The sequence below is a fragment of the Catenovulum sediminis genome (assembly GCF_007289895.1).
Classification (GTDB): domain Bacteria; phylum Pseudomonadota; class Gammaproteobacteria; order Enterobacterales; family Alteromonadaceae; genus Catenovulum; species Catenovulum sediminis.
Genome location: NZ_CP041660.1, coordinates 1 through 57,671, shown reverse-complemented (window position 1 = coordinate 57,671; position 57,671 = coordinate 1). Strand labels below are relative to the sequence as shown.

Sequence of the window (57,671 nt, the reverse complement as noted above, 5' to 3'; positions counted from 1 at the left end):
CCCAATAGAAATTTTAAGTTTTTTTTTGCGCGAGCTTGTGAGTGCAAAAATTAAATGTATACGTCCGTGTGTCATAATATTTGCAAATATTTTAGCGATTCAGAGAGGCGTCCGTTTTATTGAGACTAATCTGAATCGACTATTTGCGCTCGATAATAGAGAACATACATATCAGACTAGCTTTGAATCAGTTGACAACTACGAAACAAAAAGAGCCAATCTCATTAAACAACAAATTGAATTTTTATTGAAAGATAAAAATAGCCTCATTCATTTAGATTTACACGCGTCCATTCAAAGGTCACGATATCCTCTATTTGCTGTAATGCCATATATTGAAAACACAAAAGCTCAGCCTGAGCCTTCTGTCGCTAATGTTACTAATGTTATTAGTTCCGTCAGTTTAAAGGTAGACGCGATTATTTATTCATCACAGACGTCTAATACTTTTAGTTACTACACAGCAAATAAGTATGCTGCAAATGCTGCGACAATTGAGGTGGGCTCAATTAGAAAGTTTGGAAAGAACGATGATAAATTGAGAAATAAATTGATTAACCATCTTCAGAAACTTGTTGTTTGTCGTGCTAGCCGACTTTCTTCTGACATAATATATTCTGCAAACTATTTTAAAACATCGGATGTTGTGGTTAAAGATTTCAATGATTTTCAGTTTGTTTTAGCAAAGCCAATAGAAAATTTTACAGCTATAAAAAAAGGGCAGGTATTTGCTTTTGATCAAGTTAAACAATACATCGCTTCTCAAGATGGATTTATTTGTTTTGCCAACGAGGAGGTTGAAGTAGGCGAAAGAGCATTGGTTATTTTTGAAAAAATGGATTTTATGTAACTCAAAGGTTAATAAAAATAAGTTTTGTGTGTTAAAATATTGGACATGCTTCATAAAATCACATTAAGATGTTGTGCAAGTCTTTCAGTTTCATTGGAATAGCGGTAAGGGGTAGGAAGCATTGTATAAGGCTCAACGAATTAGGATTATTCGATTTCTATTATTTTGTATTGTAATTTGCAGCGTGAAAGTCGGGGCTTTTACGATAAAAGACGCTGAAACTTTGTTTGAGCAGCGAAATTATGAAAAAGCTCGACTTGCTTTTGAATCTTTTGCTCACCATGGAAACGCAAAAGCACAGTACTATTTAGGCATGATGTATTACCAAGGTAAAGGTGGTATCGCCGATATCTACAAAGCTTACGCTTGGTTTTCACTGGCGGAGAAAAATGGTTTTCGAGCCGCTGAAGAAGAAATTCGCCGCATGCGCCGCGAAATACCATCAAAACGTAAGGCAAAATCTGTCGCAGAGTCTTTAGCTGCCGAGTATAGCGCAAATGCGCTGTCACGTAGGATATACCCTCAGTACAATGGCTCGTTTGGCCTTAAAAATAAAATATTGTTGTCCGAAGCTGAAATTTTACCCGCTAATCAGAGTGGATGGGTACTTTTAATTGGCGATGTTAGCGAACGCGGTAATTTAATAAATCTACGTGTAAAAGAGTCTTTCCCAAACAAGCAACTTGAAAAGCGAGCATTTGACTACGCCAATAGTTTGAAATTTGAGCCTTTGGTTGTTGATAACGAAGTACTGGTGCGCGATCAGGTGTTAGTTAAAGTAGAGTTTCAAACTAATAATCGGGACGAGCACAGTATTTATCTAGCTCAGTATTCGACTTACCAACGCGCCTTGATTAGCAAAGCGCAAAATGGTAACGCTGAAGCGCAACTCTTGCTTGCGCAATTGATGAGCGTAGGGTTACTAAAATACCCTTCTAATGCATTGAATGCGGTTCCTGTCTATTGGTACTTGCAAGCTGCAATAAATGGAAGTGCGTTCGCTAAATTTGAATTATACCGCCATTTGAAAGAAGGGATTGGCTGTTTACCCGAAGCTAAAAAAGCTGATTATTGGCTACAGCGCAGCGCTGAACAAGGTCATTTAAGTGCAGTGTTTATGCAATTGAGATCACGTTATCAACAAAACCCAAGTAAAAACCAGCTTAGACGAATCGTTAATACCTTAGAATCGCTCGTAGAGCAGGGACACAAAAACGCTCATCAATTGCTTGCATTAATATATGCCACCAGTCCTTACGATGATTTTTATTACCCCTTCAAAGCTGGTTTAATGGCAAAAGATGGACTTTATGATGATGCCAATCATCCAGACTACTATGCAATATTGGCTGCTTCTTATTTAGGCCAAACGTCTTTAGATCGAGCCTATGAATATTTTTACCAAGCTATTGATTATGCTTTGAAAAGAGATTGGCCTGTCATTAATTATGTACAACTTGCTAGTCAGCTAGAAGTCTCGTTGGATACCACTGGTTTAAATTTATCAGAAGAAGCGCAAAAATTTAGCCTGCCATCGACATTGGCAAGAAAAAATTTAAAACCTATTTCAAGACCTTCGCCAGAATATCCGGTTGAAGCTGCACGGCGCGCTGTTGAAGGTTGGGTACGGTTAAACTTTTCTGTAAACGAAAAAGGTGAAGTCGAGAATATCACCGTTGTTAAATCTTCACCTGAAAATGTTTTCGAAGATAACGCGATTCAAGCGGTTCAAAAATGGCGATATGAACCCCCTAAAATTAACGCGTCACCTACGCGAGTCGACAATGTCAGTATTAAGCTAGACTTTAAATTGCAATAATTTAGCGAAATAGGATGCAAAGATAAATTTTGCAAACAATATCACACTAATGTCTAAATGTGGCTTCGTTAGCATGCTACAATCAAACTTGTTGATATCGATAACCTATTGCAAGTGGAGAGCAAAGTGTTGAAGTCAAGTTTATTTTCTGGGCTGTTAGCGAAAAAGATAACAAAAGAAAATCCTGATTTTGGAAAGGTTATAAATTATCGTAAAATACTGACGCGTAGTGCTTATCTTAAAAAGCACCCTACAGTGCAAACTGAAGATGGAATTGCATGTTGTGATTGTGGTGAGTTAGACATTAAAGAGTGGGGCTTGCTCAAACGTGATGATATAAAGCGTGTCCATAGTTGCAATTTTTGTGGTCAGCTGTTGTTTCGCACGATTGATAGAATGCCAGCAAATGATGATGACGAGTTGGCTGAACTTCAGTAAAATACTGTATTAATTAGCTGATTTTTATATATATGTCCTTATTTTCTAGAGTGTTTTTTTGTGCGGTGATTGCAGCATTTTTAGTCGCACTGGTACTACCTTTTTTTATTCCACCTAAAAAATACCCTTTAATAACTGAAAAAACTGCTAAGTCGGTTAAAGTTATTGATCTTGCTGTTCCTCAAATTAATCTTGCTATAGCTAATCCAGATCCGCCTCAAGATTTTTCTTCTATTGCCAATGTAAAGGAAAAAAAGATCGCGTTTTTTAGCTATTTTTTGCCTTTAGTTGAAGCGCACAATGAATGGATCTCAGAAAATAGAAAGTTTATAACTGCGTATTTGAAAATGAAAGAGCTGGGCCAACCGATTGACAAAAAAGCGGGACAGCATGTTAAGTATCTATTCAAGCGTTACAAAATAAATATTAGAGGTAAAGCACGAAAAGCAGATTTTCAGTTACTACTTAAACGAATGGATATTTTACCTGTTAACCTTGTTTTAATACAGGCTGCTAATGAATCGGGTTGGGGTTCTTCACGTTTCGCTAAACAAGGGCAGAACTATTTTGGCCAATGGTGTTACAAGCCCGGCTGTGGTTTAGTGCCGATAAACCGAGTTGAAGGTTTGACGCATGAAGTCGCTAAGTATGACAATCCGTATCAAGCACTGAGTAACTATTTTAGAAACGTAAATACGAATGCAGCTTACCGGGTGCTGCGCGATATGCGAGCTAATTACCGCCGCTTAGATATGAAGCCGACCGCTGAAATATTAGCGACCGGTTTAATGAGTTATTCAGAGCGCGGAGCCGATTACGTGCAGGATATACTGTCTATGCTCAGAACAAATAAAACAGCATTAGCCGCTGCTCGGCAGCGGCTAGAATTATCGGGTTTTGCGGACAACGAGACCCTTTAAATAAAAACCCTCTGGGTAGTGCAATTGCACTGGGTGATCCTTTGCTTGTGTCAATTTTTCAATGACTTGCGCTTCAACTTTTGCATCTAACGCAGCATCAGCAACGACTTTTTGAAATAACTCAGCATCAATTAGGCCAGAGCAGGAAAAAGTTAAAAGTATTCCGCCGGGCTTTAATAATTGCAGCGCCAGCATATTGATATCTTTGTAACCACGACATGCTTTAACCACTTGCCCTTTGTTTTCTGCAAACTTTGGCGGATCCAGTATGATCACGTCAAATTGTTGCTGATTTTCTTTATATTGACGCAGTTGTTTAAAGACATCTGCATTTAGATTGGTATAGCGTTGCTGATCGATCGTATTTTTCTGATAGATAAGATCTGCTGTATCTAATGCTAGCTGCGATACATCTAAGTTAGTTAAATGCAAAGCTCCGGCTTGCAAAGCATGTAAACCAAAAGTGCCTGTATAACTGAAACAATTGAGAACACTTTTACCTTTCACATAGCTAGATGCAATCAGTCTATTGTCTCTTTGGTCGAGATAAAAGCCGGTTTTATGGCCTTTTTCAATATCAACTAATATTTTTTGTCCAGCTTCATCTATCCATATCTGACTTGAAGCAGGCTCCGTTAACCAACCGGTTGTTGGTTTTAACCCTTCTTTTTTGCGAACTTCAACATCCGAGCGTTCATACACAGGGCTATTCGGTAATATTGTTTTCAATGCCTGTAATATAAGCTGCTTGTGGCGCTCTACACCTGCTGCTAAAAACTGCGCAACTAAAACATCCTTATACAAGTCAATGGTTAAACCAGGTAAACCATCTGACTCGCCGGCAATTAAACGAAAAGCACTTGAGTTATTAATCAGTGACTGGCGCGCCTGCAAAGCATCTGACAGCTTTTTTTGAAAAAAGTGAAGGTCAATGGACTCACTTTGCTCAAAAGTCCATACGCGTGCTCTAATTTGAGATTTAGGCGAATATGCTGCTCTGGCTAACCAGACACCTTTTGCAGAAAATACGTCAACAGTATCGCCTAAGTTTGGCGTTCCGCTGACCTGTTTAATGGCGCGAGAAAATATCCACGGGTGTTTACGCAGCAAAGATTTTTCTCGGCCAGCTTCTAAAGTGATATATGCTTGGTTCAAGTGATTGGCCTTATTTTACACGCATACCGGGTTGTGCACCGTCTTCTGGGTTTAAGATCCAAAGGTCTTTGCCGCCCGGACCTGCTGCTAGAATCATGCCTTCAGACAAACCAAAACGCATCTTTCTAGGTTTTAAGTTAGCAACAATAACGGTCAATTTACCCACTAGGTCCTCGGGTTGATAGGCTGATTTAATACCCGCAAAAACTTGTTTCTCAATGCCACCTATATCTACCTTTATCTGTAATAACTTATCCGCTCCTTCAACGTGATCCGCGGAAATAATTTTAGCAATACGTAAATCGAGTTTGGCAAAATCGGCAAACTCGATTTCATCTGCGATAGGCTCTAGCTGATTTTTATGGCTATCGTTATGGCTATCGTTATCGTTTTGCACTTTCTTAGGTTGCTGTTTCTTAATATCTTCTTTTGACGCTTCAACCATTTTATCAATCTTTTTAATATCCAATCGTTGGAGCAATGGTTTAAATGGTTTGATTTCATGCTCAGTCAGTAAGTGGGTGTGGCCTGCCCAATTCAAATCGTCGAGTAAAAACTCTGATACTTTATTGGCTAGCTGAGGCAATACCGGTTTTAGATATATGGTCAATATACGGAATAAATTTAGTGCTAATGAGCAAACCTGATGAGCTCGCTGCATGGTATCTGGATTTTTCACCTGAACCCAGGGCGCTTCATCGGCTATAAACTGGTTTGCTTTGTCTGCCAGTGCCATTATTTCACGAATTGCTTTACCAAACTCTCGCTGTTCGTAGAGTGCAGCAATCTGCTCTCCGGCTTGACAGAAACTTTGTGCTAAATCTTCATCCAATATCTCTTTGCTGAGTTTTCCATCGAATAGCTTAGTGATAAAACCCGCAGAGCGACTGGCTATATTTACGTACTTTCCAACCAAGTCTGAATTGACTCGCTGTGCAAAATCTTTGAGATTTAGATCTAAATCATCAACTCGGCTGGTAAGTTTAGCAGCAAAATAATAACGTAAATATTCTGCATCCAAGTGCTGCAAGTAAGTGCTGGCTTTGATAAAGGTGCCTTTAGACTTACTCATTTTTGTGCCATCTACGGTCAAGAAACCATGTGCGTATACACCTGTTGGTTTTTTATATCCAGCACCTTCCAACATGGCTGGCCAAAATAGACCATGAAAATTAATAATGTCTTTGCCGATAAAATGATGGATCTCGGCAGTTGAGTTTTCTGACCAGTAGCTTTCAAAATCAATGCCTTTTTGTTCACAGAGGTTTTTAAAACTGCTCATGTAGCCAATCGGGGCATCGAGCCACACATAAAAATATTTATCTGTGGTGCCTGGAATATTAAAACCAAAGTAAGGCGCATCACGGCTGATATCCCAAGCTCGCAAACCATCAGCAAACCATTCGCTCAACTTGTTTGCGACTTGCTCTTGTAAAGTGCCAGATTTTAACCAATGGGTTAACATATCCTGAAATTTTTCAATTTCAAAAAAGTAATGCTCACTTTCTTTGAGTATTGGTGTTGCGTCAGAAACGGTTGATTTCGCATTTTTCAATTCAGTGGGTGCATAAGTAGAGCCACAAGACTCACAATTGTCACCGTATTGGTCGGCTGCACCACACTTAGGGCATTCGCCTTTGACATATCTGTCTGGCAAGAACATGTTCTTTTTCGGATCGTACAACTGCTCAATTGTGCGTTTAGATATGTAGCCGCCTGCATCTAACTTATTGTACATGGTTTCTGCAAGTTGCTTATTTTCATCAGAATGTGTCGAATGGTAATTGTCAAAATTTATTAAAAAGTTTGCACAATCTTGTTTGTGTTCGGCTCGAATTTGTTCAACCATTGCTTCAGGTTTGATACCCAGCTCGTCAGCCTTTAACATAACAGGCGTACCATGTGCATCTGATGCACAGACAAAATAGGTTTCATGCCCTCGTGATTTTTGAAAACGAACCCATATATCGGTTTGTATGTGTTCTAATAGGTGGCCTAAATGTAGAGAGCCATTTGCGTATGGCAACGCGCACGTTACGAGTATTTTTCTGGTATCAGTCATTTTTATCAGAAACTTATATTTGCAGTTGAAAAAATTGAGGTGAATACTACTGAAATTAGCGGTTAATTTCATCTGCTTAAATCATTTAAAGAGTGAAATATTGTGTTTAAAAATCTTTTCGGACAAAAATCTGATGTATCCGGTAAGCATCAATCAAAACCTCAAGCAAAAATGAATGTGCAATATTCTGATGTGTTAGCAAAATTTTGTGCTCAGTATGATGTCCCAAATTTAACTGAATTAGTGAAAATTGAAGATGAGCAAGTACGTTTGCCGTTTAAACTAGAACTACTTGAGGACGAGTTAAAAAGTATTAATCACAATCTCAGCATTCAGTATGATTACGCTTTAGCAACGTTAAATCGCACACATCAAAACCCCCGCGCTCAAATTAAACATATTATTGCGGTTGCGTCAGGTAAGGGCGGGGTTGGCAAATCAACGGTTTCGGTGAACTTGGCTCGTGCGTTAAAGCAGTTAGGCGCTGATGTCGGTGTGCTTGATGCGGATATATATGGTCCTTCTATCCCGCTGATGTTAGGGTTGGCAGGTCAACAGCCAGAAGCAATTGATGATAAGTGGATGAAACCCTTGGTTTCCAAAGAAGGGATTAAAACAATTTCAATTGGTTACTTGGTTGACCCCAAAAAAGCCGCTATTTGGCGTGGACCTATGGCAAGTAAAGCCTTAACACAGCTCTTTAACGAAACTGTATGGGGTGAGCTTGATTATTTAATTATTGATTTGCCGCCTGGCACTGGCGATATTCAGTTAACCTTGATGCAAAGTATGCCACTTAGTACTTCAATTGTAGTGACTACACCACAAAATATCGCGTTGGCTGATGCTGAAAAAGCGTTGGCGATGTTTAATGAGTTAAAAATTCCGGTAGCCGGTATTGTTGAGAATATGAGTGTACATACCTGTTCACAATGTGGGCATCAAGAAGCTATTTTTGGAGAAAAAGGCGGGCAAAGTCTTGCTGTTGGACATCACACTAAATTGTTAGCGAGCCTGCCGCTTGATATAAAAATTCGGGAAACTATGGATAAAGGAGACGGTTCAGGGTTTAATAGCGCGGATCTTTTTGCTGGTTATCGTAATATTGCGATAAAATTGGCGACCAGTTTGTATTTACAGGCGAGAAATAACCCCGCACAACAATCTATACCTGTAACACAGGTAGATTAAACTAACATTAGGCTAAAAAATGCGTTTATGTGATAAAGATATAATGGCTTTGATGGAAGCTGAAAAAATAGTAATCGAACCTAAACCCAGTGAAGATATGATCAGTGGTGTTAGTGTTGATATTCGACTTGGTAATAAGTTTAGAGTTTTTCAGGATCATGCAGCGCCATATATTGATCTAAGTGGGCCTAGAGAAGAAGTCAACAAAGCCTTAAACTCAATTATGTCTGACGAAATTGAAATTGCAGAAGGTGAAGCATTCTTTTTACACCCTGGTGAATTAGCGCTTTCGATGACACATGAATCGGTTACTTTGCCGGATGATATTGTAGGCTGGTTAGATGGACGCTCATCGCTAGCCAGATTAGGTTTGATGGTGCATGTTACTGCCCATAGAATTGATCCCGGCTGGTCTGGTCAGATTGTGTTGGAGTTTTTTAATAGCGGAAAATTACCTTTGGCGCTTCGTCCACAAATGAAAATCGGTGCGCTGAATTTTGAAACTATGAGTGGAAGTGCTTTAAAGCCTTACAATAAACGTTTGGATGCTAAATATCGTGACCAAGCAGGCGCAGTCGCTAGCCGTATTAGCGAAGATGATAAAACCTAAACGATTGCGCTGATTAGTTCACTGAGTTTGCTTTTAAGTTTTGTTTCATCATGCCGATACTGCACATCTTTATCTGATAACTCAGCCATTAAGTGTCGACAGCCTGCGATATTTAATGGCTCTGAGTGTAAACCAGATAAAACACCGCTAATTTTTAAATCAGGACAGGTGTTTAGCAGCCACGCTAACCGTTGAGGCAAGGTGGATTTAGCGCAGGCACCATGTTCAACACCGAGATTATCAATAAAAATGACTTTTGCGTCAGAACTGACAATAGCACGATAAATATCGTCCACTAAAAGGGCTGGCATTACACTGGTCAAAAAGCTGCCGGGTCCTAATAAAATAACGTTCGCATTATTTATCGCTCTTAGGGCTCTAGCCGGTGCGGTTACCTCTGACGTTAAATGCATGCGGTCTGGCATGTTTGGCAGACTATCAATTGCAACTTCACCGTGCGTGACAATAGAGCCACTATAGGCGATTAAATCGCTCGGTTGTTCGGTCATAGGGTACAGCCTGCTCTCAATCTTGAGCAGTCTGCGGACTATTTCCATAATCTCGACTGGTTTTACTTTTAGTTGTTCTAATGCGAAAAAAATCAAGTTGCCTAGACAGTGCTGGTCGAGTTCGCCATTTTTGAAACGATAGTTTAATAAATCTGAACCGAGTTGGCTTTGTGCAAGATGAGTAATACAGTTTCGTAAATCTCCCCATGCAATTGTTGCATTTTCGGCCCGTAATTTTCCGGTTGAACCACCATTATCAGTGGTTGCTACAATGCCAGTTAAATTAGAACCGAGTTCAGCAAAAGTATTTAACACTTTTCCAAGCCCATGTCCGCCGCCTATCGCGACAATATTTACATATTTTAACTGCATTTTATTTGGCGCTGTATTCAGTTGAATCGGGCTCACATTTTGCGGTCTTTAAAAACAAAATCAAGTCGAACATTTGTAATTATTGCATTCGTCGTCTTAAATGAGTTCATATGTCAGTTTAATTTACTTTTTATTTACATCTGACTGGCTAATTGTATATAAATGGGTTATTTTTAACTGGTCTAATGAGTTGTTTTTGACTGCAACATGAAATAAGCAGAGGAAAAGAATGGTCCAGAGTAAAATCGGAATTGCGGCGATAATCGTCTCTTTATTGAGCGCCTGTGATAGTGAAACACTGAATGAACGAAAAGAACAAAACCAAGAAAATCAATTAACAGCCAGTACTCGAGTTACTTTTGATCCTGCTAATTCTGTTTTGTCCGTGCCCAACGATATACTATTCAGTGAAACGGAAGACGGTACGCTTAATTTACCCGTAGTCGATGCGGCTAATTTCTCAGACCCAACAGTCGCTTTATCCGCACTTGACGGCTGGTCGTTTCAACAGCCATTCGTAATTGATTTTACAGTTACCAGCGAAGCCGGTGGGTTAGATGCTCAATCAGCGCAAACCCCTAACGCGATACGCATTTTTAAAGCAATCATGGGAGGGAGCTCTGATGTTAACCATCCGGAATGCGCAGAGAAAACTAGGGGGACTGCCTGTAAAATTATTGAAGAGTTAACATTTGGACCTATTGGAGATTTTGTCACTCAGCTCGCTTCAGATTCTTCGGTTGCTGTTATTCCTATGCGTCCATTTGAAGCTGGTGTTACATACCTTGTGATGGTATCCGATATTTTACAGGATGGTTTAGGGCGCTCGGTTGAGCCCTCTGCTAGTTATTTAACATTGCGGCAGGATGTGAAAACAGCACCGTTGGCAACCGACTCTCAATTAGCGTTGCAAGCCACGATTAACTCCTATGAGCAAGTATTGTCTGATTTTGGCGTAGCACAATCTGATATTATATTTAGTTCTGCCATGACAGTGCAATCAAAGGCGACTTTGCCTTTGATGAAGCAATTGTTGGTGAAAAATCCAGCGCAGTTACCGCAAATGACACCCCCTGTTGCAACTGGGTTAGATGTGAAAACAGCGTTACAACCCTCGTCTGATTCTTGTCAAAACATATTGGAAAAAATACAGTCAGGCACTGCAAGTACTGCTGAACAGGGGATTGTAGGCTTTTGTGCTGCGCAATTATATCAATCATCAATAGATTTGCCTTATTACAGTGGGATCGCCAGTGCAGACAAGCCAACAGGTGCAACCGGTGACGGAGCCTGGTGGCAGGCAATGTGTGATAGTGGCGCGACGTTGCAAGGTGTAATTACTGCGGGTGTGACTCTACCGGCTGAGCCTCAATCAGAATCTGATGCTATGTGTATGTCCTTTGGGTTACGTGATTTACCCGATTTACAATTGGATACTGAAAGAAACATTACACAATACAATCCAGTTCCCAAAATTAGGGGAATTGAAAACGTTAATGTGCAAATAACCGTACCGGATCCGGTTATTGCCACAGCGCTCAAACAAGAAACGGTTGAAATGCCCGAAAATGGTTGGCCTGTCGTAATTATGCAGCACGGTATCGGCAATAAAAAGGAAGGAATGTTACCTGTGACTGCTGCACTAAGTTTGGCTGGGTTTGCAACTGTTTCAATTGATATGGTGTTACATGGTCAACGAGGGTTTGACGTAACGGGCGATGGAGAGGTGGATGTTGTCGCTGATGAAAATAGTGTAACGGCATATATGAATTTACAAAATATTCGGGCTATCCGCGATAACTTAAGACAAAGTGTTGTTGATTTATTAAGATTGAGACTGGCAGTTGCCACATTAGGCCAAACCGAATTTAATAACCAAAAAGTAGACAATAGCCGAGTGTATTTCTTAGGGCATTCATTAGGAGGTTTGGTCGGCACCGCGTTTACTGCGCTGACGAATACTTCATTAGCTGCTCAGGTTGATCCTTTGTTTAAAGTACAGGCCGCTGTTTTAGCGAATACTTCGGGGGGTATTGGCAGCTTTTTACTTGAATCTGGTTCATTTGGCAAATTTATCAAAGGTAGTGTTTTATTATCCAATTATAGCGATTTTATAACTTATTTAACTCAAGTGCCTTTAAACCCAGCTACTGTTTTAGCCGATCAAGTCGAATATGCACAACAACGCGAGAGTTACTTAGCACAAGCCGGATTAGATAATGAAGCTTTATCCTTGTTCGCAATCGCAGAAGGCTATTTTTTATTTTTAGCACAACAGGGTGTTGATGTTTTAGCATTGGGCGCTGAACAACATAATCAATATCTTGATGTTTATTTGGCGACTTTACAAACTGATCAGCTAAATGCGGTAAATGATTTGATTAATGGTTACGCATTTGCGGCACAAGCTGCAGTAGATGCGGGTGATCCAAATCGTTACACTGAGTCATATACGGCAACGCAAACGCCTACATTGATAACTGAAATATGGGGGGATGGCACGCCCGCAACTTGGGATCAGGTTATACCGCCAGTATCATCGTTGTCACCTATGTCGGGCACTGAAAACCTTGCTCGTTTATTAGGCATACCTAAAGTGTCTGAGTCGGTGTCAGGAGATCAAGCCCAATCTGCATTAATTCGCTTTAATACGGGTAATCATATATCTCTGGTATCACCCGCTGCCAGCGCCGAAGTCACACAAGAAATGCAAAATTTAATCGCAACTTACCTAGCGACCAATGCGCAGGTCGTGAAAATAACGGATAGTGAGGTTATTGCGAATTAGTGATTAAAAAGCCATCTCTTTTTCAAGAGATGGCTATTCTTTTGTGGGTATTGAAAAGGGCTATTATTCGATCTTAATCAGTCGTTACTTTCTGCGCCATTGCGTGCCATTTGCACCGTCTTCTAACACAATTCCCATTGCATTTAGTTTGTCGCGTGCTTCATCAGCTAATGCCCAGTTTTTATCTAAACGTGCTTGTTTACGCTGTGCAATTAACGCTTCTATTTCTGCTACTTCGTCTGTTTGGTCGCCTTGCAGGAAGTTTTCCGGCGATTGTTGAAGAATACCTAACAAGTCAGCTAGTGATAGTAATGTGTTTGCTGTTAACTGAGCTTGTGCTGGCGCGCTATTTTTTTGCTGGTTAATTTCTTTCGCCAAATCAAACAGTACAGACAACGCGACAGGGGTATTAAAATCATCATCCATGGCTGCACAGAATGCTTGCACGCGCGCATCTGATTTATCTAATTGGACTTTTTTGCTATTTAAACCGCGTAGTGCGGTATACAGTCTTTCCAAAGCAGCATGTGCCTGATCTAAGTTTTCTTTCGAGTAGTTAAGTTGGCTGCGGTAGTGACCGGACAATAAAAAGTATCGCACGGTTTCTGCACTATATTCGTTTAACACTTCACGAATGGTGAAAAAGTTATTTAAAGATTTACTCATTTTTACTTGATCAACTTGCACCATACCGGTATGCATCCAATAATTTACATACGGTGTTTCTAGTGCACAGCAAGATTGGGCAATCTCATTTTCATGATGCGGAAAAGTTAAATCAGAACCCCCACCGTGAATATCAAAATGTTTACCGAGCAATTTACTGTTCATCGCAGAACATTCTATATGCCAGCCTGGTCGACCCGCTCCCCATGGTGATTGCCAGCTAGGTTCATTCTCTTTCGCCATTTTCCAAAGAACAAAATCCAACGGGTTTTGTTTGTTATCGTCTAAATCTACTCGGGCACCCGCTTGTAGTTGAGATAGGTCTTGTTTGCTCAATTGCCCGTATTGTTGATAGCTGTCTACGTTAAACATCACATCACCATTTTTTGCGATGTAGGCGTGTTCTTTTTCAATTAGTGTGGCAACCATGTCTATGACATCCTGCATATGGTTGGTGACGCGAGGTTCTGCGTCTGGGCGCAGTAGATTGAGCGCATCAAAATCTTGATACATGCCGGCAATCGTTTGTTCAGTTAAAGCGTCGCAACTAATGTGTTGTTCGACTGCGCGTTTAATTATTTTATCGTCTACATCGGTAATATTACGCACATAATTGACTTGGTAACCACTAAATCTCAGGTAGCGAACCATGTTATCAAAGGCTAAATAAGTTCTGGCATGCCCAATATGGCACAAATCATAAACGGTTACACCACAGACATATAATCCAACTTTGCCATCCTCTATCGGCTTAAACTGTTCTTTTTGTCGGGTTAAAGTATTGTATATCTGCAACATAGTTTATTGATTTTCCGTGTTATGAATTAGGTTAAGAGGTTAAGTCGAGTATTCTAACATTCGTAAAACAGAATAGTTAAACAATTTTCAGTGTGGTAAATCGAAGCGCGGTTAATTAGAATACGCTTTTAATTGTGCAATTTAAATAAACGGAAAACCGATATGATTACTTTTACCACTAATTTTGGTGACATTAAAATTCAGTTATTTGCTGACAAAGCACCAGAGACGGCGGCAAACTTTTTGCAATACGCTAGAGAAGGTTTTTATAACAATACAATCTTCCACCGCGTGATAGATGGTTTTATGATCCAAGGCGGTGGTATGGAATCGGGTATGCAAGAAAAGCCTACCAAAGCACCGATTAAGAATGAAGCAAATAATGGTATCAGCAATAAAGTTGGTACACTAGCGATGGCAAGAACCATGGACCCGCATTCAGCTTCTTCTCAATTTTTCATTAATGTTGCCAACAATACATTTTTAGACTTTCGTGCTGAAAGCATGGATGGGTGGGGATATTGTGTTTTTGGTGAAGTGGTTGAAGGCATGGACGTTGTAGAAAAAATTAAAAATGTTAAAACTGGCAATCATGGTATGCATCAAGACGTGCCAGTAGAAGAAGTGATTATTACGGAAACTAAAGTAGAAGAAAAAGTAGAAGAATAAACATACCTTTTAATACTTCCTTAAAACGCCTGTTTAATGCGCTTAAACAGGCTCGCTGGAAACCGCATGTCAGTATATTTTATTTCAGATTTACATCTTAGCCAGGAAAGGCCTGATATGACTGGTGCATTTTTGCGTTTTTGCCGCAACTTACCCGCAGACTCGAAAGCTTTATATATATTGGGCGATTTTTTGGAGTATTGGGTTGGGGATGATGAAGATGCTGCTTGGCTAGAACCCATTAAGCATGCGTTATTGCGCATTTCACAAGATATTTGCCCAGTGTTTTTTATGCATGGTAACCGAGATTTTTTGATCGGCAAAAAATTTGCTCGTGAAACCGGTATGCAGTTGTTACCAGAGCCTAGTTTAATTGATTTATATGGTCAGCGCGTTTTAATTTTGCATGGTGATAGTTTATGCACACAAGACGTCAGTTATCAAAAGTATCGCAAAGTTGTTAGAAACAAAATAATTCAGTTTTTGTTTTTGTTATTGCCGCTAAAAACCAGGCATAAAATATTTGGTGCCGGCCGAGAAAAAAGCAAACAAAAACAAAAGTGTATTAGTAATATGCAAATTTTGGATGTGACACCTCAGGCTGTTAGTGAGCTGATGGATAATTACCAAACTGATTTATTGATACATGGTCACACCCATCGTCCGGCCATTCACCAAAATGCGCGCAATGCTTGCCGTGGAACACGAATTGTTTTAGGGGATTGGTATACACAAGGCAGTATTTTAGAGGTTTCAGAAGATGGCTACATGCTGACAAGTATGCCACTTTAAAAACTCGCTGGATTTGAATTAAGCTGTGTTATAATCCGCGACCTGAAAAACGCACGTCAATTAAGTAACTTCCGGAGAAACTCGCATGATCCCAGTGGTAGCCCTAGTCGGTCGACCTAACGTAGGTAAATCTACATTATTTAACCGATTCACGCATACACGTGATGCTTTGGTCGCAAACTTTCCCGGTTTAACTAGAGATCGTCAATACGGACAAGCTGAATACGGCCGTTTTCAATTTATCGTTATCGACACAGGTGGTATTACAGGTGATGAGCAAGGCATCGATGCTCATATGGCTGCGCAATCGTTAACCGCTATTGATGAAGCGGATGTCGTGATGTTTATGGTAGATGCGCGTGCAGGTGTAACTGCAGCAGATCAGATGTTAGCCGACCATTTGAGAAAATTACAAAAAACAGTCTATTTGGTTGCCAATAAAACCGATGGTATTGATGCAGATTCAGCCGTTGCTGAATTTTATAGTCTGGCGCTTGGCCCTGTTTATCAAATTGCCGCGGCGCACGGGCGCGGTGTATCTTCATTACTAGAAAAAACCTTTGAACCGATTTTAGAAAACTTTCCTGATGCATTATTGGTGGAAGAAGATGACGAAGAATCTGATGAAAGTGGCTTTGTTGAAAAAGGTTTAGAGAAGAGTAAAGATGATGATAGTGAAGAGCCGGCCAGTGAGCTTGAAGCTTTAGATCCTGAAGGGAAAAAAATTAAACTGGCGATAGTCGGCAAGCCTAATGTCGGTAAATCGACGTTAACCAACCGAATCTTAGGTGAAGAGCGTGTGATTGTTTATGACATGCCTGGCACGACGCGAGATAGTATTTACATACCGATGGAGCGAGATGATCAGGAATATGTCTTGATTGATACCGCAGGGGTGCGCCGACGTAAAAAAGTTCATGAAACAATCGAAAAATTTTCAGTTATTAAAACACTGAAAGCAATAGAAGATGCTAACGTTGTTTTATTATTGATTGATGCGCGAGAAGGATTGAGTGAACAAGATTTAAGTTTATTAGGTTTTACGTTGAATGCAGGTCGTTCAATTGTATTAGCCGTGAACAAGTGGGATGGGTTAGACCAGGATGTCAAAGAGCGTATTAAATCTGAAATTGATCGCCGTTTAGGGTTTATTGATTTTGCCCGTATGCATTTTATATCTGCATTGCATGGCACCGGAGTTGGTCATTTATTTGAATCAGTACAGGAAGCGTACGCGTCCGCGACGAAAGATCTGTCTACAGCCATGCTTACGCGCATCATGGAATCTGCTCAGTTTGAGCATCAGCCTCCTTTGGTTAAAGGCCGCAGAGTTAAATTGAAGTACGCGCATGCAGGTGGTCATAACCCACCAATCATTGTCGTGCATGGGAATCAGGTGAATGATTTACCGGATGCCTATAAGAGATATCTTATTAACTACTATCGCAAATCATTAGATATGATGGGCACGCCGATTAAAGTCGAATTCCGTGAAGGGAGCAACCCATTTGCTGGTCGTAAAAATAAGCTTACTTTAAGCCAGGTAAGAAATCGTCGTCGAATGATGAAGTATTACAAAAAGTAGGCTAGATTTAAATGTGACAGTTATGTGACATTGTTGGGTGGGTGTCATTTTTACAGAATGTGATAAATCCTATTGTTTCAAGGACTAAGATAGGCCAAAAAGAACACCCAATGACATATTTATTGCAAATTTGTCGCATTCTTTGTCTTGGTTTCATAAAAATGTCAAATAACTAAAAGATAATCAAACTAAGTAGACAGCAATATGAGATGAAAAATATGTCAAGCCGAATTCTTGTTGTAGAAGATGAAATGCCAATTCGAGACATGTTGGTTTTTGCATTAGAACAAAAAGGTTATTACACATTGGAAGCGGAAACCTATGGGGAAGCTTTAGACAAAATTACTGAACCTTATCCTGATTTAATCTTATTGGATTGGATGTTACCGGGTGGAAGTGGTATTCAGTTAGCGAAGCGATTGAAACAAAGTGAGTTTACCCGTGATATTCCCATTATAATGCTGACAGCACGTGGGGAAGAAGAAGACAAAATTCGTGGATTAGAAGTTGGTGCAGACGATTATATGACCAAACCGTTTTCACCTAAAGAGTTATTAGCCCGTATCCGGGCGGTAATGCGCCGTGCAGCACCGACCAGTGTTGAAGAAATGATTCAAGTGCAAGGGTTAAAACTCGATCCGGTTTCACACCGTGTAACGGCAAATGAAGATGGTTTAGACATGGGACCAACTGAATTCAAATTGTTACACTTTTTTATGTCGCATCCTGAGCGGGTATACAGTAGAGAGCAGTTATTAGACCATGTATGGGGCACTAACGTATATGTTGAAGACAGAACGGTGGATGTTCATATTCGTCGACTACGTAAAGCAATTTCTGCACACGGTCACGATAAAATGATCCAGACCGTACGTGGTGCAGGTTATCGATTCTCAGCGAAAGTTTAATGAATGCAAGTATCAGAGCAATATTTTAAAGCTATCAGCCGGTTTATCTTGTTTCTGGCTCTAGCCGTAGCCATTGGATATATAACCGGTACGATATTATTTTGTATTATCTTTTTACTGTCTGCTTTAGTGCTCTGGTACACATTTAACTTAATTCGGTTAAGCGATTGGTTAACCAGTAAAAAGAACTTATACCCACCTTCGAGTAACGGCTTATGGTCAGATGTTTTCGACGGTATATACCGATTACAGCGTAAAAATCGACAGCGAAGAAAAGAACTTGGACAAGTCTTAAAGCGTTTTAGAGACGGCGCAGAGGCTTTACCCGATGCTGCTGTTGTTGTTGAGGATACCGGACAAATTATCTGGTGTAATCGATTGGCTCGTAATGTATTTGGTTTACGCTGGCCTGAAGATGGCGGTCTGTTGGTGACTAATTTATTGCGTTATCCAGATTTTATTGAACACTTCAACAAAAATTCTGTATCAAACGATTTTGTTGATGAACCCATCCTTATCCCTTCACCCGTGCATCGTGATAATATTATTGAAGTTCGAATGGTGCCATATGCGCTGGGACAACTCTTAATTTTAGGGCGTGACGTTACACAAACGCAAAGAGTGAATCAGATGCGCAAAGATTTTATCGCAAACGTTTCTCATGAATTGCGCACGCCACTCACTGTATTGCAGGGATATTTGGAAATGATGCAAGATCCGGACATGGCGCAAGCTTTGCCCGGTACAAAAGCGGTTGATATGATGTCAGATCAAACAACTAGAATGTTTAGTTTAGTCAATCAACTATTGTTATTGTCTCGAATTGAAGCGAATCAAGACAATATTTACGAGAACATTATAGATGTACCTCATTTATTGTCTTTGATTGAAAAAGAGGCTGTACAATTAAATGCCGATAGAGGCCATACAATCCGCTTTTATATTGAAAAAGATTTATTCATGCATGGCATTGAAGATGAGTTACGCAGTGCTTTTACTAATCTTGTTAAAAATGCAATTCGATATACGCCGTCCAATGGTGAAATTATTGTAAGTTGGCAATTGGAAAATGAGCAAGCTGTCTTTAAAGTAAGCGACAATGGCGATGGTATCGAGCCTCATCATTTATCTCGTCTGACAGAGCGCTTTTATCGAATCGACAAAGCACGCTCGCGCGCAACGGGTGGGTCTGGTTTAGGTTTATCTATCGTAAAACATGTTCTCGCCCACCACAAAAGCCAGTTGGAAATATCCAGTGAAGTAGGAGAGGGCAGCTGTTTTTGGTTTAGTTTTCCGTCTGAGTTAATTGTCAAAAAGAAGAAACCAGCCCGGCTAAGTGCATAGTCGGGCGCTTTAGGTTGAATGAGAAAAACAATTGAGACAGTTAAAAAAATTTAGAAAATTAAGAAAATTCCAGCTGATAACCTGATTCTGATTGAATATCTTGCTCGACTGTTAAGTCGGCGGCTAACAGTTGTTGCTCTTCAATAAAACCTTCAGGAAAGGTGATTTTTATGAGCTCATCTTCCACTTCCACTTGATAGGCTGGCAAATAACCTTCAATACGGCGTAAATTCAAGACAGATGCTACACGTAGAATTCGAATCAACCGGATCACAGCTTTTGCTTTAAATAAACTGAATTTTGGCAAGTCTGCTGGTTTAAACTTTTTTCTATGGTAGCGTGTCAAAATGGCGACCAAAAGTTGCTCTTCGGTATTAAATCCCGGCATATCTGTATACTGCAGAATATACGCTGAGTGTTTATGATAAGCAGTAGAATGGATGTGCAGGCCAATTTCATGCAGTAGTGCAGCCCAACTTAATAACTGTTGATAATCTTTTTTATTAAATTGCCAAGCTTGTGCAATTTGTTCGAATATAAAATTAGCTGAGCGATGTACGCGTTTGGCTTGCTGGCTATCTATTGAATAACGTGTGGTTAAGCTTTCAACCGTGCGTTCACGAATATCATGATGCTGGAAGCGTTCTTCCATTTCGTATAACACACCTTCGCGTAAAGCGGCATCTTCATAGCGCATCTGTTGAATGTTTAAACTGTCAAATGCAGCGATTAAAACCGCTAAACCGCCCGCCAAAACAGGACGTCTATGTTCACTGACACCTGGAATATTGATATTGTCTATGTGATCAAATGCGATGAGTGTTTGTTTCAGTTTCTCAAGGTGGGTTGCTTTAATTTCGCCGTTGCTCCAGCCATTCTGTACAATCGCTTCACGAATTGCTTTTATCGTGCCAGATGTGCCGTGACATTGTTGCCAGCCTGCGGCTCTAAAATCATCGCTTATTGCTTCTAACTCTTGCTCGGCTGCCAGTACTGCACGTTGAAAAGAACGCTCGGTAATTTTGCCTTTTGGAAAAAACTGTTTGGTAAAACTGACACAGCCCATAGAGCGGGAATTTACTTTTAGTGGCGTAAAATGCTGACCAATAATAAATTCAGTACTCCCCCCACCGATATCCACCACTAAACGGTTATCTGTACCAGATACCGTGTGTGCGATACCTTGATATATCAAACGCGCTTCTTCTCGACCTGGGATAATTTCAATCGGGTAAGGAAAAACTTCTGCTGCTCGGGTTAAAAACTCGTCTGCATTTATGGCCTTGCGCAGCGTATAAGTAGCAACAACCCGGACATTCTGAGGCGGCACGTTTTGTAAAGTCTGCGCCATTTGACTGAGCGTGTTTAATCCGCGTTGCATTGCTTCTTCATCTAAAACCCCCTCTTCAGATAAACCATCCGCTAAACGAACGCGCTGTTTCACCTTGTGAAGTGTTTGTAGTGAGCCATCAATTATGCGAGCAACAATTAAGTGGAAACTATTGGAACCGATATCTAATGCTGCCACTGTGCCATCGGACTCGGTATCGCTGCTCTGATTTGATGTTTGCATTGTGTCTCTCGCTTATAGATTTTCCGTACTAAAGTTTTGCTCAACATTTTTTAAATAGTTATAAGTTTCAATTTGTGAGCGCAATTTTTTACGGTTACCACGGGGAACGTATTTATTTTTTTGTTCAGTATCAATAATACGTGCTTTGGTTGTATCTTTAAATTGTAGTTCGAAGATATCAATAATGCGCTGTTTTAAGCTTGTTTCGTAAATTGGGCAACTGACTTCAATTCGATGCTCAATGTTACGAGTCATCCAATCAGCCGATGAGATAAAGACTTTTTTATCACCGTTATTTTCAAATATCATCACTCTAGGATGCTCTAAGAAACGATCGACTATACTGATTACTTGGATATTTTCACTGATACCTTTTAATCCAGGCACTAACGAGCACATACCTCTAATAATTAAGCGAATTTTTACGCCAGCTTGGCTTGCTTCATATAATTTTTGGATAATAGGCTCGTCAACCAAATTATTGATTTTAACAGAAATGCCACACGGCTTTTGTGCGCGAGCATTACTGATCTCTTGATCAATCATTTGTGTAATCGTGATTCGCGTATTAATCGGTGAAACCATTAGATGATAAAACTTGAAACGTTTATAGCTATGCTCTATGAAATCAAAAACGTTTTCGACTTCGCGGGTTATTTCTTTATGACAAGTAAATAAGCTAAAGTCGGTATAGATTTTTGCCGTTTTTTCATGGAAGTTACCGGTACCTAAATGCGCGTAACGAACGACATCATCACCTTCTCGGCGATGAATTAGGCATAACTTAGAGTGAATTTTTAATGTCGGAATACCAAACTGTACTTTAATTCCAGCATCTGTCATCACACGAGACCATTCAATGTTATTTTCTTCATCGAAACGCGCTTTGAGTTCAACAACCACTGAAACTTTTTTACCGTTTTTAACTGCATCCATTAGTGAATGAATAATACGCGAGTTTTTGGCAACCCGATAAATATTCAGTTTGATATGAGAGACCGCCGGATCAAATGCAGCTTGGCGAACCAGTTCGGTAAAATGGTCAAATTTGTGGTACGGGTAATATAATAAAATATCCTTGTGTCTGATTGCATCAAATGCACTATCGAAACTGGCAAATTGCTGGTTGGTTAAGGCAGGCAACGCGGTGTTTTCTAGATATTTTCGTCCGAAGTTGGGATAGCCAATAAAGTCTTTAAAATTTCGATAACGACCACCGGGCAATAAACCCTCATTCGTATCGGATATTAACAGCTGCTTTTTTAAGAACTTCAACATACCTGAAGGCATATCTCTGTCATAAACCACACGTGTTGGGTCTGAACTAAACCTTTGTTTTAAACTTTCAGACATTTGCTCAACTAAACTTTGGTCTATTTCGTCTTCAATATAATATTCTGCGTCCCGAGTTAACTTAAAGGAATAAGCACAAATGCTATCAAACTCAAAAAAGCCGCGAAAAATAGACTCAAGGTTATGCTGAATAATATCGTCCAAAAGAATCACTTCTTTCTTAACTTTACTCTTTTCCGGTGGCAGTAAAACAAAACGAGAAACTTCGTCTGTCGGAACATCAATAATGGCATATTCGTACTCTTCGCTTTTACTAATTTGAACCGCTAAATAAGTTGTATTATCGTCAATTAACTCGATTAATTTGCGTGTTTTACTGGGTATAATAGGACGAATATGTCGTAAAACTTCTTGTTGGAAGAAATCTGTCAGCCAGTTTTCATGAAACTTTGATAGTTTAGTATGGTCTACAAAAAATATTTTATGTTTTGCTAAGGCTTTTGTCACATCTTTGTAAATCAAGTCAAACTGAGTCTGTAATTCCAACACTTTTTGCTGAATATCGACTAATAATTGCGCGGCATGTGTTTCGCTGCCATGCTCTTTTTCGATGATTGATCGGCGTCTGACATCGGCAACGCGAACTCGAAAAAACTCATCTAAGTTATTAGAAAAAATCCCTAAAAATCTTACTCTCTCGACAACCGGAACGCTCTTGTCTGCTGCTTCTTGCAACACACGTTCATTAAAAGATAGCCAACTTAGCTCTTTCTCAAACAATATTTTTTCTTTAGCCATACTTTTCATATTTTTTATTATTAATACTTGTGGTCAATTAAATATTACTTTTATTGCAATTTAATTGCTAATGACGATTATATTTTGTTTACTCGGCCGATTTTAATGAAATTTCGACGATTAAATCGTTTGCAATCTCTTCCAAAGCTTCCTGAATATCATCTATATCTACAGTTTCTGGAATCTCTAAAGTAGCATCTGCTTTGAACAATAAACTGCCCCAATTAGGTGCACTTTCACAAGTCGAATTGAGTCTCACCAAGTTCACATTGTGTTCAGCTAAGGTTGCAGAGATTTGATTAACAATACCACTTTTATCATTGCCCATAACGCTCAGTTGGGCTCGTCTGGATTGCAGGTTTTGCTCATCTTGCCCTTCAGCGATATGAATCTGTGCTTCATGGTTTAAACGCGCAGCTATTTCATCACTTAGCTGTGTTTTAGCGTCGGTTGGGCAACTAATTTCGACGATACCGGCAAACTGTCCTGACAAACGACAAAAGTTACTGGCCAACCAATTTCCCTGATGTTTTTTAACCACAGCAGAGAGTTTCTCGATTACACCAGGCTTGTCACGCGTGATTAATGAGATAACTAGATTTATTTGCATCTTACACTCCCAGTTTGTTTTGATTGCGGGCCATTCTTAAACTCATTAGCGCATAAATTTCTATTGAAAACAATCACTTTCTTATTATCTTTACAATAATATGGATACTCAGAACAAGATAAATTAAGTGTAGTTCAGATACGAAAATTAACAGGCTATTTAATTATGACTGATGTAACAAAAACGTCATCTAAAGCTGGTATCTTGCGCTGGCTTTTAATTTTTAAGGGTTTTCTTCATTAGATGAAAATTTCACGTTTCTCAATTTATTCATCTTTATTTTTAGTTTTAATTGGCTGTTCCCTCGTTGCACTATTGTCATGGTCAAATTTCCAAAAAAGTAAAGTCACTCATACTTTGGTTGAATATCAGGTTAATAAAAATAGATTAACTCAAAATTTTAAAAACCATGTCAATCGGTACTTAAGGACAAGTAACTCTGTTGAACTCAATTCAGCAATAGAACAGCTGCAAATTATTAAAAAACAATTTGCCGATCAATCTATTTACCAAAGCTTGCTAGATGATTTAGATGTCCTGCTAAATTTTATTGAAGAAGATGTACGAGCTGCTGGCAAGCTGGGTGGAAAAACAGCAACCTTGTTGCAGTTTGCAGAAAAAAGCATGTTGTCAGATAGTGAAAGTTTGACGGATTATATTGAACAAGGGACGGAGCAAAGCGCGCAACAAACTGGTATAGATATCAACCAATTGATTCAGCAATACACTTTTTTTAATGCTCAATTGGCGCAGCAAATTGCAGAGTTAAGTTATCGTCGACAGCGCACTTTTGCCGACCCAACGGATATACAAGGTACAGAATTGTTACTTGCGGTTGTTGATGAGCTGAAACAGACGGTAGAAAACCTTCGGCAGCTTAAGCGTTTTGAGATATATCCCGAACAGGAAGAAGATGAATTTTCCTTAGGTATGCCCATTATGCCCGAAGAAAAAGGCGAAGAGATCATCTCATCTTTAGCTTCTCAAATTCGACGATACCCAAAAGAGCTTGTCAATACTCAAGATTCGGTGCGTTTTGTCAACGAATCCAGTGAACAACTTGCGCATAAAGTAGCGCAGTTCGAAAAAGCTTTTATTCAATTAGAAGGAGAGCTGCTGAAGTATCAAAAAGAGGTAGAGCAACAAACTAAGCTGTTGTTATATGGCGGTGCTGCTGGTCTGATTTTATTTGCGCTTATCTCTGCGTGGTTTCAGTACAGATGGGTTGTGCGGCCCACACGTCGGCTTTCTTCTCGTTTTAGAAAATTAGTCTCTACTGGGGTTGTTGAACCGATACCTGTGTTAGCAGTTAAAACAGAAATTGATGAAGTTGCATTTAGTTTCAATCGGTTGTTAGAAAAAAGAGAGGCTGAAGAAGAAAGTAAGAATGAACAGCTACTTCATATATCGCAATCATTGGATGGCCTCGTTAATGAAAATAAAGAAATCGAAGTTTACACCAGTGATGTAGAAACTAATATGCAAGGTGCGTTAGGGCTTATTGAAAAGCTTGTTATGCTTGCACAAGAGGTGTTCTCTGGCGCAGAAACGGTGCAACAAAATGCGCAAAAAACTGAAGAGTTAATTCTCGACAGTAATGGCAAGATACAACAGGTCACGGCAAATACAGACAAAATTTTTAGTGCGACGCAAACCAGTTACCAGTCAGTGGGAAGCTTGCTCACATCGGTCGATAATGCAACGAGCATAGTTGATACCATAGGCAGTATTGCGGAACAGACAAATTTATTAGCGCTTAATGCCGCGATAGAAGCTGCGCGGGCAGGGGAGCATGGGCGGGGTTTCGCGGTTGTCGCTGATGAAGTGCGAAATCTGTCTAAGCGAACACAAGAATCGTTGGCAGATATTTCAGGCATATTGGAAGAGTTGAAAAAGTCGTCAGCGCAATTAGATTCAGTTGTTAAATCTATTGACAGTTTATCGAACGAGCAAAAATCGACAGCTGAAGGCTTGTTAAGCGCAACCGAGCAGGTCAGTTTGCAAGCGCAAGGTTCAGCCAGCGCAGCTTTACAAAGTTATCATAATGCAGAGTATCAGCTAACGAGCATGGCCGATTTTGAAAAAACGGTTAAGCATATTCAAACTGTCATCAATAAAGCACAAGATAAAGCGATAAGGGTCAGTAAAAGCACTGAGATGCAAGCCGAGAATATTATGCAAACTCTTGGGAATGAAGCTAGGGTATAAGAGGTAACTACAAAAAACTTGGAATTTTTTATCGATTAGATTGCAAACCTGCTAACTAATTAGTGTAGAATTCTGCGCCGCATGCACAACTCATTAACGATAGGTTGAATTATGACATCAAATTCTTTTTTAGGCGTGTTCGGAAAATCGCCGTTTAAAGCTTTAGAAACACATATTGACATTGTTTATAAAGCAAGCTCAATACTGCCAAGCTTTTTTGAAGCCGTATTTGAATCAGATTGGGCAAAGGCGGAGGAGCTTAGACAACAGATCTCACAATATGAAAAAGACGCAGACAAACTAAAAAGAGATTTGCGGATTCAATTGCCCAAAGGCTTATTTTTACCGGTAGAGCGCACCGACTTACTCAATTTGTTAGTGCAGCAAGATAAAATTGCAAATAAAGCAAAAGATATTGCCGGGCGTGTTATCGGTCGTGAACTCCCGATACCGGGCTCTTTGCAAGAAGCGTTTATGACGTATTTAAAGCGCTGTATTGATGCTGTCGCACTCGCGACCAAAGCGATTAATGAATTAGATGAACTTTTGGAAACTGGATTTAGAGGGCGAGAAGTTGATTTGGTCGAAAAAATCATTTCTGAAGTCGAGATCATAGAAGAAGATACTGACAAGATGCAAATATCACTTAGATTATCAGTTAAGGCGCATGAGTCTGAATTGAGTCCTATTGATGCAATTTTCTTGTACGATGTTATTGAATGGGTTGGCGATTTGGCAGATAGAGCTGAATCTGTTGGCGGTCGATTAGAACTATTATTAGCGAGATAAACTCGGGACTTACAATGGATATATTACAAACTTATGGTTTGATGCTGGTTGTTTTAGCTGGCATCGTTGGTTTTATTATGGCGTGGGGCATTGGCGCCAATGACGTCGCAAATGCGATGGGGACCTCCGTTGGGTCCAAAGCACTTACCATAAAACAAGCTATTATCATTGCGATGATATTTGAGTTTGCCGGTGCATATTTAGCTGGCGGTGAAGTAACCTCTACAATTCGTAAAGGGATCATTGATTCCGGTCCTTTTATGGATGTGCCTGAACTATTTGTAATTGGCATGATCTCATCTTTAATTGCCGCGGGTACATGGTTGGCTGTTGCATCTTATATGGGCTGGCCAGTCTCAACAACACACTCTATTGTCGGTGCGATTATTGGTTTTGCGATTGTTAGTGTTGGTTCTGATGCGGTGAGCTGGACAAAGGTTTCCGGCATTGTCGGCAGCTGGATTGTTACACCGTTATTGTCCGGTGTCCTGGCGTACATCATTTTCATGAGCGCTCAGCGGTTTATTTTTGATACCGACAACCCGATAAAATATGCAAAACGTTATGTACCTGTTTATATGGCACTGGCTGGATTTGTATTGTCGTTGGTCACGATTAAAAAAGGCTTAAAACACGTATTTGCTGATTTTTCAATGAGTCTCAGCACCACAGAAGCTTATTTATATGCTGCTTTAATTGGTCTTGTTGTTGCCATTATAGGCCGTTTTTTTATTGCACGATTAGATATAGATGCGGAAGCTGATAAATCGATGCAGTTTAATAATGTTGAAAAAATCTTCGCTGTATTAATGATAGTAACGGCATGTGCGATGGCATTTGCTCATGGCTCTAATGATGTTGCTAACGCAATTGGGCCACTTGCCGCGGTTGTCAGTGTTATTCAAAATGACGGTGAGATTGGTGCTAAATCTGTACTAGCCTGGTGGATATTACCACTGGGGGCATTTGGTATTGTTTGTGGTCTTGCGCTATTTGGTCAACGAGTTATGGCGACTATCGGTAAAGGTATTACACATTTAACACCTAGCCGTGGCTTTGCAGCTGAACTTGCCGCTGCCAGTACAGTCGTTATCGCTTCAGGCACAGGCTTACCTATTTCAACTACGCAAACATTGGTTGGTGCGGTACTCGGTGTTGGTTTGGCACGCGGTATTGCGGCTCTTAATTTGGGGGTTGTAAGAAATATTGTTATTTCATGGGTCGTCACTTTACCGGCCGGTGCGGGTTTAGCGATTATTTCATACCTGATTTTGACGGCAATATTGCTCTAGTTGTCATATTTTTTTCATAATTAGAAAAAAACAAAGGCTTCTTCGGGAGCCTTTGTTTTTTCAAGCGTTTAGCTGTATTTTGTGTCTGTATTGTAGTAAAAGTACACTTTAAAATCGGACTTTTATGTCATCTCTGTAACACAAGTGTCATAAAAGTATCATATACTTCGCGCAGATTAACCAGATAAAGACGTTTCATGCATCAATCTAATACACTATCAAACAAGCCGAATACAATTCGTAAGCTGAAAGACCAATTGGCTAAATATGGTGTCGCAACGGGCGGCATTATGGTTTTGGTTGCTTTGCTTATGATCTTTTTCTATCTGCTGTATGTTGTTAAACCTATATTTGACGGCGTTACAGTAGAGCCTAAGTTGTCGATAGTGCTGGAAGATAAATTCCAGACATTGGCACTCGGGACTGACGATCATGTTGAAACTGCGTATCGATTTACCAGTCAGCCTGCACTTGAGTATTATCAACTGTACGGCCCAAATAAGACAGATTTGATCAAATCTTATGTCATCCGAAACGGCAAACCTTATAGTGCTTTTGCGGCTAGTATGCCGCATCTAAAACAATATGCGTTTGCCTATGATGACAACAAGATCGTTATTGTAAAACCCCAATTTAAGGTAGGTTTTGCCAACAACCGACGGCAAATTACGCCAAAAATCAGTTATCCATTTGGTCAAGATGGGATTGAGGTCAGCAATACTCGTGCGATTGAGAAAATGGCATTTGCCGTGACTCCTGAGGCAGACCGAGCTGCATTGGTCTATCAAACCAAAGAGAGTTCCGCAGTTAAGTTTACCAGTTTACGGGGTGAGCTCAATTTCATGACAGATGAAACAGAGTGGTATCAAGAAACGATCGAGTTACCTATTATCAGCGGTAAAGTAGATGATATTCATGTTACTGCTGATTTGTCGCGCGCGTTGTTACTGCAAAATGGTGAGTTATATGTATTTAACATTCGTTTTGCTAACAAAATCAAACTGGTTTCTAAAACTCGAGTGGTTCCGCATGATCGAAAAATTACTGCCAGCAGTTTGTTGGCAGGTGCAAGTTCAATCATTATAGCGGATGACAGTGGTAAGATTTGTCAGTGGTTTGAAGTAAATAGTGAAACCGGTCGTGAATTTACCAAAATCCGAAGTTTTCAAAACTCAAATAAGGACATACAAGGAATTTACCCCGAATTTTTTAGACGTAGTTTTGCAGTCACTTCATCAACTGGTTTTATCGACATATATTTTACCACCAGCAACGCCAGCTTATATGAAGATCAAATTTTAGATCAAAAAATTGAAAAAATGGCTTCGTCGCCAAGAGCCGATGCATACTTAGTGCAAACTCAGCAGGGATTGGAACTATTTGATGTAGAAAATGAACACCCTGAAGTCACTTGGTCTGCATTGTGGCAAGAAACCTGGTATGAAGGTTATTCAGAGCCAGACTATGTATGGCAATCCACTTCGGCTTCGGACGATTTTGAGCCTAAATTCAGCTTGGTGCCGATTACCTTCGGGACCATCAAAGCGGCGTTTTATGCGATGCTGTTTTCTGTACCCATTGCTTTGGCGGCCGCAATATACACTGCGTATTTTATGCCTGCAAAGATTCGTACAGTGGTCAAACCAACCGTTGAAATTATGGAAGCATTGCCGACTGTTATTTTGGGCTTTTTGGCCGGCCTTTGGCTAGCGCCATTGATCGAAGAGCATTTAGCGGCAATTGCCATTTTAATTATCTTACTGCCTATATGTATTATCGCGTTTGCTTTTATGTGGCATAACTTACCTAAGCCTTTACTAAACCGATTACCTCAAGGCATGGATTCATTGCTGCTTGTGCCCGTTATCATATTGGTTGGTTATAGTCTGATTGAGCTGAGTCCATGGCTGAACGATATTTTCTTTGATGGTGATGTACGTTTATATATCACTGATGAGCTAGGTATTTCATTTGACCAGCGGAACTCACTAGTGGTTGGTATTGCAATGGGGTTTGCCGTGATTCCAACTATATTTTCAATAGCTGAAGATGCTGTTTTTTCAGTACCCAAACATTTGTCGCACGGTTCTCTCGCGCTCGGTGCAAGCCAATGGCAGACCTTAGTTAGGGTTGTGTTGTTAACAGCGAGCCCAGGTATTTTCTCGGCTGTGATGATGGGGCTTGGGCGTGCTGTTGGTGAAACCATGATTGTGTTAATGGCAACCGGCAATACGCCAATTATGGATTGGTCTGTCTTTCAAGGCATGCGCACCTTATCTGCAAATATTGCAGTGGAAATGCCAGAGTCTGAAGTAGGCAGTACACACTATCGCATTTTGTTTTTGGCAGCGTTTGTATTGTTTATCTTCACCTTTATTTTTAACACGATTGCAGAATTTGTTCGCCAGCGATTACGCGACAAATATAGCTCACTATAAACGGCGGGATAATTTTAATGAAAGATTGGTTTAAATCAGGCTCCCCGTGGATTTGGATGACCGCTGGGGCTGTAAGTATAAGTTTAATCTCGGTTATTGGCTTGTTGGCCATGATTGCATGGCGCGGGTTAAGTTATTTTTGGCCCGCTGATATCTATCAATTCGATGTCCGCCAAGGGGATACCCAACAAGTTGTTATCGGTGAAATATATGACCGTGAACAGGTACCTAGTAAACGACTGCTCAATATGGGCGTTGATTTAAAAGGTCATCAAGGCGAAACGGTTGAACGGATTTTGGTAAAAACCGGTAATCGGGAATATGTTGATTTAGATTTTCGTTGGATTTTGCAAACAGACATAAATGCAACCGAAAAGACACCCGGTATCGCGGTATTTGAACGTTCACGCAACGGTAATTTTTATGGCTTTGTTGAGCAAGTCATTAAAGATGGTCAGCCGGTTGATAATGAGCAGTTGACCGTTTTAATTGAACGTGCTGTTGATCTGGCAGACAAAGCAGTTGACTTGCAAAATGGTGAAATAGGTTCAATCAATTACCGTTTAGAGCGTATTCGCTTAGAGCAAAAAAGTTTAGAGCTAAAAGGTGAATTGACGGCGGAAATCATCGCCCAGTTTGAAGCAGAAAAAGAGCAGCTAAAGGAACAATACTCTGTTTATGAAAAAGAGCTATTTCAATTAAGAAAAGCACTGGATCGAGATGAGGTTGTTGTGCGTGATATGCGCGATAAATTGGTTACGCTGCGCATTGCCGATGTATTGGATGTCCATTTTCCAAATGATATGAGTACACTGGATAAAACCGGTCGCTTTTTTGTTCAGTTAGGTAAGTTTGTAACGGATGACCCGCGCGAAGCTAATACCGAAGGTGGGGTGTTCCCTGCAATTTTTGGTACTGTCTTTATGGTCATGCTGATGGCGGTTATCGTGACACCATTTGGCGTTATCGCAGCCATCTATTTGCATGAATATGCCGCTAAAAATGCAGTGACTAAAGTCATTCGCATCGCCGTGATTAACTTGGCGGGTGTACCGTCGATTGTTTATGGCGTGTTCGGTTTAGGCTTTTTCGTCTATATGGCAGGTGGCAGTATTGACCAATTGTTTTACCCCGAAGCGCTGCCAAACCCAACATTTGGTACACCCGGTGTGATTTGGTCCGCGTTAACCCTAGCGATTTTAACATTACCCGTGGTTATTGTTTCAACCGAAGAAGGGATGTCACGTATTCCAAGTTCACTGCGTCAGGGTAGTTTAGCGTTAGGTGCTACTAAAGCCGAAACTTTATGGCGTATTATCATTCCAATGGCAAGCCCTGCCATTATGACAGGTTTAATATTAGCTGTTGCACGTGCGGCAGGTGAAGTAGCACCTTTAATGCTTGTTGGTGTGGTTAAGATGGCACCTACATTACCTATTGATGGCAACTTTCCGTTTGTCCACGTAGATAGAAAATTTATGCACTTGGGTTTCCACATATATGATGTTGGTTTCCAAAGTCCAAATGTTGAAGCGGCTCGTCCGCTCGTATATGCGACTGCATTTTTATTGGTCACTGTAATTATTGCATTAAATATTACAGCCATCGGCATTCGTAACCATTTACGCGAAAAATATAAGTCGCTTGAACATTAATAGTTAAAAAGGTTTATGACAGATGATTTCATTGTCTCCTGAAGTTGCAAAAATAAATAACGCCATTTCTCCATTAGAATTAACGCCAGAGCAAACCGCGTTAGAAATGAAAGAATTGAACCTGTACTACGGCAAAAAGCAGGCGTTGTACAACATTGATATGAAAATACCCAAAGGTAAAGTAACCGCTTTTATAGGACCGTCTGGTTGCGGTAAATCTACTTTATTGCGCTGTATTAACAGAATGAATGATTTGGTAGATATTTGCCGGGTGGAAGGACAAATATTATTAGAAGGCAAAAATATTTACGACAAAGATGTCGATGTTGCCAGCCTACGGCAAAATGTTGGAATGGTCTTTCAAAGACCAAACCCATTTCCTAAATCGATATACGAAAATGTAGTATATGGGTTACGTATTCAAGGTGTAAATGACAAACGTCGTCTAGATGAAATAGTAGAAACTTCATTACGTAAAGCTGCGCTTTGGGAAGAAGTCAAAGATCGGTTAAACGATAGTGCATTTGGTTTGTCAGGTGGTCAGCAGCAACGTTTGGTCATCGCGCGAGCAATCGCTATTGAACCCAAAGTGTTATTGTTGGACGAACCTACTTCTGCGTTGGACCCTATTTCAACTTTGACCATTGAAGAGTTAATAAATGATTTAAAAGAGACCTACACCGTGGTTATTGTAACGCACAATATGCAACAAGCGGCGCGGGTTTCAAATTATGCTGCGTTTATGTTTATGGGGGAATTGATTGAGTATTCCGACACAAATCAGTTATTTACTACACCTACCAAGAAGAAAACCGAAGATTATATTACCGGTCGTTACGGCTAATCTGTACTAGACTTTAATATAAATAAATAGCGCGGTTTAAAAAGGGTAAAGTGATGGATTTAAAGATAGATAAACATATATCTGGCCAATTTAATAAAGAATTAGAAGATATGCTGAGCCATGTGTTAGACATGGGCGGTATTGTCGAGCAGCAAATCAGTCAAGCACTGGATGCTATCAGTAATTTTGACTCAAAATTAGCACAAAAAATTATTGCCGAAGACGAACGTATCAATGCTTACGAGTTGTTAATAGACGAAGAGTGCGCGCGAGTTATTGCTAAGCGCCAACCTGCGGCAGTTGATCTGCGAATGATTTTAGCTATTGCAAAAATTATAGCGGACCTTGAGCGTATTGGTGATGAAACTTGTCGTATGGTTAAAGCAGCTCAAGAGCACTTTAAAAAAGACGAACGCCAATTTTTGGTTGACTTAGACCATATGGGACAGCAAGTTTTAAACATGTTTAAGGCTGTGCTTGATTCGCTGGCTCGAATGGATAGTGCCGCAGCGTATGAAGTCTATAAAATGGACAGCAAGATCGATAAATCCTATGAGGCCATCACACGTCAGTTGATGACTTACATGATGGAAGACCCCCGTGCGATTCCGCGAATTATGGATGTGATGTGGGCGACTCGCTCGCTGGAGAGAATCGGAGACAGGTGTCAAAATATCAGTGAACATGTGATTTATTTAATCAAAGGCAAAGATGTCAGACATACAGCGTCAGATAAAATAGAAGCCGTTTTGGCCTCTAGAAATTGATAAACTGCATTTATCCTATATAACAGGTTAGTGGAGCGCCGAAATAGCTGTTTTTGGCGCTTTTTTCTTATTAATCCCCCTATTTAAAATCTCTTGTTTATTTTATTGCTACCTCACTAATATTTCTTGTTGATTTCATTTTGATGAAATTTTTATTTCATAAATATTTACGTTGAAATAAAAGTGTAATAATAAATTCATATAATGTTCCCCATACCTTAATTGAAATTACAACTTGTTGTGTTTTACCTTGAAATTTGGCGCTGACAGATTACGCTCAATAAAGGTAATTCAACCTATTTATAGGAATTTTTCCATGTCTACTGTTACAAAACCGTTAGTTTCTATTGCGTTATTGAGTGCTGCCTTTACAGCGCATTCGTCTGAGCCGCTTACTGTATATGGCAAAGCTAATATTAGCTTGCAGTATGCTGATGCGCAGGAAACTTCAACTGATTTGAAAAGTAATGCCTCTCGTTTTGGTGTGAAAGGTGAGTTAGCTTTAGATAACGGATTGTCAGCGATCTATCAAGCAGAATTTGGTGTTGATTTTGCAGATGAGTCAAAAGAGAAAAATGTTACCGCACGTAACCAATACGTCGGCTTAAAGGGGGGCTTTGGTCAAGTCCGTTTGGGGCGGATGGACACTGCACTTAAGCTTGCACAAGGTAAAGTGGATTTATTTAACGATTTCAATGGAGATATTAAACATTTATTTAGTGGTGAAGTTCGAACAAACGATTCAGTGACTTACATCTCGCCTAAATTTAGTGATTTTACTGTTGGTGCGACTTATATAACACATGAAGAAAGCGATAAAGATCAGTTGGATAGTGCTGGTTTGTCAGCAGCTTTAATGTATGGTGACAGTAAATTTAAAAAGGGTTCTGTTTATGCAGCCTTGGCATTTGATAATAATGTGAAGGGCGGCGATAGGGTGCGTTTGGTTGCGCAAACTAAATTGGGTAGTTTTAAGCTGGGTGCTATTTTACAGCGCCAAAAAGCAGAAGGTGCAGAAGACGAAAGTGGGTTTGTGGTTAATGCAGCTTATGCGCTTGATGCTGCAACGTTTAAAATTCAGTACCAAACAATAGACGAAATGATTGCAGGTGATTTAAGTACTATTTCAATTGGTGTTGATTATAAATTAGGTAAAAGCACTAAGCTTTATGCATGGCTTGCGGATGAAGATAAAGCGCTAGTGGATGTGCAGACTTTAGCAGTTGGTATGGAACATAAATTCTAAAAGTCGAGCTTGTCAGTAGAAGGCCTCCATCGTGGAGGTTTTTTTATACCTGAAAATAAATACATTTAAAATTATTTTTACATTAATTGGATTTTCTAAGTTTTGTCATATTTGTGACATAAAAATGTCATAACATGTCAAGCAATGAAAAAGCATACAAAGTGATTGGAGCTGTAAATGACATTAAAAAAGATAGCAGGTGCTTTAGGTTTTGCCGCTAGCATCTTAGTAAGCACAAGTGCTGTAGCATTAGACAAAGCGCTTCCTGAGTACCAGAAAACCAGTGGAGTTTCAGGCAAAATTTCATCTGTAGGTTCTGATACGTTAGCTAATATGATGACGTTCTGGGCAGAAGAGTACAAGAGAATTTATCCAAACATTACAATCCAAGTTCAGGCTGCAGGCTCTTCAACTGCACCACCTGCTTTGACTGAAGGCACTGCTCAGTTTGGGCCAATGAGTCGTAAAATGAAATCAAAAGAAATTGAATCTTTTGAAGAGCGGTTTGGTTACAAGCCAACCGGTGTTCGTGTCGCAATTGACGCGCTTGCGGTCTTTGTAAACAAAGATAACCCAATTGAAGGGTTAAATATTCAGCAGGTTGATGCCATTTTTTCTTCAACACTCAAGTGTGGAGCAGATAGTGATGTTAAACGTTGGGGTGATTTAGGTTTAACAGATTCTTGGACGCGCAAAGACGTCCAGTTATTTGGTCGCAACTCGGTATCGGGTACCTATGGTTATTTTAAATCAGTGGCTTTGTGTAAAGGCGATTTTAAAAATAACGTGAACGAACAGCCCGGTTCAGCATCCGTTGTGCAATCAGTTTCTTCTTCACTAAATGCCATTGGTTACTCAGGTATTGGTTATCGTACTTCGGGCGTAAAAGCGGTTCCGTTAGCACGCAGTGGTACTGACTATGTCGATGCAACAATGGAAAATGCGGTCGCGGGCAAGTATCCCTTGTCTAGATTCTTATATGTTTATATCAATAAACATCCTAATAAACCATTAGATCCGCTAACGGCTGAATTTTTGAAAATGGTACTGTCGCAGTCAGGTCAGCATATCGTTGAGAAAGACGGCTATATTCCATTGCCAGCCAAAATTGCAGAAAAAGAGCTAAGCAGACTTGGTTTGTTATAGTCAATCAAAAGTGAAGTAATGAACGATGGATACAAAAAAGGCCGGATATAATCCGGCCTTTTTTTCTATTCTTAATCTTGCAGTATTACTTTAGTTTGTCCCTTTACCTTTTCACACTGCCGAAAGTTATATTTGTTTTCGTTGCCAATTAAAGCATGACAAAAAATGAAGGTGTTAATTAACCTTCATTGCCGCATTTTTCAGTATCCAGACAATAGCCGTATAAATACAAGCTGTGGTTGGTTAGTTTCATGCCGTGAGACTCAGCGACTTGATCTTGCCTGTCTTCAATCACATCATCGATGAATTCAACTACTTTTCCACATTTTAAGCAAACCAAGTGATCGTGATGCTTCTTCTGGCTTAATTCAAATACAGATTTACCACCTTCAAAGTGATGGCGGTTAACGATACCAGCATCATCAAATTGGTTTAGCACTCGGTAAACGGTTGCCAAACCGATTTCTTCACCAAGTTCTAATAAAAGCTTATACAGATCCTCAGCACTAATATGCTGATTTTCTGGTTGTTGCAAGATTTCTAATATTTTTATACGGGGTAAGGTAACTTTCAAACCCGCTTTTTTAAGTTCGGTATTTTGCTCAGACATAATAATGTATGCTTATGGATTTGGTGTTGATTATATAAGGCACGACCCAAATTTAAAGTTTAATTTAGAATATCTGCAAAATTTATCCATTTATTTCACAAATAGGTCGTAAAACTGCGTATATGGACAAAATGTTTAAGTATCCGCGCCTGATAAAAACCGGGCTTAACTTGTGGCCGCCATTTTTATTCAGTGGCATTAAGATTAGTGAGCTGGCAAATGACTACCGATATTTAAAAGTTGAGTTAAAACATTCACGCTTAACTTTAAATGCAAACCGGACTCAATTTGGTGGCAGTATTTACAGTATGACAGATCCTGTATATAGCTTACTACTGATGGCTAATTTGGGTCATAAATATCATGTTTGGGACAAGTCTGCTGAAATTGATTATGTTTATCCAGGGCACACAAAGTTAATTGCAACAGCGCATTTATCTCAAAGTGTACTAGATGATATTTTATTAAATACCCAGCATGGCGAAAAATACTTCCCAAAGTTTCAATTTAATGTGGTTGATCTAGAAGGGCGTTTGGTCGCAAAAGTGAATCGTACGCTTTATGTTAGATTAAAGGCGGCATACCGTAAAAATAATAACGTTTGACAATAAGGCGTGTCTAAAATCATCAATATGCAAGGGGCTGGTAGGTCATAAAAAAGCCCGGACAATAGGCTTGTCCGGGTACAGGGGAAGGGCTCAACGGGATTGAGCCTTTTTGCGCTAACTAGACTTAGTGCACACTGCAATGACACTCAAGCTTAGTAATTTAAATTCTAGTCTATTATTCTAATTTGTATGGATTAAAATGCTTCTAACAGATTTTTTTTATAACTGAATGTTATATCCATACCTGCGCCAAGGTATGCACGCGATGGTATGCACGCAAAGGTATGTGCGGTAGGTTTGGATAAATCGCTTTAATTTTTAATGAACAGAGGTGTTAAAACGATACGTTGTCCCGAACTAATTCTCTGGGCAACTGGTTTTTTAAGCGGTCGGGCAGCTTTTTTGCAAATCCTAAAGCCTGGTCGTCAGTTGTGATCAAAACTTCACCTTTTTGCAATTCGCTGCAGTCAAAATCTATATCTTGCCCACGTAAATAATTTTGTGCTTGTAGTTTGTTCACATTAACTTTTTGCCGAGTAAACAAATGAGCAAAATTAACCGCCAAAGAATGATCTAATTTAAAACCATGTTTAGCGAGTTCTGCCAGTTTTACCCCAACTCGGGCAAATTTAACTTTGCCGATGAGTTTTTCAATCTGTGGGGGAAAATACCAAATAGCTTGGTTTCTTTGGTAGCAACTCGACAAATCAAAATCTTGAATACCAAATTGCTGGTGCAAGTACTCTACAAATTGTGCACCCAATTTTTTACTAACATGCGTATACGGAAATTTACCTAACCGCGAAAATGGATTGTCCAGTTGATGTGACACTGATTGCGTTTTTCGGATTCTGGCGACAAAAAAACCTTCAGAATTGTATATTTGTGGCCAGACGTGTAAAAAACCGGCTTCAGTGATGCAGTTTTCCGCTCCCGGAAACAAATCAGCTAAAGGTTCAAATTCAACAGCTTCAGGGTGTGTGCTTGCCAACCACTGACAAACTTGCTGATTTTCAATTGGGTTTAGTGTACAAGTTGAATAGATTAACGTGCCATTGGGTTTTAGCGCGTGAAAAGCCGCTTCTATTAGGTCTTTTTGTACTTTTGCTATGTCATGAACACTTTGTTCACTCCAGTTTTTCATCGCATCAGGATCTTTACGCACAGTGCCTTCACCAGAGCAAGGTGCATCTAATAAAATAGCATCGAAGGTTTCAGGTAAATGAATAAACATTCGGCCATCTAGATGGGTTAACGCCGTATTGCTAACCGCACATCGTTGAATATTGCCAAACAAGCCTTTAGCCCGGCTGGATGAAAATTCATTGGCGATTAATATACCGTTATTTTTCATCAAAGCTGCTATTTGCGTGGTTTTTGAGCCTGGCGCAGCGGCCACATCAAGGCATATTTCCGGGCGCGTATTTTGCAACATCAGCGCTTGAGGTGGCAGCATTGAGCTGGCCTCCTGAATGTAAAACTGACCGGTTAAATGTTCAAGTGTATTACCTAAGCCAATTCTATTTTCTTCAGCTTCCGGGCGCGTTATCCAAAAGCCCGTTTCGCACCAAGGGATTGTTTCTAATTGCCAGCCTTTTTGCTGCGCTTTTTCAACAAAGGTTTTTACGTCCGTTTTTAGGGTATTAATACGTATACTTTTGCGCAAAGGTTGCGCACTGATATCAATAAAGTCCTGCAATGACAGGTGCGCAGGCAGCGCTGGTTTTATAAAATTGATAAAATTTTCAGGCAGTAAGGCTTTGTTCACGGCAGGCTTTCATATAGTCTTAGTTAAATTGTAAATATATCAGGCTATTGAATGGAGTGCATCATTGCTTAATCGTATTTGGCTCGGATTTATTTTTAGTGCGTTTTTGTATGCCGGCTATCAAGCTGTTTTTTTAGCCAATACACAAATTTACAGCACTATGATGCAAGCTTTGTTTGCAATGGCTGAGCTTAGTGTTGAAATTTCTTTGGGCTTGATCGGCATTTTAGCATTTTGGCTGGGGATCAGTCGTGTTGCAGAGCAATCTGGTTTAATTGATAGGTTATCTCAACTATTAAGTCCAGTTTTTCATTGTTTAATGCCCTCAGTTGCAAAAAATCACCCAGCAATGGGGCATATGTCGATGAATCTGGCGGCGAATGCGATGGGGCTCGATAACGCGGCGACGCCTCTTGGATTAAAAGCAATGCAATCCTTGCAACAAATTAACCCACAAAAAGACACTGCAAGTGATGCTCAAATTATGTTTTTAGTGCTCAATACCTCTTCGGTAACTATTTTTCCGGTGACCGTTTTTATGTACCGGGCACAAGCCGGCGCTGCAGCTCCGACCGATGTGTTTTTGCCAATTTTATTGGCTACTTTTGCATCGACCCTGGTGGGGATTTTTACCGTTGCACTGATACAAAAAATTAATTTATTAAAAACCGCTTTTTTAGTTCCTTTGTTGTTATTTGTAACCCTGCTTAGCACCAGTATGATTTATATGCTTCAATTAAGCGCAGAAGAGTTGGCGAATTTATCGGGCTTTTGGGCGAACTTTTTAATTTTGTCTTTTGTCTGTTTAGTATTATTCGTTGCTAGCATCAAAAAAGTTGAGGCGTATCAGCATTTCGTCGAAGGCGCTAAAGAAGGGTTTGAAATTGCAGTTAAAATTATCCCGTATTTATTAGCCATGTTGATAGCCATCTCATTGCTGCGCTCAAGTGGTTTGTTACAGGGCTTATTGGATAGTATCCGCTATATCTGTATTTTGTTGGCTTTTGACACCGCTTTTGTCGACGCTCTGCCAACAGCATTTTTAAAGCCACTTTCAGGCAGTGGTGCACGTGCCATGATGGTCGAGACGATGAATACTTATGGGGCCGATTCGTTTGCCGGTCGGCTTTCTTCAGTTATGCAAGGCTCAACGGAAACAACTTTTTATGTTTTAGCGGTTTATTTTGGTAGTGTCGGGATTCGTTACACCCGACATGCAATAGGGTGCGGATTAGTCGCTGATGCTGCAGGGTTAAGCGCTGCGGTGTTTGTCTGTTACTTGTTTTTTGCGTAAGTTTGTAAAGTTAAAAGGAATATCACATGCATAGAGTATTAGGTTGTTTTTTATTATTGTTCGTTTGTGCCTGTAGTGCCGAAAATACCATTCACAGAGATTTAATTACCGTAGATGCTGTGGGCAGTGTCAATGCAATTGCCGATAAAATCAGTGTTAATTTGTATATAGAGCAAGAAAACAAAAGTGTGAGTCAGGCTAAAAACTGGGTGGATGCCAGCACAAAAAAAGTAATTGAAAGGTTAATTAAAGAAGGTGTTGCAGAACAGGATATCAGTAGCTATCAACTCGATATTCGCCCGGTTTACCATCATGAAAACCACAAAGCTATTCAGGATGGCTTTAAGGTGACACGCACCATAGTGGTTGAAATTAAAAACTGGGAAAGTTTTGATGAGATTATCGATAAATCACTGTCATTGGGGGTGACTCGCGTAGGGCAAATTCAAACTCAGGTGTCAGATCAATATCAGCTTTATTTGGATGCTCTGCAAAAGGCGATAACCGCTGCAAAAGAAAAAGCTAAGTTAATCGCCAGAGCCGCAGGTCGCAGCATCGATAAAGTCGTGACGGTCAATGAACAGGGTGGGTTTCGTCCCTTCAGTGGCGTAGCAGAAATGCGGATGATGAGTGATGCCAAACTCAGTCAGCCGGGACAAACTGAAATTCAAGCGACTATTCAAGTGCAATTTTTGATGCGTTAGCGCCCGTTCCACAGCCGTTTATTATTCCCACTAGATAGGTGTTTAAACGATAATCGTCTAATAGATACATTGAATTGTCATGCGCTCAGGCTTAAATTGGTACTGAGCAAATGACTTTATGTCAGTTCTTTTTCACTTCCTAATTCTTTTCTATTCTTATTTTGTATTCTTTTAGGCGCATTCGAGGTATTCCTAATGAAGTATTTAAAACTGTTCGTTATCCTATTCTTAGCTATTTTTAATTTTACCGCTCACGCCAAACAAGTGGTGGTCAACGAAATAGAATTATCGCAAACACAAATTGAGCATATTGAGATGGCTTTAGGCTACGATATACAGTCTGGCCGTTATTGGTATGATCCTATATCCGGTTTATGGGGGCTTGAAAAGCAAGCCGCTAAAGGTAAGGCACCTGCTGGATTGTTAAAATACAATCTACTCAGTTCTGCTTTTAACAGTACAACCAAGGTTTATTTTAATAACCGGGCGCTTTTGCCATGTGAGCTTGAGTACTGTCAAAAATTAGCTGGCCGACAAATAAATCCTGGGCATTATTGGTTAAATGCAAAAGGACAAGGCGGAAAAATTAATTCCGTAACTGAGTTTTTTATAAATTACGCACAATCTGAGCGTGTGTTTTGCCAAAATATTCAGCAAGATTTTGGGATTGTTTTAAACTTAAATTTAATTTATGAACGATTTGCACAAAAACAAATTGGCTAAAATACAATAACAAGACAATTCGTTGTAGGTAATATAAAAGGTTTTCATGTTCATTCGATTATTTAAGCAAGTTTTATCCAATATAAAGTCTACCTCTGGTGAGTTAATCTTGGGCGGCAGAAACAAACAGGTTGACGAACAAGAACACTCGATGGTGGACCAGCTCCAATTGCAAATAGATGATGCATTTTATAATGTTTTGTTAGGAAGCAAAGATAAAGGGAGTGGAGCAAAAGTTAAAGCGATTGAAAGTGCTGTCGCCGCGCAAATAGAAACTGTATTGGAGCAACCTGAGCTGATTGTTAATGAATTGCCAGTCATGCCGCATTCAGTGGCCAGTATGATCTCTATGATGAGTTCTGATGATTTTGATATTCAAAAGCTATTGGTTTTAATTCGTCAGGAACCTGCCGTCGTCAGCTCAATAATTGCAACTGCAAATAGCCCTATGTACAAACGTTCTGAGAAAGATGTTGTCAGTCTAAAAAGTGCGTTTGTCCAATTGGGCAGTGATGGTATTAAAGAAGCTGTCTTAATGAGTTTTATTAAGCAGTTTTGTACACATAAAGCAGCGCATTATCAGGCATTTGGTGAAAATATCTGGTCGCATGCGCAGCACTCTGCGCTGTATGCAAGAAAAATCGCAATGGAAGAAACCGACGCTGAAGATGCAAACGTGGCATTTATAGCAGGGATGATCAATCAGCTTGGAAAAATGGTTATTTTTAACCTGATTGTTGACGCATTTACAGCATCTAACGTAAAAGAGATACCCAGTACAAAATTTATTAAACAACTTATACAGCAACGTTCAGTTAACTTAGTCTGGAGTATTGCTGAGCATTGGAACCTACCACCTGAAATATGTGGCGCACTCGAAAACCCGCATCGAAGTTATGTCAGTTGCGATTCAATTGCGGCTTTTGTCAGCCAAGGCGCCGTTATCAGCCAACTTGAGATAATTCAAAATGCACAAGCTCTACCCTTGGATATTTGCATGCAGTATGCCGATAAAAAGCTGATGACAACGGAAGTTTCTAGTTTGTTGTATGTCGTGCTTGGCAAAAAACAAGAATGAAATCTATTTATCTGTGGTTAAGTTTGTTGGGGTTCTCTGTTGGTTGTAGCGGTTTAAGTTATGCTAATTGGCATACCGAAAGTTTTGCTGTGATGGGCACAACGGCACAAGTCGAATTGTGGCATCAGGATACTAAAAGAGCGCAACAACTTATTCAGCAGGTAAAAGATGAAATGACTCGTATTGAGCAATCTATGAGTCCTTACAAACCCAACAGCGAACTTAGCCGTATTAACCGGCTGGCGTATCAACAAGCGATAGAAACAAACGTTGAATTGTTTCAGTTGCTGATAAAAGCACAAGAAGTTGCAAATATTAGCCAAGGTGCTTTTGATATTTCATTTGCCAGTGTCGGATTTATGTACGACTATCGAGCAAAAAAAAGACCTCTCCAACAGCAGATCCAACAATACTTACCCTCAATAAACTACCAAAGTATTCAGTTAGATAATACAACAAAAACGGTTCGCTTTTTAAACCCCAATATTAAAATTGATTTAGGCGGTATTGCCAAAGGGTATGCAGTTAAACACTGTATTGCTATTTTAAAACAGCAGGGCGTGACCAGCGCTTTGATCAGCGCCGGTGGTGATACTCAGTTATTGGGTGATAAACAAGGGCGTGAATGGACGGTGGCTATTCAACACCCCAGAGCAAAGAATAAACAAGCCGTGTTGCTCCCTTTAAAAAATGAAGCCATATCAACCTCTGGTGATTACGAGCGATACTTTATACAAAACGGCGAGCGGGTACATCATATCCTTAATCCTAAAACGGGTCATTCAGCCAACGGTTTGGTCAGTGTATCTGTGATTGGGTCAGATGCGGTTATGACAGATGCGCTGTCAACAACTCTGTTTGTTTTGGGCTTAAAAGCGGGTATGCACTTGATTGAATCAATGCCTGATTATCAGGCTGTGATGATCACGCCTGAACTTAGAATGCATTTTTCTTCCGGTTTACAAAATTTCTAACCAATTTGCATAATACTTGCCGAAATTCTGATTAGTTTTTATAGTAGCCGTTTAAACATTAACAATAATTACTAAGGAATGGCTTTGAAAACGATATTAAACCTGACTTCTGCTACTTTTTGTATATTGGCATTAAGTGCTTGCCAAAGCACACCGGAAAACCCTTATGCAGATCTGCAAAAAGAGCTCAGAGAGGCTGCTAATGAGCTAAATCAAACAACGCCATTAATGGTCGATAGTGAAACACGTTTAGATAGCTCATTTGCTTATCAAAATCGTTTTGTCTATAAGTACACATTGGTAAATTATGCAGTTGAAAATTTAGATGTTGAAACGTTTACCGATATTATGACAGAGCAGGTGACCAACAACACTTGTACTAACCGTGACATGGTTTATTTTGTTAATAATAAAGTTGTGGTTTCGTATACCTATTTTGATCAAACGGGTAAGCAGGTTGCTGCCATAGATGTTGATACAGCAAAATGCCCGAAAGCGAATTAATTTTCAGCCTTGCTCTACTTACTTAATGCTTTATGCAAAGTAGCTAATGCAAAGTAGCGCATGTAAAGTGCATTAGACGACCTTCTATTTTCCGCAATCTAAAGTGCTCCATTTTTGGTGTTTTATTTGAATGTTCTTTATTTGTGGAGTATTCTGTGATTAGGCATTATTTAATGGGGTGAAATCATGTCTGCATTAAAAAAACATGTGTTGGCGCAAAATCCGGAAAAAACCGCGCAAGTTGCACTTTCTGTCTTTTTTAACATCATGGACGCTTGGCATGTTCGCGCAAAAGATCAAATTACCTTGCTTGGCAAACCCGCCGAGTCCACTTTTTACAACTGGAAAAAAGGTAAAATATCAAGTCTTTCAGCAGATACCTTAGAGCGCATTTCATACATAATGGGCATTTATAAAGCGCTCGGTATTTTATTTCCCACTCGGGAACAGGCAGACGCCTGGCCGCATAAACCCAATACCGCTTTTAATGGTGAGTCTGCATTATCTTTTATACTCAAAGGCAGCATGGTTCATTTAATTGATCTGCGGAGATATTTAGATGCACAACGCGGTTAAAACGTTACTGCCTGATTGGGATAAATTATACAGGCTGGTGCCGAGTCATTTCCCGCCAATCGATTTGTTTGAAAATGTTGCTGAGCCAGAAGAATTGGAAATAGTGTGGGCGATAGAAGCATTAACCAATGATAGATTGCGCGAAGAAGTGGGTGATCTGGCACGGGTTCCTGCAGAGGAGCGAATATGTGGGGCAGGCTCAACGCCGGTAATGGCAGCCTTCACCCATATATCTGTGGCCAGCCGCTTTTCAGATGGTAAAACGTACGGGGTTTATTACGGCGCTCGTGATTTAAATACCGCTTTTGCGGAAACTATTTATCATCGTGAAAAGTTTTTAAGGGCGACCAAAGAGCCAGACACTGAACTGACGATGCGCTGTTACGTGAATAAGGTCGCTTTGGCTTTACATGATATTAGAGGGGAAGCATTTTCTTATCTACATACCGACGATTACAGTGCACCACAAAGTTTTGCGAAAGAACTCAGAGCCATGGGGAGTCACGGTTTGTTGTACAACAGTGTGCGTGATAAAGGAGGAGAATGTGTTGCCGCATTTAAACCTAAAACAGTCACTATCCCAGTACAAAGTGGTCACTACAAATACGTGTGGAGTGGCAAAAAACAAAAAATAGAGCATGTTTTGCTTGTAAGCCAGATTAAATAATCCAAACCATTTAGAGACACCTGAATAAATTCTGCCTGATACAATAGACTGTGCAAATTTCTGCATACCTGACTTTTCTGCATTTCATAACAGCTGTTGTATTCACTCTTGCATTCAATTTTATATTCACTCTTGTATTCACGATTTTTTAGTTTTTAGTTTTTATTTAATTTTGTCGTTGATTTACCCGACTATTCGAATTTTGTTTTATCGATATAATTTTGTTAATAGATTTTTGTAAACAATGTTGGGGGTTCAATCTCATGTATAAAAATATCATTATTAAACTTATATTCACTTTTTCATTGCTCAATATGCCGGCTGCATATAGCAATGAAGCGAACAAGCAAGTCAGGCAAAATCAAAATAAAGGGACAGTCTTAATTACCGGTGCAAATCGTGGATTGGGTCTGGCGCTGAGCAAACATTTTATCGCGGATGGTTATCATGTAATCGGTACGGCTCGAAAACCACAAAGAGCAGCCGAATTAAAAAATACCGGTGCTCAGGTTGAGCAGCTTGATGTGGTCGACGACGATTCAATCGCGGCTTTAGCACAATCCCTTAAAGGCGTTCCTATCGACATTCTTGTCAATAACGCTGGCTATATTGCGAGCTTAGATAGGGGGCTGGAATCTTTTAAAAATACGTCCCGAAAAGATTTTTTGTATACCTACAATGTTAATGTGATTGGGCCTGTCATGGTGACGCGCGCGTTATTACCGAATTTATTATTGGCTAAAAGCGACGTGAAAAAAGTCGTTAATATATCCTCTCATGGCGGGATAGTAGACAGACCGAATGTGCCCGGTATCTATTCGTATGATCCAACTAAAACTGCGCTTAATAAAATCACAGTTGATCTTTCTAAAGACTTAAAAGCTTATCAAATCGCTGTCATTGCTTTAGCACCCGGACACAATAAAACGCGCATGGGTGGTGAGAGTGGCAAGTTACAACCTGATTTTTCGATGGGTAAAGCTCACAAAGTGATAACTGGATTAAGTCTGGAGGATACCGGCAGTTTCGTTGGGTATTCAGGTTTTTCGATTAAGTGGTAATGCTATGTCTATTCCAAATTCAACTCAAAGCTCAGATCAAAACCCAGATCAAAACTCAGATCAAAACCCAGATCAAAACTCAGATCAAAACCCAGAGCTAAGCAATAAAGGTTTATTTAACCGTTTAACACAAATAGAACCTTGTGAAATGAAAGGGGCTTTGCTTTCGTTCTTGTTTATTTTTTTGCTGATGACTTCTTACATGATTTTAAAACCGGTAAGAGATGCATTACCCAGTGACTGGGGGGACGTCAGTCGTGCGACTCAGTGGACCTACACTTTTATTTTCGCAACGATTGCCGTTTTTATTTACAACTACTGCGCTTCAAAAGTGGCAATTAGAAAATTGGTTCCGGCTGTGTTTGTTGCATTTGCATTGAGTTTTATGCTGATTTTTTCAGCCTATAAATTAGGGGTAAATGTATCGTTTTTAGGCAAGGTATTTTACGTTTGGACCAGTGTATTTAGTTTGTTTCATATATCTGTATTTTGGAGTTTTGTTTCGCAACATTACAGCAAACTGCAAAGTAAGCGCGTATTTAGTTTTATTAATACAGGGGCAAGTGCAGGCGCGATTTGTGGCCCACTCAGTGTCATTTTGCTGGCTGAAACAATGAGCATTGAAAATGTGTTGGTCGTCACCAGTGTCGTACTTTTGTTAAGTTTACCTATTATCACTATTTTGAATCGTCACTTTGATTCATTGCATCAAACATCAAACCCCAATGTCGCTGTATCCGAACAATTGCAAGCCAACCCTTTTACCGGCATTAGAGAATTAATCACGCATAAAAAGTTATTAGGCATCGCGGGTTTTATCTTTTTTCTAACGGGCGTAAGTGCATTTTTTTATACGACTCAAAGTGATGTTTTGGCTGACTTTAGTCGCACAGAAAGAAAGCAAATGTTAGGCAGTCTCGAGTTAGTGACCAATACACTGACCATTCTATTGGGGCTGTTTGTGTCAAACCGGATATTTCAAAAGTTTGGTATTTCGGCCAGTTTGTCTTTTGTCCCATTCGCAGTCGCTGGTTTAATGTTATTGCTCAGTGCCAATCCGGCCATTTTGTTTGTGTTGATCTTGGTTGTTGTTCGCCGAGCCGGAAACTACGCGATTGTCAGGCCCGCGCGTGAGGTTTTGTTTACCGGAGTTGACAAAGAGGCGCGGTTTAAAAGTAAACCTATCATTGATATTGCCGTTTATCGGGGTGGGGATGTGTTTTGGATCTGGTTAATTGCATTTATTGGCGACGGCTACTTAGGTTTTAGCGTGCCAGAAAAAATTATCACGGGGGCGTTCGTCGCTGCAATGTGGGGTTTGTTAGGTTTTTATATTGGTAAACGGCACGAAAAATCTGAACAGGAACGGCCGGAAATCACGCCAGCACAACAACCTGAAGTGAGTTAATTTGCATGTTAACCAACGCTAACAGGCGCTAAATAGTTATTAAACTGGAATTACAAATGATGAAAAAAACTAAAAACTTTAAGTTAATCTCTATGCAAACTATTTTGCAATGTTTAACGATGCTGCTGATGGCCGTCTCGCTTTCAATACAAGCAAACGAAATAAAAAGCACAGACAATTACAACTTAACCGAAGCGATGCAGGCTGTTTCGCAAGATAATATATTCTATGACAAAGAATACTATAATTGGGGTTCAAGTATCGTTAAAGGTGATGATGGCCGTTACCACTTATTTTATGATCAAATGCCAAGAAAACATGGCTTTTTCTCTTGGCTGACGGACGGGCGAGTATCTCGAGCGGTATCAGACAGCCCAACCGGACCGTGGGAACATGTTCAAGTTGCGTTAGAAGCCAGAGGAGATGGTCACTGGGATCAATACACAGTGCATTGCCATAAAATATATAAATTTGATGGCAAATATTACCTCTATTATATGTCAACGAACTCGGGCGACATGAAATTAACACCAGCTCAACTGGAAGAAGTACGCCGTTCAAGATGGAAGCCGGATAACCTTAGAGGAATGATGCGGTTAAACCAGCGTATCGGTGTTGCCGTTGCTGATAGCGTAGAAGGTCCTTGGAAACGATTTGATAAACCATTATTTGAGCCCGAGTTTCCAATTGCGAATATGTCGAATAATACTTCAGTCACCAAACGGCCTGATGGTGGATATTTGATGATTATCCGAGGTGATCAACCAGACCAAAAGCGGGATGAGATTATACGCATGCAAGCTGTGTTGCTAGCCGATCATCCGCTGGGTCCTTGGAAAATGCAGCCAAAACCTGTTGTTAAAGACTATAATTCGGAAGATCCCGAAGTTTGGTATGATGCCGAGCGTAAACGTTATTATTCTTTGTATCATGCATTTGGCTATATGGGCATGATTACATCTACCGACGGGTTAAATTGGCAGCGTGCGAAACACTATAAAGTATCTGACAAATCTTATAAAACTACTGATGGACGCTTAGTTGAAGTGCATCGCTTTGAACGGCCCGGAATATATTTAGAAAACGGTAAACCCGTGGTAATGACTGCAGGCATTAAGATGCCTGATGGTGATACGCACTCAGTTTTTATACCGTTAAAACATTAAATTAAGATAGCAAAATGAGTAGAGTATTTTTAGGTTTATCAATGGGCTGCCCGCTGGCTTTTGCTGTATTGGTGTTGTTCGTCAGCTTTTTCAGTTTGGCTGAACCTGTTGATCCTAAAAATATCTCGCAATGGCAGCTCCAGCAATCACAATCTGCAATCAAATTATCCAGTTGGCCTGTGAGCAGAATTCAACAGCTTGAGCAGTTAAGCGGGCAACTGACAAAAAAGATCGAACAACTACCTAGGCACTGTCCGATCATTTCAGATAATAGCCTAGGTTATCACTCTGCGATTAACTTACATCAAAGTTTAGCGGATACCCAGTTTCATCAAATTGAATTTACCTTTGAACGGCCTTTTATCATTCAATCTATGGCTTTGGTGCCGGCCTTTAACCCGCTAAAACCTTATGGTGGAAGCTATGCATTTCCGGATAATTTTAAGATAGAAATTGAAAAGCCAATGACAGGTCAGTTTGAAGAAATTATAAACTGGATGGAACAAGATTTTCCTGATCCGGGGGCTTACCCTGTATTTTTTAACAACATTGACCGCAAATCGACGCGGCTAAAAATAACAGTCCCCAATACAAGCAGGACAAATACGACAAGCAGAACAAATACGCACTTTGCTTTAGGTGAAATTTTTATTTGGGCATATGACAATGAAACCGGCATATTCGAAAATATAGCGCATTCAAACCAAACGCAGGTTTTTGTATCCAGCAGTTATCAGCAGGCAGATAAGTGGGACGTATCTTATTTAACCGATTTAGACACAGGTTTGGGTTTTCCAATTAAAGAGCAGGTTATAGGCAGTCAAGATTTACGGATTATTCCCAAACAGCAATTACTAGATGAAGAGGTTGAAATTCAACTTGATTTGGGCCGAGTGCAGCATATCAGTCGTATTGATTTTTGGCCGGCAAAAGCACGCAGTGACATTCTATTACCTGATTTTGGTTTTCCTGACGATATTCAGGTTGAGATATCTGACAAGCTTGATTTTAAAGACGCAAACACCATGAAACCAACTTCGCGCGGAGACAAATTCGGTACTCTTTTTTCAGTCCGCCATCATCCCATTCCGACACGTTATATCCGTATTAAAATGACAGAGCTGCAGCAAATTAACCAGTATCGAATTTTAGGTTTGGGCGAAATCGCCATTTATGATGCGACAGGTAAGTTAATAAACACAGAAATCAAAGCCAGCGCAAAGGGCTTTCCGACAGCCTATCAAGCACAGTTGTCTTTGTTGTTTGACGGTATCAGCTGGGGGCGAGAAATAGTTGCCGAGCGCGATTGGATAATGGGATTAGCACAACGACGCCCACTTGATTATCAGCTAAATGAGGTTAAAAATGAATTGGCCTTAGCACATGATTATTGGGAATGGTTATTAGCAAAAATTATTGCGGCCTGCATATTATTGGTGGTATTGCTGCTGGTTGCTGGGGTTTTGTTGGCACAACGCGCACATCGACAACAACTACTGGTAAAACAAGGAAATCGCATTAACCGTGATCTTCACGACGAAGTTGGCAGCAATTTGGGGAGTATGACATTATTAGTAGACGAGTTAGCGGCGAGTTATACAGATTCTGCCATTTCTGACGAGTTAAATGATTTGTCACTGATGGCCAGAGAAGCAAATGCATCCTTGCGAGAAGTGATTTGGCATAGTGATGGAAAAGCCATTTCACTGCCTGTCTTGCTAAATTCTCTGTTTGAACGCGCCGAGAGAGTATTACGTGGTGTGATTTTAAATAAATCATTGCCGCAAAACTGTCCAAATATTAAAGTTTCATTAGCGGTTAAACGACATTTAACCCTGTTTTTCAAAGAGGTGATTCACAATTGCGCAAGGCATGCTAAAGCTTCACAACTTGATATGTCTGCTTCTATTAAAAATCAGCAATTGTGGATTCAGGTAAAAGACAATGGCTGTGGATTTGATCTCACACAGGTTAATAAAGGCTGGGGTTTAAACAATTTAACAGAAAGAGCAATAGAAATAGGCGCACAGGTACAAATCGATACACAACCCAAATCGGGTGTCTGTATTACTCTGGCAATTGCGCTTGAGCTGCTTGCAAAAGAGCCAAAACATAGTTATCAAACTTCTAATGAGTAACGCAAAAATGATTAATATATGGATTGTCGAAGATGACTCTAATTATCGACGTACATTGGCCCGTGTTTTAAACAAAGCTGAAAATATTCAAAACTGTCAGGATTTCCCTTCTTGTATTGAATTTTTTGACGCTCTTGAAAAGCAAACACCACCGGATTTAGTGTTAATGGATTTGGGTCTGCCAAGAATGGGTGGGGTTGAAGGCATAACAAAACTTTACCAATTTAAACCGGAAATCATTGTTATTGTCCTGACTGTCTTTAGTGAAAAAGGCAAAGTATTACAAGCGTTAGAAGCGGGTGCGTCTGGTTATTTACTTAAATCGGCAAGTGGGGCAGAAATATTAAAAGGGATTGATGATGTTATTCAAGGCGGTTCTGCATTAAGCCCTGAGATTGCTAAAATTGTTTTACAAAACATGCAAAAGCATAGTGCTAAAACAAAAGTGAAACTGGCCGCTCGAGAAATTGAGGTGCTTGAAAAGCTTTCGTTAGGGCAGGGGGTAAAAGAAATATCGCGTAGTTTGCATATCTCTCAAAGTACGGTTTCAACTTACTTAGGCCGCATTTATGCCAAACTGCAAGTACAATCACAATCTGGCGCTGTTGCGAAAGCCCTGCGCGACGGACTTATAAAGTGAATGTAAAAACAGAATTAAACAACAGTTTAATTGAATTAGTGGTTTCTATTTAAAGCCTGAATCAAACTTTTTGCAGGCTTTGCTCAAACCAATGGCCTAAATGCCGTGAGGGAATCTAACATCGCACTGCTGCCTAAACCTTGCTCAGGTACTCGGTTAGAAAACTCACTTTGTTCGCCATGCAAAGCCATGTAATTGAGCAGCACGGTTTGAACCAGCAAGTTTACGTTATTAGCCGCCGGTGAAGAGGTTGTTTCAACCGAGGCATCGGCGCGCATAAATCCAATTTGCTGACTTCTGGCTTGCTGCTCTTCAGTATCACCGATCAGAACAGGCCGTCCTGTCGGATTATAAACCAGAAAAAATGCCGCACCTGTTGACGAGTTATCACCCGTCCATTCACTTTTACCCCGGCCAAACTCTGAATCATCAATACGTCCGTTACTGGCCACTGAGCCATCACTGTATACATATAGCATTAACGGCTGGTTCATTCTGGCGGCGTACTCTAAACAAGCCCCCATACAGCGTCCCGCGCGTAGATCCCGCAGTTCGCCGGTTGCACGTTCGCCGGTATGATAGTCAAATCCGCCCATCGTAATGGTCCCAGCGCCAGCATAGCCATTAATGACCAGCTTCATGACAGATGCAGTTTTTTGAAATTCTCTGTCATTTAAAAATTCATCGCTGCTAAAAATACCATTTGCGCCAACGATATCCGGATCAGCCGCTGGATCTAAACTAGCCGGATCACCAAAACGATCTGCTAAATCTGCACTTTTTACATAACCACAACGTACTAAATCTTTAATAACTTCATCTCTGCTAATACCTGTGTTGATTTTACTGAGTTTTTGATCGCTAATACGTTGGATACTTTCCATCACAGCAACAGCATCTTTTTGCTCTAATAAACCGAATAAATCGCCAACATCAACCAGTCCAGTCACATCACTAGGCCGATCAATTTTTGTTGGTCGTTTGCTTAAATCGATAAAATTCAGCGGCGCCATCGAATTTGCACCGGAATCAGTATTTCGTGAACCAATCAACGGCATCAACGAACCTTCAGCGCCGCTGCGGGCGATTGCATACATTGGGTTGTGTGGGTTATTTGCAGTGTCATTATCTGAACGGTTAGCAATAACAGCGCCATTGATATTGGCAGCCGTATCGGTTTGTACCCGTTCTAAGATGCCGCGTAAAAATGCAGAATCGGCATGAAAAGCTAACCCTAAGTCAGTATTAACTAAATTTTGCGAGGGTATCATATCACCGGGCAAGCCTAATTTGCTGTAACCAGCAGAGGATAAAAAATCTTGCTGGCCACCTAAACCACCGACTAATACATTCGAGCCTGCGATATTCGCACCACCGGCTAAATCAAAAGCGATAAAAGGTATTTTGCCGGCCCCTTGTACATTGATGCCACATTGTTCTCTAAGCGTCTGTAAATCACTGGATAATGCAGCTTGTGCTTGGCGTGGATTAGCGAATAAACTCAGTGCAGAGATACCACCGACAACATGCGCGCCCGCCATTAAACCCGCCGAAATAAATTCTCGTCTAGAAATGGGTTTACTATGATCTGAGTGTAAAATTGGGCTATCGGGTTGATAGAATTTTCTATTTTTCATGGTTAATCCTTACCTCACTGTAGTAGCACGACTGCGCTGGCCAACACTGAGGTGCAGCTTGCTTTTGCGATGGTTGCGGTGCGCTGTGCGTCACACTGGCTAATTTCATTATTACTTTCACTGGTGTTTCGGCCACAGGCAGAAAGTCGGTCAATAAGATCTGAAAGTTCTGTTTTAACCGTGCTTTTGTCAGGCTGAATTTGTGCTTCAAGTGGTAAAAAACGTGCTAAAAGTGGTGTTATTAAATTATCTTTTAACTCGTCAGAATACGCCACTTCAGGTGACTGTGAAAAATCGACATCTGGTAGCCAGCTATTTTTAATGTCTTCATCATCCAGTGCAGCGTCACAATAAGCAATGGCTAGTTGGGTAATGGCCATTTGTTGAGCGGATATAAAAGTGTCGATATTTTCAAGGCTAGGCAACTGACGTTTAACCCGGTTGTAAACAGTGGCGACCTGAGTTTGATGGCTCGGCACTTGGGTGAGGGTACTCATACTGGCATTAATTTCGGCGAAGTTGCGCAGGCCGATTTGTGCTGATTTTTGTTCGCCGCCAACTTCGTCAACAATGGGTACGCTATTTTCGCTGCGCACGAATTGCTTTTCACCAATTTGTTCAAACGTTAAGAAAAATTCATCCTGCATTGCCCCTTTCTCGATTGCGATAACACTGCCCAACGGAGACAGAGCATACATTTGATCAAGCGCCTGACCACTTGCTAATTCAACATTTAAATGACTAAAGGTTTGACCGACTAAACTTTCTTTACCATTAATGCCTATTCTCAATCCCTTAATAGTCAAAGCTTGTGGCAAAGATGCGCCGTTTAAATTGACAATTTTGGGCACGCCAAACAAATAACTATAATTATCAAACTGACTGACTTCAAAAACGATATATGTCGCTTCTAGATCAATCAAATCAGCAATTGAAAATAGCAGCAAAAAGCGCTCGCCAACACCGGCATCATAATTTTGCAAGATTTGCTCATCGCTCAACGCCCTGTTGTAGATAGCCAGTAGCCGGATGCTCCCTTGCCATGGGTGATTGCCAGATGCCTCATTGCCCAACATCAAGGCGTAACTATCATCCCAATTCGCCAGTGGGCTTAGCCTTTCGTCATCTTGGTCATTGTCTATTAGCTCGCCATTGACATAAATTTGTCGGCCATTAACAGGATCAAAACGCATTACAAGGTGTTGTTGACTGGCTTGTAAAACTTCATCTGCATCGGGGGTACTTAACGCTGGCTGGCCGTTATTGTCGGAATCTTGCGTGCGCAATAAAAAATCATAATTGTATTGAGTTTGACCAAGGGTAAAATTTCTGTCCTGATCGCCAGCCGAATAACTGATGATGCGGGCAGGGCCTTGTTGTACAACATTTCCCGGGACTAACCAGCTTTCAATGGTAAATTCACCTGTTAAGGTCAATAAATCATGTAACTTTTTGCTGGTCACTGTACTGGCTTGCGCGCGCCCGCCATTCAGTTGTATACCCCAACCCCCTAGCCATTCTACATCACCGGAAAAATTTAAATTGGCCGCCGGTGCAACGCCTGATGTATCAAAGGCAACATTGCCACTACCGGTTTTAAATTGATAAAAGGCAATTAGGTTCGATTCAAACCGTCCTTCGCTTGCGGCCACTAATCCGTCTGTTAAATTGAGTGCTTTCGAGGCCAAAGTATCTGGGCTTAATTGTTCAACTTGCAACGCATCACTGAAATTCGCGATCGCTTGCTGCATGGTATTGGCGTTTTGCTGACAATCATCCCAGCAGTTGTGAAATTCCTGCCCGAGCCGGATCACTAACCGTGATAAAGCGGGTTCATCCAGATTAATGACCTTTTTAGCACTGTCATACGCTCTTTGAGCATCCGGGCTGGCAAAAAATGGAGATTGTGCCAGGGTCGCGGATTCATTGTGACATGTCGCACAGTATTGGCGGGTTAACGGGTAGATATGTTCGGCAAACAATGTATTGTCAGGCGGAAAACTTTTACTGCTGCCCACCGTTTTTAATTCAGGTGCGATTAATTCAAGCGTATTGCTTTGTTCAACTCTGTCATCAGACCAAATTTTAATCCACTGCGTCATGGTTTCGCCGCATGCTTGCGCACTGCTTAACCAACAATTATGACCACTGGCAACTTTCTCAACCAAGCGGGATTTATTCGGTTCGGCTAAATTAACCAACGGGCCTGTTGCGGTAAATGCTAAATTAATATCGTCTCGGTTCGCAAAATAGGGGGCCTGTATATCGGGTGTATGGCACGCGCCACATCTGTCTTCGCCAGAAATGTTGTCCCAAAGCGCGAGCTTAAAATCTTGCACATCTTGGGTTTGTGGAGGCGGCCCCTTATAGCCTGTGTCATTATCTTGTTGCTGCGGTGGTTTACTTTCAACTTCAGAGCCACCACAACCCGATAAAATGAGCGCAGCAAATATTAACCATAAAGATCTGTGTTTAACGGTTTGGCTTAACGTGTTAAATATCATTTGAAAGCCTCCGTGCAATAACTGGCGACTTCTGCAAAAACCCCTTTTAGCCGATAGCCATTTTGTTTAAAACTATTCGTTGTTTCTGTTATTTGATTCAAATCAGCGCTTGTTTCTGGCGTTCTTAAGCAGACATTGGTAAACACTTTTTTGACCTGACATGTGGCAAAAGCGTCGCTGTTTGCCAGTTCTTTGCCAAGCGATTTTGCGCCTTTTCCATAACCGGAAAGAGCGGGATCCCAGCCGAGAATTTGATTGTTTCCGGCCCGCCAATAATTAACCCAATTATCATCCGGTGTAACATAACCTAATGGGAAATTTGTCGAGTTGATATGATATTTAGTCTGTACCTGATTTTCGCTGTAAACAATCCGGCCAAATTCACCGTCTGCATCTTGCTCGCTGTCAAACTGATAATTGTAGTATGCAAACGCTTGTGCGAGCGGATCCATCCCCGCATGACAGGCAACACAATTATTTAAAAACAAGCGACTATCCCCACCCGGACTGCGGCTCACATCTTGTCGAATCCGATCAGCCGGACGCGTATTATCTTTAAGTGGTTCTAAATCAGTACATAAATGATTGATAAGGGTAAATCGCAACATGGCGCGATTTGTACCTAGATAAAAAAAGTCTTTAGCGGCTGCTCTGCTGGTTAAAACCCCGGCGGTTGCTTCACTGGGCAATCCATTTAAACTGGATTGGGCAACTTGGCGTAAATGGTCTTTTAAATCAACCGCTTCGTTTTCCAACGCTAAGTAATGTTCATTATTATCATTACTGTATGTTGGTAGTGCTAATGCTGCATCGCCTATATATACCATATCGGCCTGCAACACCTGACGAAAATCAATATCATCGCGGACCATGCCAATAACGGTTGCTGAATAATCGTTTAACGGCTCGAAGATATCTTGCTCAAGATTGGTCCAGGGAGATGCAAATAACTTGAGGGTTGTATTATAAAAATGGGTATTTTCCATCGCTAATTCAGCCGCTGAAATAGTTTGGTTATTCTCTATCATTTCAGCCATTTGACTGAGTGTTAGACTATCCGCGGGGACACCGGCAAGGCGATCATGTAATACTTTTGCTTGTTCTAGCGAACCTGCATGTGACGCGGTAGTAAAAAAAGCAAAGGAAAATAACAGCAAACTGACGCACAGTGAATTTTTTACAATGTTTAAACTCATTAAGCTGCAATTGATAGCGCTTAAAAGCCTAGCGCTTAAATAGCTTGGTTTTAAACGTCCGCGCGCGCCCGACAAACTTTTGGATAACAACATCCTACAACTCCATGGCCTTTTATCTAAAAGCATTTTGAATTTAACTTACAAAGTGTAGCTTAAATTTTGTCTGAAAGTTTTGACATAGTTATCAGTTTATAATTTTTACCCGTCAGTGCCTTTTAATTAGTGGTGAATAGTGGCTAAATAAACTAGTATTTTTAAAAGTTAATCAATAGTAACGGAT

Annotated in this window: 47 protein-coding genes (1 of these 47 running past the window's edge); 35 read left to right on the top strand and 12 right to left on the bottom strand. The window is 40.4% G+C overall.

The features are described 5' to 3' along the window. From FNT16_RS00235 to FNT16_RS00220, 4 genes are all read left to right on the top strand, one after another. On the top strand, positions 1 to 850 hold the 3' portion of the coding sequence (locus FNT16_RS00235) for a succinylglutamate desuccinylase (protein WP_143869663.1). It extends 218 nt beyond the left edge of the window; 850 of the gene's 1,068 nt are visible here — the last part of the coding sequence; the start codon falls outside the window, past its left edge; the stop codon is at positions 848 to 850. Between the two features lie 184 nt (positions 851 to 1,034). Beyond that, the gene (locus FNT16_RS00230) at positions 1,035 to 2,669 is read left to right on the top strand and encodes a TonB family protein (protein WP_143869662.1); all 1,635 of its coding nucleotides are present in this window, start codon (positions 1,035 to 1,037) and stop codon (positions 2,667 to 2,669) included. Between the two features lie 126 nt (positions 2,670 to 2,795). Then, positions 2,796 to 3,107 (top strand): hypothetical protein, encoded by a 312-nt coding sequence (locus tag FNT16_RS00225; protein WP_143869661.1) that lies wholly within the window; start codon positions 2,796 to 2,798, stop codon positions 3,105 to 3,107. A 32-nt stretch (positions 3,108 to 3,139) separates the two neighbouring features. Then, positions 3,140 to 4,027, top strand: a complete 888-nt coding sequence (locus FNT16_RS00220) for a glucosaminidase domain-containing protein (protein ID WP_143869660.1) — start codon at positions 3,140 to 3,142, stop codon at positions 4,025 to 4,027. On the opposite strand, the gene FNT16_RS00215 is transcribed toward FNT16_RS00220, so the two are convergent. Together FNT16_RS00215 and metG are read right to left on the bottom strand one after the other, a co-directional pair. Next, positions 3,995 to 5,182 (bottom strand): class I SAM-dependent rRNA methyltransferase, encoded by a 1,188-nt coding sequence (locus FNT16_RS00215; protein WP_143869659.1) that lies wholly within the window; start codon positions 5,180 to 5,182, stop codon positions 3,995 to 3,997. The two genes, FNT16_RS00220 and FNT16_RS00215, sit on opposite strands and share 33 nt — an antisense overlap. 10 nt (positions 5,183 to 5,192) lie before the next feature. Continuing rightward, positions 5,193 to 7,244: a methionine--tRNA ligase gene (metG, locus tag FNT16_RS00210; protein WP_143869658.1), complete on the bottom strand. Its 2,052-nt coding sequence runs from the start codon at positions 7,242 to 7,244 to the stop codon at positions 5,193 to 5,195. 102 nt (positions 7,245 to 7,346) lie between these two features. Here metG and apbC point away from each other — a divergent pair, with 102 nt between their 5' ends. Both apbC and dcd read left to right on the top strand, forming a co-directional pair. After that, positions 7,347 to 8,435 carry an iron-sulfur cluster carrier protein ApbC gene (apbC, locus tag FNT16_RS00205; protein ID WP_246072281.1) on the top strand — a complete coding sequence of 363 codons (1,089 nt, stop codon included), beginning with the start codon at positions 7,347 to 7,349 and terminating at the stop codon, positions 8,433 to 8,435. Positions 8,436 to 8,454: 19 nt separating this feature from the next. Continuing rightward, positions 8,455 to 9,045, top strand: coding sequence for a dCTP deaminase (gene dcd, locus FNT16_RS00200; RefSeq protein WP_143869657.1), 591 nt, complete (start codon positions 8,455 to 8,457; stop codon positions 9,043 to 9,045). Here the strand turns inward: dcd and FNT16_RS00195 are convergent. After that, the gene (locus tag FNT16_RS00195) at positions 9,042 to 9,962 is read right to left on the bottom strand and encodes a gluconeogenesis factor YvcK family protein (protein ID WP_143869656.1); all 921 of its coding nucleotides are present in this window, start codon (positions 9,960 to 9,962) and stop codon (positions 9,042 to 9,044) included. The genes dcd and FNT16_RS00195 overlap by 4 nt on opposite strands. A 193-nt stretch (positions 9,963 to 10,155) precedes the next feature. Between FNT16_RS00195 and FNT16_RS00190 the strand changes: the two genes are divergently transcribed. Then, positions 10,156 to 12,714, top strand: coding sequence for a VolA/Pla-1 family phospholipase (locus tag FNT16_RS00190; RefSeq protein ID WP_143869655.1), 2,559 nt, complete (start codon positions 10,156 to 10,158; stop codon positions 12,712 to 12,714). Between the two features lie 84 nt (positions 12,715 to 12,798). On the opposite strand, the gene cysS is transcribed toward FNT16_RS00190, so the two are convergent. After that, on the bottom strand, positions 12,799 to 14,178 hold the full coding sequence (cysS, locus tag FNT16_RS00185; RefSeq protein ID WP_143869654.1) for a cysteine--tRNA ligase: 1,380 nt from the start codon (positions 14,176 to 14,178) through the stop codon (positions 12,799 to 12,801). A 162-nt stretch (positions 14,179 to 14,340) separates the two neighbouring features. On the opposite strand from cysS, the gene FNT16_RS00180 reads away from it, so the two are divergent. The 5 genes from FNT16_RS00180 (at position 14,341) to phoR (ending at position 19,476) form a co-directional block, all read left to right on the top strand. Beyond that, on the top strand, positions 14,341 to 14,847 hold the full coding sequence (locus FNT16_RS00180) for a peptidylprolyl isomerase (protein ID WP_143869653.1): 507 nt from the start codon (positions 14,341 to 14,343) through the stop codon (positions 14,845 to 14,847). Positions 14,848 to 14,913: 66 nt separating this feature from the next. After that, entirely contained in the window at positions 14,914 to 15,639 is a 726-nt protein-coding gene (locus FNT16_RS00175; RefSeq protein WP_143869652.1) for a UDP-2,3-diacylglucosamine diphosphatase, read from the top strand. 85 nt (positions 15,640 to 15,724) lie between these two features. After that, positions 15,725 to 17,224, top strand: a complete 1,500-nt coding sequence (gene der, locus FNT16_RS00170) for a ribosome biogenesis GTPase Der (RefSeq protein ID WP_143869651.1) — start codon at positions 15,725 to 15,727, stop codon at positions 17,222 to 17,224. A 218-nt stretch (positions 17,225 to 17,442) separates the two neighbouring features. Beyond that, complete coding sequence (phoB, locus tag FNT16_RS00165; RefSeq protein WP_143872819.1) at positions 17,443 to 18,132, top strand: phosphate regulon transcriptional regulator PhoB; 690 nt, start codon at positions 17,443 to 17,445, stop codon at positions 18,130 to 18,132. A 3-nt stretch (positions 18,133 to 18,135) separates the two neighbouring features. Beyond that, entirely contained in the window at positions 18,136 to 19,476 is a 1,341-nt protein-coding gene (gene phoR / locus FNT16_RS00160; RefSeq protein WP_143869650.1) for a phosphate regulon sensor histidine kinase PhoR, read from the top strand. Between the two features lie 58 nt (positions 19,477 to 19,534). Here the strand turns inward: phoR and ppx are convergent, their stop codons facing one another. The 3 genes from ppx to FNT16_RS00145 form a co-directional block, all read right to left on the bottom strand. Then, positions 19,535 to 21,049 carry an exopolyphosphatase gene (gene ppx / locus FNT16_RS00155; RefSeq protein ID WP_143869649.1) on the bottom strand — a complete coding sequence of 505 codons (1,515 nt, stop codon included), beginning with the start codon at positions 21,047 to 21,049 and terminating at the stop codon, positions 19,535 to 19,537. Positions 21,050 to 21,061: 12 nt separating this feature from the next. Further along, positions 21,062 to 23,140, bottom strand: coding sequence for a polyphosphate kinase 1 (ppk1, locus tag FNT16_RS00150; RefSeq protein WP_143869648.1), 2,079 nt, complete (start codon positions 23,138 to 23,140; stop codon positions 21,062 to 21,064). An 88-nt stretch (positions 23,141 to 23,228) separates the two neighbouring features. Next, the gene (locus FNT16_RS00145; protein ID WP_143869647.1) at positions 23,229 to 23,750 is read right to left on the bottom strand and encodes a glycine cleavage system transcriptional repressor; all 522 of its coding nucleotides are present in this window, start codon (positions 23,748 to 23,750) and stop codon (positions 23,229 to 23,231) included. 243 nt (positions 23,751 to 23,993) lie between these two features. Here FNT16_RS00145 and FNT16_RS20940 point away from each other — a divergent pair, with 243 nt between their 5' ends. The 9 genes from FNT16_RS20940 to FNT16_RS00100 all read left to right on the top strand — a co-directional run bounded on the left by FNT16_RS20940 (position 23,994) and on the right by FNT16_RS00100 (position 36,135). Then, positions 23,994 to 25,958 (top strand): methyl-accepting chemotaxis protein, encoded by a 1,965-nt coding sequence (locus FNT16_RS20940; RefSeq protein ID WP_143869646.1) that lies wholly within the window; start codon positions 23,994 to 23,996, stop codon positions 25,956 to 25,958. Positions 25,959 to 26,069: 111 nt separating this feature from the next. Continuing rightward, positions 26,070 to 26,747 carry a TIGR00153 family protein gene (locus FNT16_RS00135; RefSeq protein WP_143869645.1) on the top strand — a complete coding sequence of 226 codons (678 nt, stop codon included), beginning with the start codon at positions 26,070 to 26,072 and terminating at the stop codon, positions 26,745 to 26,747. Between the two features lie 14 nt (positions 26,748 to 26,761). After that, positions 26,762 to 28,039 (top strand): inorganic phosphate transporter, encoded by a 1,278-nt coding sequence (locus FNT16_RS00130; RefSeq protein WP_143869644.1) that lies wholly within the window; start codon positions 26,762 to 26,764, stop codon positions 28,037 to 28,039. Between the two features lie 197 nt (positions 28,040 to 28,236). Further along, the gene (locus FNT16_RS00125; protein WP_425456686.1) at positions 28,237 to 30,477 is read left to right on the top strand and encodes an ABC transporter permease subunit; all 2,241 of its coding nucleotides are present in this window, start codon (positions 28,237 to 28,239) and stop codon (positions 30,475 to 30,477) included. A 17-nt stretch (positions 30,478 to 30,494) separates the two neighbouring features. Then, the gene (gene pstA, locus FNT16_RS00120; RefSeq protein ID WP_143869643.1) at positions 30,495 to 32,132 is read left to right on the top strand and encodes a phosphate ABC transporter permease PstA; all 1,638 of its coding nucleotides are present in this window, start codon (positions 30,495 to 30,497) and stop codon (positions 32,130 to 32,132) included. A 22-nt stretch (positions 32,133 to 32,154) separates the two neighbouring features. Then, the gene (gene pstB / locus FNT16_RS00115; RefSeq protein ID WP_143869642.1) at positions 32,155 to 32,976 is read left to right on the top strand and encodes a phosphate ABC transporter ATP-binding protein PstB; all 822 of its coding nucleotides are present in this window, start codon (positions 32,155 to 32,157) and stop codon (positions 32,974 to 32,976) included. Between the two features lie 53 nt (positions 32,977 to 33,029). After that, a complete protein-coding gene (gene phoU, locus FNT16_RS00110; protein ID WP_143869641.1) occupies positions 33,030 to 33,743 on the top strand; it encodes a phosphate signaling complex protein PhoU in 714 nt (237 codons plus the stop codon). Positions 33,744 to 34,059: 316 nt separating this feature from the next. Next, positions 34,060 to 34,989, top strand: a complete 930-nt coding sequence (locus FNT16_RS00105; protein WP_143869640.1) for a porin — start codon at positions 34,060 to 34,062, stop codon at positions 34,987 to 34,989. A gap of 177 nt (positions 34,990 to 35,166) precedes the next feature. Further along, positions 35,167 to 36,135 (top strand): PstS family phosphate ABC transporter substrate-binding protein, encoded by a 969-nt coding sequence (locus FNT16_RS00100; RefSeq protein WP_143869639.1) that lies wholly within the window; start codon positions 35,167 to 35,169, stop codon positions 36,133 to 36,135. A gap of 178 nt (positions 36,136 to 36,313) precedes the next feature. Here FNT16_RS00100 and fur read toward each other — a convergent pair whose 3' ends face one another. Further along, positions 36,314 to 36,745: a ferric iron uptake transcriptional regulator gene (fur, locus tag FNT16_RS00095; protein WP_143869638.1), complete on the bottom strand. Its 432-nt coding sequence runs from the start codon at positions 36,743 to 36,745 to the stop codon at positions 36,314 to 36,316. A 131-nt stretch (positions 36,746 to 36,876) separates the two neighbouring features. Here fur and FNT16_RS00090 point away from each other — a divergent pair, with 131 nt between their 5' ends. Beyond that, on the top strand, positions 36,877 to 37,350 hold the full coding sequence (locus tag FNT16_RS00090) for a DUF4442 domain-containing protein (protein ID WP_246072280.1): 474 nt from the start codon (positions 36,877 to 36,879) through the stop codon (positions 37,348 to 37,350). 337 nt (positions 37,351 to 37,687) lie between these two features. Here FNT16_RS00090 and rsmF read toward each other — a convergent pair whose 3' ends face one another. Continuing rightward, entirely contained in the window at positions 37,688 to 39,121 is a 1,434-nt protein-coding gene (gene rsmF, locus FNT16_RS00085) for a 16S rRNA (cytosine(1407)-C(5))-methyltransferase RsmF (RefSeq protein ID WP_143869636.1), read from the bottom strand. A gap of 64 nt (positions 39,122 to 39,185) precedes the next feature. Here rsmF and FNT16_RS00080 point away from each other — a divergent pair, with 64 nt between their 5' ends. From FNT16_RS00080 to FNT16_RS00020, 13 genes are all read left to right on the top strand, one after another. Continuing rightward, positions 39,186 to 40,415: a nucleoside recognition domain-containing protein gene (locus FNT16_RS00080; protein ID WP_143869635.1), complete on the top strand. Its 1,230-nt coding sequence runs from the start codon at positions 39,186 to 39,188 to the stop codon at positions 40,413 to 40,415. Positions 40,416 to 40,441: 26 nt separating this feature from the next. Beyond that, complete coding sequence (locus tag FNT16_RS00075; RefSeq protein WP_143869634.1) at positions 40,442 to 41,119, top strand: SIMPL domain-containing protein; 678 nt, start codon at positions 40,442 to 40,444, stop codon at positions 41,117 to 41,119. A 195-nt stretch (positions 41,120 to 41,314) separates the two neighbouring features. After that, positions 41,315 to 41,842 (top strand): hypothetical protein, encoded by a 528-nt coding sequence (locus FNT16_RS00070; RefSeq protein ID WP_143869633.1) that lies wholly within the window; start codon positions 41,315 to 41,317, stop codon positions 41,840 to 41,842. 46 nt (positions 41,843 to 41,888) lie between these two features. After that, a complete protein-coding gene (locus tag FNT16_RS00065) occupies positions 41,889 to 42,920 on the top strand; it encodes an HDOD domain-containing protein (RefSeq protein ID WP_143869632.1) in 1,032 nt (343 codons plus the stop codon). Continuing rightward, positions 42,917 to 43,894 (top strand): FAD:protein FMN transferase, encoded by a 978-nt coding sequence (locus FNT16_RS00060; protein ID WP_143869631.1) that lies wholly within the window; start codon positions 42,917 to 42,919, stop codon positions 43,892 to 43,894. Before FNT16_RS00065 ends, FNT16_RS00060 begins: the two co-directional genes overlap by 4 nt. Before the next feature lie 84 nt (positions 43,895 to 43,978). Further along, positions 43,979 to 44,398, top strand: a complete 420-nt coding sequence (locus FNT16_RS00055; protein ID WP_143869630.1) for a hypothetical protein — start codon at positions 43,979 to 43,981, stop codon at positions 44,396 to 44,398. Positions 44,399 to 44,584: 186 nt separating this feature from the next. Beyond that, complete coding sequence (locus FNT16_RS00050; RefSeq protein ID WP_143869629.1) at positions 44,585 to 44,974, top strand: MbcA/ParS/Xre antitoxin family protein; 390 nt, start codon at positions 44,585 to 44,587, stop codon at positions 44,972 to 44,974. Next, positions 44,958 to 45,641 carry an RES family NAD+ phosphorylase gene (locus FNT16_RS00045; RefSeq protein ID WP_143869628.1) on the top strand — a complete coding sequence of 228 codons (684 nt, stop codon included), beginning with the start codon at positions 44,958 to 44,960 and terminating at the stop codon, positions 45,639 to 45,641. The genes FNT16_RS00050 and FNT16_RS00045 overlap by 17 nt, the downstream gene beginning before the upstream one ends. 263 nt (positions 45,642 to 45,904) lie before the next feature. Beyond that, positions 45,905 to 46,702: an SDR family oxidoreductase gene (locus FNT16_RS00040; RefSeq protein ID WP_143869627.1), complete on the top strand. Its 798-nt coding sequence runs from the start codon at positions 45,905 to 45,907 to the stop codon at positions 46,700 to 46,702. Positions 46,703 to 46,706: 4 nt separating this feature from the next. Next, positions 46,707 to 48,110 carry an NTP/NDP exchange transporter gene (locus tag FNT16_RS00035; protein WP_143869626.1) on the top strand — a complete coding sequence of 468 codons (1,404 nt, stop codon included), beginning with the start codon at positions 46,707 to 46,709 and terminating at the stop codon, positions 48,108 to 48,110. Between the two features lie 56 nt (positions 48,111 to 48,166). Further along, positions 48,167 to 49,276, top strand: a complete 1,110-nt coding sequence (locus tag FNT16_RS00030) for a glycoside hydrolase family protein (RefSeq protein WP_143869625.1) — start codon at positions 48,167 to 48,169, stop codon at positions 49,274 to 49,276. A gap of 14 nt (positions 49,277 to 49,290) precedes the next feature. Continuing rightward, on the top strand, positions 49,291 to 51,414 hold the full coding sequence (locus FNT16_RS00025) for a histidine kinase (protein WP_143869624.1): 2,124 nt from the start codon (positions 49,291 to 49,293) through the stop codon (positions 51,412 to 51,414). Continuing rightward, complete coding sequence (locus FNT16_RS00020; protein ID WP_143869623.1) at positions 51,407 to 52,054, top strand: response regulator; 648 nt, start codon at positions 51,407 to 51,409, stop codon at positions 52,052 to 52,054. The genes FNT16_RS00025 and FNT16_RS00020 overlap by 8 nt, the downstream gene beginning before the upstream one ends. An 83-nt stretch (positions 52,055 to 52,137) precedes the next feature. Here the strand turns inward: FNT16_RS00020 and FNT16_RS00015 are convergent, their stop codons facing one another. Genes FNT16_RS00015 through FNT16_RS00005 form a run of 3 tightly spaced genes read right to left on the bottom strand, consistent with a single transcriptional unit; the run spans position 52,138 to position 57,484 of the window. Next, a complete protein-coding gene (locus tag FNT16_RS00015; protein WP_143869622.1) occupies positions 52,138 to 53,691 on the bottom strand; it encodes a general secretion pathway protein GspF in 1,554 nt (517 codons plus the stop codon). 14 nt (positions 53,692 to 53,705) lie between these two features. Continuing rightward, positions 53,706 to 56,195 (bottom strand): LamG domain-containing protein, encoded by a 2,490-nt coding sequence (locus FNT16_RS00010; protein WP_143869621.1) that lies wholly within the window; start codon positions 56,193 to 56,195, stop codon positions 53,706 to 53,708. Continuing rightward, positions 56,192 to 57,484 carry a hypothetical protein gene (locus FNT16_RS00005; protein WP_246072279.1) on the bottom strand — a complete coding sequence of 431 codons (1,293 nt, stop codon included), beginning with the start codon at positions 57,482 to 57,484 and terminating at the stop codon, positions 56,192 to 56,194. The genes FNT16_RS00010 and FNT16_RS00005 overlap by 4 nt, the downstream gene beginning before the upstream one ends. Between the last annotated feature and the right edge of the window lie 187 nt (positions 57,485 to 57,671).

Coding starts and splice junctions, on each gene's coding strand:
- pstA (WP_143869643.1), top strand. CDS start 30,495: ATGAAAGATTGGTTTAAATCAGGCTCCCCGTGGATTTGGATGACCGCT.
- FNT16_RS00065 (WP_143869632.1), top strand. CDS start 41,889: ATGTTCATTCGATTATTTAAGCAAGTTTTATCCAATATAAAGTCTACC.
- FNT16_RS00135 (WP_143869645.1), top strand. CDS start 26,070: ATGACATCAAATTCTTTTTTAGGCGTGTTCGGAAAATCGCCGTTTAAA.
- FNT16_RS00175 (WP_143869652.1), top strand. CDS start 14,914: ATGTCAGTATATTTTATTTCAGATTTACATCTTAGCCAGGAAAGGCCT.
- FNT16_RS00040 (WP_143869627.1), top strand. CDS start 45,905: ATGTATAAAAATATCATTATTAAACTTATATTCACTTTTTCATTGCTC.
- FNT16_RS00035 (WP_143869626.1), top strand. CDS start 46,707: ATGTCTATTCCAAATTCAACTCAAAGCTCAGATCAAAACCCAGATCAA.
- FNT16_RS00145 (WP_143869647.1), bottom strand. CDS start 23,750: ATGCAAATAAATCTAGTTATCTCATTAATCACGCGTGACAAGCCTGGT.
- fur (WP_143869638.1), bottom strand. CDS start 36,745: ATGTCTGAGCAAAATACCGAACTTAAAAAAGCGGGTTTGAAAGTTACC.
- FNT16_RS20940 (WP_143869646.1), top strand. CDS start 23,994: ATGAAAATTTCACGTTTCTCAATTTATTCATCTTTATTTTTAGTTTTA.
- pstB (WP_143869642.1), top strand. CDS start 32,155: ATGATTTCATTGTCTCCTGAAGTTGCAAAAATAAATAACGCCATTTCT.
- metG (WP_143869658.1), bottom strand. CDS start 7,244: ATGACTGATACCAGAAAAATACTCGTAACGTGCGCGTTGCCATACGCA.
- FNT16_RS00105 (WP_143869640.1), top strand. CDS start 34,060: ATGTCTACTGTTACAAAACCGTTAGTTTCTATTGCGTTATTGAGTGCT.
- ppx (WP_143869649.1), bottom strand. CDS start 21,049: ATGCAAACATCAAATCAGAGCAGCGATACCGAGTCCGATGGCACAGTG.
- phoR (WP_143869650.1), top strand. CDS start 18,136: ATGCAAGTATCAGAGCAATATTTTAAAGCTATCAGCCGGTTTATCTTG.
- FNT16_RS00025 (WP_143869624.1), top strand. CDS start 49,291: ATGAGTAGAGTATTTTTAGGTTTATCAATGGGCTGCCCGCTGGCTTTT.
- cysS (WP_143869654.1), bottom strand. CDS start 14,178: ATGTTGCAGATATACAATACTTTAACCCGACAAAAAGAACAGTTTAAG.
- FNT16_RS00020 (WP_143869623.1), top strand. CDS start 51,407: ATGAGTAACGCAAAAATGATTAATATATGGATTGTCGAAGATGACTCT.
- FNT16_RS00180 (WP_143869653.1), top strand. CDS start 14,341: ATGATTACTTTTACCACTAATTTTGGTGACATTAAAATTCAGTTATTT.
- FNT16_RS00070 (WP_143869633.1), top strand. CDS start 41,315: ATGAAGTATTTAAAACTGTTCGTTATCCTATTCTTAGCTATTTTTAAT.
- FNT16_RS00090 (WP_246072280.1), top strand. CDS start 36,877: ATGTTTAAGTATCCGCGCCTGATAAAAACCGGGCTTAACTTGTGGCCG.
- phoB (WP_143872819.1), top strand. CDS start 17,443: ATGTCAAGCCGAATTCTTGTTGTAGAAGATGAAATGCCAATTCGAGAC.
- FNT16_RS00220 (WP_143869660.1), top strand. CDS start 3,140: ATGTCCTTATTTTCTAGAGTGTTTTTTTGTGCGGTGATTGCAGCATTT.
- der (WP_143869651.1), top strand. CDS start 15,725: ATGATCCCAGTGGTAGCCCTAGTCGGTCGACCTAACGTAGGTAAATCT.
- FNT16_RS00030 (WP_143869625.1), top strand. CDS start 48,167: ATGATGAAAAAAACTAAAAACTTTAAGTTAATCTCTATGCAAACTATT.
- FNT16_RS00060 (WP_143869631.1), top strand. CDS start 42,917: ATGAAATCTATTTATCTGTGGTTAAGTTTGTTGGGGTTCTCTGTTGGT.
- FNT16_RS00075 (WP_143869634.1), top strand. CDS start 40,442: ATGCATAGAGTATTAGGTTGTTTTTTATTATTGTTCGTTTGTGCCTGT.
- FNT16_RS00130 (WP_143869644.1), top strand. CDS start 26,762: ATGGATATATTACAAACTTATGGTTTGATGCTGGTTGTTTTAGCTGGC.
- FNT16_RS00125 (WP_425456686.1), top strand. CDS start 28,237: ATGCATCAATCTAATACACTATCAAACAAGCCGAATACAATTCGTAAG.
- FNT16_RS00050 (WP_143869629.1), top strand. CDS start 44,585: ATGTCTGCATTAAAAAAACATGTGTTGGCGCAAAATCCGGAAAAAACC.
- dcd (WP_143869657.1), top strand. CDS start 8,455: ATGCGTTTATGTGATAAAGATATAATGGCTTTGATGGAAGCTGAAAAA.
- FNT16_RS00005 (WP_246072279.1), bottom strand. CDS start 57,484: ATGTTGTTATCCAAAAGTTTGTCGGGCGCGCGCGGACGTTTAAAACCA.
- ppk1 (WP_143869648.1), bottom strand. CDS start 23,140: ATGGCTAAAGAAAAAATATTGTTTGAGAAAGAGCTAAGTTGGCTATCT.
- FNT16_RS00190 (WP_143869655.1), top strand. CDS start 10,156: ATGGTCCAGAGTAAAATCGGAATTGCGGCGATAATCGTCTCTTTATTG.
- FNT16_RS00045 (WP_143869628.1), top strand. CDS start 44,958: ATGCACAACGCGGTTAAAACGTTACTGCCTGATTGGGATAAATTATAC.
- FNT16_RS00010 (WP_143869621.1), bottom strand. CDS start 56,195: ATGATATTTAACACGTTAAGCCAAACCGTTAAACACAGATCTTTATGG.
- FNT16_RS00015 (WP_143869622.1), bottom strand. CDS start 53,691: ATGAAAAATAGAAAATTCTATCAACCCGATAGCCCAATTTTACACTCA.
- FNT16_RS00100 (WP_143869639.1), top strand. CDS start 35,167: ATGACATTAAAAAAGATAGCAGGTGCTTTAGGTTTTGCCGCTAGCATC.
- phoU (WP_143869641.1), top strand. CDS start 33,030: ATGGATTTAAAGATAGATAAACATATATCTGGCCAATTTAATAAAGAA.